This is a genomic window from Haladaptatus sp. SPP-AMP-3, from assembly GCF_049568665.1.
GTDB classification, from domain to species: domain Archaea; phylum Halobacteriota; class Halobacteria; order Halobacteriales; family Haladaptataceae; genus Haladaptatus; species Haladaptatus paucihalophilus.
Genome location: NZ_CP145897.1, coordinates 330721 through 385263 on the forward strand (window position 1 = coordinate 330721; position 54543 = coordinate 385263).

General features: G+C 62.6%; 61 protein-coding genes, 1 tRNA gene and 1 pseudogene (2 of these 63 cut by a window edge). 32 read left to right on the plus strand and 31 right to left on the minus strand.

Annotation, left to right across the window (positions count from 1 at the left end; all coding sequences use genetic code 11):
* Nucleotides 1-535, plus strand: the 3' portion of a protein-coding gene (locus V5735_RS02150) for a class I fructose-bisphosphate aldolase (RefSeq protein ID WP_069451083.1). 254 nt of this gene lie to the left of the window's left edge; the window shows 535 of its 789 coding nt (coding positions 255-789); the start codon falls outside the window, past its left edge; the stop codon is at nt 533-535.
* Nucleotides 536-537: 2 nt separating this feature from the next.
* A complete protein-coding gene (locus V5735_RS02155; protein ID WP_423744859.1) occupies nt 538-1374 on the plus strand; it encodes a class 1 fructose-bisphosphatase in 837 nt (278 codons plus the stop codon).
* 43 nt (nt 1375-1417) lie between these two features.
* On the opposite strand, the gene V5735_RS02160 is transcribed toward V5735_RS02155, so the two are convergent.
* The gene (locus V5735_RS02160; protein ID WP_423744860.1) at nt 1418-3790 is read right to left on the minus strand and encodes a hypothetical protein; all 2373 of its coding nucleotides are present in this window, start codon (nt 3788-3790) and stop codon (nt 1418-1420) included.
* 314 nt (nt 3791-4104) lie between these two features.
* Between V5735_RS02160 and V5735_RS02165 the strand changes: the two genes are divergently transcribed.
* From V5735_RS02165 to V5735_RS02175, 3 genes are all read left to right on the plus strand, one after another.
* Nucleotides 4105-4527, plus strand: coding sequence for a DUF7344 domain-containing protein (locus V5735_RS02165; RefSeq protein ID WP_232423712.1), 423 nt, complete (start codon nt 4105-4107; stop codon nt 4525-4527).
* A 143-nt stretch (nt 4528-4670) separates the two neighbouring features.
* A complete protein-coding gene (locus tag V5735_RS02170) occupies nt 4671-6374 on the plus strand; it encodes an acyl-CoA carboxylase subunit beta (protein WP_423744861.1) in 1704 nt (567 codons plus the stop codon).
* 137 nt (nt 6375-6511) lie between these two features.
* Nucleotides 6512-6856 (plus strand): DUF5658 family protein, encoded by a 345-nt coding sequence (locus tag V5735_RS02175; RefSeq protein ID WP_007982720.1) that lies wholly within the window; start codon nt 6512-6514, stop codon nt 6854-6856.
* Here V5735_RS02175 and V5735_RS02180 read toward each other — a convergent pair.
* A complete protein-coding gene (locus V5735_RS02180; RefSeq protein ID WP_423744862.1) occupies nt 6853-7308 on the minus strand; it encodes a MaoC family dehydratase in 456 nt (151 codons plus the stop codon). The two genes, V5735_RS02175 and V5735_RS02180, sit on opposite strands and share 4 nt — an antisense overlap.
* A gap of 166 nt (nt 7309-7474) precedes the next feature.
* On the opposite strand from V5735_RS02180, the gene V5735_RS02185 reads away from it, so the two are divergent.
* Nucleotides 7475-8812: a PQQ-binding-like beta-propeller repeat protein gene (locus V5735_RS02185; protein ID WP_423744863.1), complete on the plus strand. Its 1338-nt coding sequence runs from the start codon at nt 7475-7477 to the stop codon at nt 8810-8812.
* 149 nt (nt 8813-8961) lie between these two features.
* Nucleotides 8962-10236 carry a glutamate dehydrogenase GdhB gene (gene gdhB, locus V5735_RS02190; protein WP_423744864.1) on the plus strand — a complete coding sequence of 425 codons (1275 nt, stop codon included), beginning with the start codon at nt 8962-8964 and terminating at the stop codon, nt 10234-10236.
* A gap of 123 nt (nt 10237-10359) precedes the next feature.
* Here gdhB and V5735_RS02195 read toward each other — a convergent pair whose 3' ends face one another.
* Nucleotides 10360-10545, minus strand: coding sequence for a hypothetical protein (locus tag V5735_RS02195; RefSeq protein WP_423744865.1), 186 nt, complete (start codon nt 10543-10545; stop codon nt 10360-10362).
* A 101-nt stretch (nt 10546-10646) separates the two neighbouring features.
* Between V5735_RS02195 and V5735_RS02200 the strand changes: the two genes are divergently transcribed.
* From V5735_RS02200 to V5735_RS02220, 5 genes are all read left to right on the plus strand, one after another.
* Entirely contained in the window at nt 10647-11492 is an 846-nt protein-coding gene (locus V5735_RS02200) for an HpcH/HpaI aldolase/citrate lyase family protein (RefSeq protein ID WP_423744866.1), read from the plus strand.
* Between the two features lie 84 nt (nt 11493-11576).
* Complete coding sequence (locus V5735_RS02205) at nt 11577-12833, plus strand: Glu/Leu/Phe/Val family dehydrogenase (RefSeq protein WP_423744868.1); 1257 nt, start codon at nt 11577-11579, stop codon at nt 12831-12833.
* A 206-nt stretch (nt 12834-13039) separates the two neighbouring features.
* Complete coding sequence (locus V5735_RS02210; protein ID WP_423744869.1) at nt 13040-13711, plus strand: metal-dependent transcriptional regulator; 672 nt, start codon at nt 13040-13042, stop codon at nt 13709-13711.
* A gap of 1 nt (nt 13712) precedes the next feature.
* Entirely contained in the window at nt 13713-14426 is a 714-nt protein-coding gene (locus V5735_RS02215; RefSeq protein WP_423744870.1) for a TMEM165/GDT1 family protein, read from the plus strand.
* Nucleotides 14427-14465: 39 nt separating this feature from the next.
* Nucleotides 14466-15122: a LysE family translocator gene (locus tag V5735_RS02220; RefSeq protein ID WP_423744871.1), complete on the plus strand. Its 657-nt coding sequence runs from the start codon at nt 14466-14468 to the stop codon at nt 15120-15122.
* 30 nt (nt 15123-15152) lie between these two features.
* On the opposite strand, the gene V5735_RS02225 is transcribed toward V5735_RS02220, so the two are convergent.
* Nucleotides 15153-15860, minus strand: coding sequence for an HD domain-containing protein (locus tag V5735_RS02225; RefSeq protein ID WP_423744872.1), 708 nt, complete (start codon nt 15858-15860; stop codon nt 15153-15155).
* 110 nt (nt 15861-15970) lie between these two features.
* On the opposite strand from V5735_RS02225, the gene V5735_RS02230 reads away from it, so the two are divergent.
* The gene (locus V5735_RS02230) at nt 15971-16675 is read left to right on the plus strand and encodes an alanine--tRNA ligase-related protein (protein ID WP_423744873.1); all 705 of its coding nucleotides are present in this window, start codon (nt 15971-15973) and stop codon (nt 16673-16675) included.
* 27 nt (nt 16676-16702) lie between these two features.
* Here V5735_RS02230 and V5735_RS02235 read toward each other — a convergent pair whose 3' ends face one another.
* The gene (locus tag V5735_RS02235) at nt 16703-17728 is read right to left on the minus strand and encodes a metallophosphoesterase family protein (RefSeq protein ID WP_423744874.1); all 1026 of its coding nucleotides are present in this window, start codon (nt 17726-17728) and stop codon (nt 16703-16705) included.
* A gap of 246 nt (nt 17729-17974) precedes the next feature.
* Here V5735_RS02235 and V5735_RS02240 point away from each other — a divergent pair, with 246 nt between their 5' ends.
* A complete protein-coding gene (locus tag V5735_RS02240; protein ID WP_423744875.1) occupies nt 17975-18325 on the plus strand; it encodes a hypothetical protein in 351 nt (116 codons plus the stop codon).
* A gap of 38 nt (nt 18326-18363) precedes the next feature.
* Here V5735_RS02240 and V5735_RS02245 read toward each other — a convergent pair whose 3' ends face one another.
* The gene (locus tag V5735_RS02245) at nt 18364-18573 is read right to left on the minus strand and encodes a hypothetical protein (protein ID WP_423744876.1); all 210 of its coding nucleotides are present in this window, start codon (nt 18571-18573) and stop codon (nt 18364-18366) included.
* A 171-nt stretch (nt 18574-18744) separates the two neighbouring features.
* On the opposite strand from V5735_RS02245, the gene V5735_RS02250 reads away from it, so the two are divergent.
* Nucleotides 18745-19044 carry a DUF202 domain-containing protein gene (locus tag V5735_RS02250; RefSeq protein ID WP_423744877.1) on the plus strand — a complete coding sequence of 100 codons (300 nt, stop codon included), beginning with the start codon at nt 18745-18747 and terminating at the stop codon, nt 19042-19044.
* 142 nt (nt 19045-19186) lie between these two features.
* Nucleotides 19187-19813, plus strand: coding sequence for a PEGA domain-containing protein (locus tag V5735_RS02255; protein WP_423744878.1), 627 nt, complete (start codon nt 19187-19189; stop codon nt 19811-19813).
* Between the two features lie 200 nt (nt 19814-20013).
* Here V5735_RS02255 and V5735_RS02260 read toward each other — a convergent pair.
* The 7 genes from V5735_RS02260 to V5735_RS02290 all read right to left on the minus strand — a co-directional run bounded on the left by V5735_RS02260 (nt 20014) and on the right by V5735_RS02290 (nt 27777).
* Nucleotides 20014-20086: transfer RNA gene (locus V5735_RS02260), tRNA-Gln, on the minus strand.
* A 277-nt stretch (nt 20087-20363) separates the two neighbouring features.
* Complete coding sequence (locus tag V5735_RS02265; protein ID WP_423744879.1) at nt 20364-20792, minus strand: metal-dependent transcriptional regulator; 429 nt, start codon at nt 20790-20792, stop codon at nt 20364-20366.
* Nucleotides 20789-21289 carry a hypothetical protein gene (locus V5735_RS02270; RefSeq protein ID WP_007982758.1) on the minus strand — a complete coding sequence of 167 codons (501 nt, stop codon included), beginning with the start codon at nt 21287-21289 and terminating at the stop codon, nt 20789-20791. Before V5735_RS02270 ends, V5735_RS02265 begins: the two co-directional genes overlap by 4 nt.
* Before the next feature lie 90 nt (nt 21290-21379).
* Nucleotides 21380-22588 carry a Fe-S cluster assembly protein SufD gene (sufD, locus tag V5735_RS02275; protein WP_423744880.1) on the minus strand — a complete coding sequence of 403 codons (1209 nt, stop codon included), beginning with the start codon at nt 22586-22588 and terminating at the stop codon, nt 21380-21382.
* Nucleotides 22585-24015: a Fe-S cluster assembly protein SufB gene (sufB, locus tag V5735_RS02280; protein WP_423744881.1), complete on the minus strand. Its 1431-nt coding sequence runs from the start codon at nt 24013-24015 to the stop codon at nt 22585-22587. Before sufB ends, sufD begins: the two co-directional genes overlap by 4 nt.
* Nucleotides 24016-24024: 9 nt before the next feature.
* Nucleotides 24025-24930: an ABC transporter ATP-binding protein gene (locus tag V5735_RS02285; protein ID WP_423744882.1), complete on the minus strand. Its 906-nt coding sequence runs from the start codon at nt 24928-24930 to the stop codon at nt 24025-24027.
* Between the two features lie 159 nt (nt 24931-25089).
* A complete protein-coding gene (locus V5735_RS02290; protein ID WP_423744883.1) occupies nt 25090-27777 on the minus strand; it encodes a DNA-directed DNA polymerase in 2688 nt (895 codons plus the stop codon).
* A gap of 108 nt (nt 27778-27885) precedes the next feature.
* Here V5735_RS02290 and V5735_RS02295 point away from each other — a divergent pair, with 108 nt between their 5' ends.
* The 3 genes from V5735_RS02295 (at nt 27886) to V5735_RS02305 (ending at nt 28961) form a co-directional block, all read left to right on the plus strand.
* Nucleotides 27886-28071 (plus strand): DUF7331 family protein, encoded by a 186-nt coding sequence (locus V5735_RS02295; protein ID WP_007982767.1) that lies wholly within the window; start codon nt 27886-27888, stop codon nt 28069-28071.
* Between the two features lie 94 nt (nt 28072-28165).
* A complete protein-coding gene (locus V5735_RS02300; RefSeq protein ID WP_423744884.1) occupies nt 28166-28501 on the plus strand; it encodes a DUF7322 domain-containing protein in 336 nt (111 codons plus the stop codon).
* A 25-nt stretch (nt 28502-28526) separates the two neighbouring features.
* Nucleotides 28527-28961, plus strand: coding sequence for a DUF7346 family protein (locus tag V5735_RS02305; protein WP_423744885.1), 435 nt, complete (start codon nt 28527-28529; stop codon nt 28959-28961).
* Here the strand turns inward: V5735_RS02305 and rad50 are convergent.
* Nucleotides 28938-31604 carry a DNA double-strand break repair ATPase Rad50 gene (rad50, locus tag V5735_RS02310; RefSeq protein WP_423744886.1) on the minus strand — a complete coding sequence of 889 codons (2667 nt, stop codon included), beginning with the start codon at nt 31602-31604 and terminating at the stop codon, nt 28938-28940. The genes V5735_RS02305 and rad50 overlap by 24 nt on opposite strands.
* Nucleotides 31601-33043 carry a DNA double-strand break repair protein Mre11 gene (gene mre11, locus V5735_RS02315; protein ID WP_423744887.1) on the minus strand — a complete coding sequence of 481 codons (1443 nt, stop codon included), beginning with the start codon at nt 33041-33043 and terminating at the stop codon, nt 31601-31603. The genes rad50 and mre11 overlap by 4 nt, the downstream gene beginning before the upstream one ends.
* A gap of 61 nt (nt 33044-33104) precedes the next feature.
* Between mre11 and V5735_RS02320 the strand changes: the two genes are divergently transcribed.
* Together V5735_RS02320 and V5735_RS02325 are read left to right on the plus strand one after the other, a co-directional pair.
* On the plus strand, nt 33105-34667 hold the full coding sequence (locus V5735_RS02320) for a succinic semialdehyde dehydrogenase (RefSeq protein ID WP_423744888.1): 1563 nt from the start codon (nt 33105-33107) through the stop codon (nt 34665-34667).
* Nucleotides 34668-35744 (plus strand): SDR family oxidoreductase, encoded by a 1077-nt coding sequence (locus V5735_RS02325; protein WP_423744889.1) that lies wholly within the window; start codon nt 34668-34670, stop codon nt 35742-35744.
* Nucleotides 35745-35899: 155 nt separating this feature from the next.
* Here the strand turns inward: V5735_RS02325 and V5735_RS02330 are convergent, their stop codons facing one another.
* Nucleotides 35900-36172: a MarR family transcriptional regulator gene (locus tag V5735_RS02330; protein WP_423744890.1), complete on the minus strand. Its 273-nt coding sequence runs from the start codon at nt 36170-36172 to the stop codon at nt 35900-35902.
* Between the two features lie 143 nt (nt 36173-36315).
* On the opposite strand from V5735_RS02330, the gene pan1 reads away from it, so the two are divergent.
* On the plus strand, nt 36316-37533 hold the full coding sequence (gene pan1, locus V5735_RS02335) for a proteasome-activating nucleotidase Pan1 (RefSeq protein WP_423744891.1): 1218 nt from the start codon (nt 36316-36318) through the stop codon (nt 37531-37533).
* Nucleotides 37534-37661: 128 nt separating this feature from the next.
* Here the strand turns inward: pan1 and V5735_RS02340 are convergent, their stop codons facing one another.
* The 6 genes from V5735_RS02340 to V5735_RS02365 form a co-directional block, all read right to left on the minus strand.
* Entirely contained in the window at nt 37662-37799 is a 138-nt protein-coding gene (locus tag V5735_RS02340) for a hypothetical protein (RefSeq protein WP_423744892.1), read from the minus strand.
* Nucleotides 37800-37841: 42 nt separating this feature from the next.
* Nucleotides 37842-38039 (minus strand): DUF5800 family protein, encoded by a 198-nt coding sequence (locus tag V5735_RS02345; protein ID WP_007982788.1) that lies wholly within the window; start codon nt 38037-38039, stop codon nt 37842-37844.
* Between the two features lie 122 nt (nt 38040-38161).
* Nucleotides 38162-38677: an acyltransferase gene (locus V5735_RS02350; protein ID WP_007982790.1), complete on the minus strand. Its 516-nt coding sequence runs from the start codon at nt 38675-38677 to the stop codon at nt 38162-38164.
* Nucleotides 38678-38758: 81 nt separating this feature from the next.
* Entirely contained in the window at nt 38759-39055 is a 297-nt protein-coding gene (locus V5735_RS02355; RefSeq protein WP_423744893.1) for a DUF7344 domain-containing protein, read from the minus strand.
* A gap of 69 nt (nt 39056-39124) precedes the next feature.
* Entirely contained in the window at nt 39125-40414 is a 1290-nt protein-coding gene (gene purD, locus V5735_RS02360) for a phosphoribosylamine--glycine ligase (RefSeq protein WP_423744894.1), read from the minus strand.
* Between the two features lie 69 nt (nt 40415-40483).
* Nucleotides 40484-40912 (minus strand): DUF7522 family protein, encoded by a 429-nt coding sequence (locus V5735_RS02365; protein ID WP_423744895.1) that lies wholly within the window; start codon nt 40910-40912, stop codon nt 40484-40486.
* Nucleotides 40913-41277: 365 nt separating this feature from the next.
* Between V5735_RS02365 and V5735_RS02370 the strand changes: the two genes are divergently transcribed.
* Nucleotides 41278-43422, plus strand: a complete 2145-nt coding sequence (locus V5735_RS02370) for a thioredoxin domain-containing protein (protein ID WP_423744896.1) — start codon at nt 41278-41280, stop codon at nt 43420-43422.
* Between the two features lie 6 nt (nt 43423-43428).
* Here V5735_RS02370 and V5735_RS02375 read toward each other — a convergent pair whose 3' ends face one another.
* Nucleotides 43429-43959 (minus strand): GbsR/MarR family transcriptional regulator, encoded by a 531-nt coding sequence (locus V5735_RS02375; RefSeq protein WP_423744897.1) that lies wholly within the window; start codon nt 43957-43959, stop codon nt 43429-43431.
* 54 nt (nt 43960-44013) lie between these two features.
* On the opposite strand from V5735_RS02375, the gene V5735_RS02380 reads away from it, so the two are divergent.
* From V5735_RS02380 to V5735_RS02390, 3 genes are read left to right on the plus strand one after another with little or no spacing between them, the layout of a single operon-like run.
* On the plus strand, nt 44014-44679 hold the full coding sequence (locus tag V5735_RS02380; protein ID WP_423744898.1) for an ABC transporter ATP-binding protein: 666 nt from the start codon (nt 44014-44016) through the stop codon (nt 44677-44679).
* Nucleotides 44676-45395, plus strand: a complete 720-nt coding sequence (locus tag V5735_RS02385) for a hypothetical protein (protein WP_423744899.1) — start codon at nt 44676-44678, stop codon at nt 45393-45395. Before V5735_RS02380 ends, V5735_RS02385 begins: the two co-directional genes overlap by 4 nt.
* On the plus strand, nt 45392-46156 hold the full coding sequence (locus tag V5735_RS02390; protein ID WP_423744900.1) for a hypothetical protein: 765 nt from the start codon (nt 45392-45394) through the stop codon (nt 46154-46156). The genes V5735_RS02385 and V5735_RS02390 overlap by 4 nt, the downstream gene beginning before the upstream one ends.
* A 19-nt stretch (nt 46157-46175) precedes the next feature.
* On the opposite strand, the gene V5735_RS02395 is transcribed toward V5735_RS02390, so the two are convergent.
* Complete coding sequence (locus tag V5735_RS02395) at nt 46176-46547, minus strand: thioredoxin family protein (protein ID WP_423744901.1); 372 nt, start codon at nt 46545-46547, stop codon at nt 46176-46178.
* 98 nt (nt 46548-46645) lie between these two features.
* Between V5735_RS02395 and V5735_RS02400 the strand changes: the two genes are divergently transcribed.
* Entirely contained in the window at nt 46646-47647 is a 1002-nt protein-coding gene (locus tag V5735_RS02400; RefSeq protein WP_423744902.1) for a PLP-dependent cysteine synthase family protein, read from the plus strand.
* 164 nt (nt 47648-47811) lie between these two features.
* Here the strand turns inward: V5735_RS02400 and V5735_RS02405 are convergent, their stop codons facing one another.
* The 3 genes from V5735_RS02405 to V5735_RS02415 form a co-directional block, all read right to left on the minus strand.
* The gene (locus tag V5735_RS02405; RefSeq protein ID WP_423744903.1) at nt 47812-48285 is read right to left on the minus strand and encodes a hypothetical protein; all 474 of its coding nucleotides are present in this window, start codon (nt 48283-48285) and stop codon (nt 47812-47814) included.
* A 108-nt stretch (nt 48286-48393) separates the two neighbouring features.
* Nucleotides 48394-48858, minus strand: a complete 465-nt coding sequence (locus V5735_RS02410; RefSeq protein WP_423744904.1) for a DUF5804 family protein — start codon at nt 48856-48858, stop codon at nt 48394-48396.
* A gap of 112 nt (nt 48859-48970) precedes the next feature.
* Nucleotides 48971-49345 carry a CBS domain-containing protein gene (locus tag V5735_RS02415; RefSeq protein ID WP_423744905.1) on the minus strand — a complete coding sequence of 125 codons (375 nt, stop codon included), beginning with the start codon at nt 49343-49345 and terminating at the stop codon, nt 48971-48973.
* A gap of 156 nt (nt 49346-49501) precedes the next feature.
* Between V5735_RS02415 and V5735_RS02420 the strand changes: the two genes are divergently transcribed.
* The gene (locus V5735_RS02420; protein ID WP_423744906.1) at nt 49502-49981 is read left to right on the plus strand and encodes a protein-tyrosine phosphatase family protein; all 480 of its coding nucleotides are present in this window, start codon (nt 49502-49504) and stop codon (nt 49979-49981) included.
* A gap of 27 nt (nt 49982-50008) precedes the next feature.
* On the opposite strand, the gene V5735_RS02425 is transcribed toward V5735_RS02420, so the two are convergent.
* Nucleotides 50009-50929 carry an alpha/beta fold hydrolase gene (locus tag V5735_RS02425; protein ID WP_423744907.1) on the minus strand — a complete coding sequence of 307 codons (921 nt, stop codon included), beginning with the start codon at nt 50927-50929 and terminating at the stop codon, nt 50009-50011.
* 9 nt (nt 50930-50938) lie between these two features.
* On the opposite strand from V5735_RS02425, the gene V5735_RS02430 reads away from it, so the two are divergent.
* The 4 genes and pseudogenes from V5735_RS02430 (at nt 50939) to V5735_RS02445 (ending at nt 52766) form a co-directional block, all read left to right on the plus strand.
* Complete coding sequence (locus V5735_RS02430; protein ID WP_423746054.1) at nt 50939-51187, plus strand: hypothetical protein; 249 nt, start codon at nt 50939-50941, stop codon at nt 51185-51187.
* A pseudogene (locus V5735_RS02435) lies at nt 51097-51299 on the plus strand (IS5/IS1182 family transposase); the annotation flags it as partial. The gene V5735_RS02430 and the pseudogene V5735_RS02435, both read left to right, overlap by 91 nt.
* Before the next feature lie 239 nt (nt 51300-51538).
* Nucleotides 51539-51862, plus strand: a complete 324-nt coding sequence (locus tag V5735_RS02440; protein WP_423744908.1) for a hypothetical protein — start codon at nt 51539-51541, stop codon at nt 51860-51862.
* A 148-nt stretch (nt 51863-52010) separates the two neighbouring features.
* Entirely contained in the window at nt 52011-52766 is a 756-nt protein-coding gene (locus V5735_RS02445) for a hypothetical protein (protein ID WP_423744909.1), read from the plus strand.
* Between the two features lie 73 nt (nt 52767-52839).
* Here the strand turns inward: V5735_RS02445 and V5735_RS02450 are convergent, their stop codons facing one another.
* The 3 genes from V5735_RS02450 to V5735_RS02460 form a co-directional block, all read right to left on the minus strand.
* On the minus strand, nt 52840-53271 hold the full coding sequence (locus tag V5735_RS02450) for an NUDIX hydrolase (RefSeq protein ID WP_423744910.1): 432 nt from the start codon (nt 53269-53271) through the stop codon (nt 52840-52842).
* Between the two features lie 107 nt (nt 53272-53378).
* Entirely contained in the window at nt 53379-54230 is an 852-nt protein-coding gene (locus V5735_RS02455) for a UbiA family prenyltransferase (RefSeq protein WP_423744911.1), read from the minus strand.
* A gap of 59 nt (nt 54231-54289) precedes the next feature.
* Nucleotides 54290-54543 carry the 3' end of a pyridoxal phosphate-dependent aminotransferase gene (locus tag V5735_RS02460; RefSeq protein WP_423744912.1) on the minus strand. The gene runs 868 nt beyond the window's last position, so 254 of the gene's 1122 nt are visible here — the last part of the coding sequence; its start codon lies off the right edge, out of view — the gene reads right to left on this strand; its stop codon occupies nt 54290-54292.

Here is a 54543-nt window from a genome sequence, read left to right on the forward strand (position 1 = left end):
CCTCTGGACGGGCGAGCCGTACTCGCCGCAGAACTGGACGGTCGATTACGCGGCCGAACTCGGCGCGGACGCCGTCGGCTACACCGTCTACTCCGGTTCGAACCACGAGTGCGACATGTACGAGGACTTCCGCGACGTGCAGGAGCGGGCACACCGCGAATACGACATGCCCGTCGTCATGTGGTCGTACCCCCGCGGACAGGGACTCAAGAACGACACCAAAGAGAGCGTCATCGCCTACGCGACCCGAATCGCGCTCGAAATCGGCGCGGACATGGCGAAGGTCAAGTACCCCGGAACGCGCGAGTCGATGGAATGGGCCGTCAAATCCGCCGCCGACATGCCCGTCGTCATGAGCGGCGGGTCGAAGACCAGCGACTACGAGTTCCTCTCCAGCGTCGAAGCCGTGATGGACGCTGGCGGTTCCGGACTCGCCGTCGGACGGAACGTCTGGCAGCGTGACGACCCCGAGCGCATCCTCGACGCGCTCGAAAAGGTCATCTTCGAGGGCGCAACGGCCGACGAAGCGCTCTAACGATGGAGACGGTTACAAAAATCATCGAGGTCGTCGCGTCCGCCGCCCCCGAGATTCGCGGCGGTCTCACCGGTCGTCGTCGGAAGGCCGACGAGGAAAATCCCAGCGGGGAAATCCAGATGGCCGCTGACGTGTGGGCCGACGAGCACCTCGAAGCCGAGTTGACCGCCATCGAGGGCGTCGGCGAGTTCGCCAGCGAGGAGCGCGAACACGTCGTCGATTGCGGCGAGGGACTGTCAGTCGCCATCGACCCCCTCGACGGGTCGTCCAACCTCAAATCGAACAACTCGATGGGGACCATCGTCGGAATCTACGATGCGCCGCTCCCGGCGAAGGGAACGGACCTCGTCGCGTCGGCGTTCGTCCTCTTCGGACCCATCACGACGATGATGGTCGCCCGCGACGGGTCCGTGACGGAGTACGTTATAGAGGACGGCGAACAACGAGTCGTTACCGAGGACGTCACGCTCCCGGACGACCCCACGGTCTACGGCTTCGGCGGCCGCGTCCCGGACTGGCCCGAGGCGTTCACGGCCTACGCCCGCGACGTCGAGGACGAACTCAAACTGCGCTACGGCGGCGCGATGATCGGAGACGTGAATCAAGTGCTGACTTACGGCGGCGTGTTCGCCTATCCCGGCCTCGAATCGCGCCCCGAGGGAAAACTCCGCCTCCAGTTCGAGGGGAACCCGATGGCGTACATCATCGAGTCCGCCGGTGGCCGCTCCTCCGACGGCGAGCAATCGATTCTCGACGTGACGCCGGAGGAACTCCATCAGCGAGTGCCGCTGCACATCGGTAACGCGGAACTCATCGACCGCCTCGAATCGGCGCTGTAACGCTCCGCTCCGTTTTTTCCCAACCCACTCGTGCGACGACGAGTTACGTCCCGGCCGTCGTATTCGTCGCCGCCGTCGTCCGCGGTCCCGTCGTGGTCGCGACCGTGGTCGGACCGGCGGTCGCGGTCGGTCCGCTAACGGTCGTTCGCGGCACCGTCGTTTGCGGAATGCCGCCGACCTGCCGGATGCACGCCTGCACGTCGTCCTGCCGTGCCGTCGCGACCTGCTGACCGTTCGAATCGAAGACCGTCGCGTTGACGAAGACGTACCCGGAGACGTTGAGGTCGGCCGTCGTGTTCGTCCACGTGGTGGTTCCGTTCGGCGCTCGCTCGAAGTCCGCCGACGAGACGTTCCTCGTCACCAGCACGGCAGACTGCGGGTTCGAGGCGTTCACCAACACCGCCTCGACCCGGTAATCGGCCGGTTGGGTCGCGTTCGCCGTGATTCTCGTGCACGTCAGGTTCATCGTGAGCGGTGCGGTCGGCGGTGCGGTGGTCGTGGTGGTCGTAGTTGTCGTGGTCGTCGTGGTGGTGGTTGTCGTCGGTGGAGTCGTGGTCGTCGTGGCGTTCGGTGTGGTGGTCGTAGTAGTCGCCGGGGTCGGTGGAGTCGTGGTGACGTTCGTGGTGGGTGTGGTTGTCGTGACAGTTGGTGTCGTGGTGGTCGCCGAAGTCGTCGTCGGGGTTGCCGCCGGAGTCGTCGTAGTCGCACCCGGCGTCGTGGTCGGTTGCGTCGGCGTCGGTTCCCCGCCAGCCTCGCTTCGGGCGGCTTCACGGAGGGTCTCCGGCGGGACGTTTTCCTCCGTCTGGAGGCGGGTTTCGGCCTGTGAAATCCCGGAGCGCGCGGTCCGTTGTATCTGACTCGCGTCGTTCACATTTTGCTGCGTGGCCGCCTGCGTCGCACCCGCGGCTGCGCCGAACGACGCCGCCTGCACCTGCCGGACGCTCGCTCGCTGGATTTGCGTGACTCCGCCGGTCGCCGCTCCGCGTGACGCGGCCTGAATCTGCGTCACGGTCGCCTGCTGACTCTGGGAAATCGCGCCGCCCGCCGCGCCGCTCGTCGCCGCTTGCACCTGTCGGACGGAGACTTGCTGGCGTTGGCTCGCCGTGACGCCACCCGCACACGCCCCTCGTGCCGCGGCCTGCACTTGGGTGACGCTCACCTGCTGATTCTGCGTGACGGCACCCGACGCCGCGCCGAGGCAGGCCGACTGAATCTGCGTGATTCGGACGGTCTGCACCTGCGTGATGCCGCCCTGTGCCGCCCCTTTCGCGGCGGCCTGTATCTGCTGGACGTTCACGACCTGCTTCTGGACGGCACCCTGCACCGCGCCTTGTGCCGACCCCTGTGCGACGATCTGTATCTGGACGATGCTGACGACCTGTATCTGCGTGACGCTCAACGCGCCGACCGCCGCGCCGCGACACGCCGCCTGTATCTGCTCGACCGACGCCTGTTGAACCTGCCTGAGTCCACCGCTCACGGCACCCTGCGCCGCGACCTGAATCTGCGTCACGGTCACCTGCTGAACCTGCGAGACGGCACCCGCCGCCGCCCCGCGAGTCGCCGCCTGTATCTGTTCGACGCTCACCTGCTGGCGCTGCGTGACGCCGCCCCGAGCTGCGCCCATCGCGGCGACTTGCACCTGCTTCGCGTTCGCGCGTTGAGCTTGGACCGCCCCGCTCGCGGCCCCGCGGGTCGCCGCCTGTATCTGTTCGACCGAGGCGCTCTGTCGCTGGTCTAGCGCGCCGAACGCGGCCCCCTGTCCGGCCTCCTGAATCTGGGAGACGCTGGCCTTCTGATTCCCAGTTGCGCCGGTCGCCGCTCCCTGTGCAGCGCCGCGAGCGGCGGCCTGCACCTGCGAGACGCTCGCCTGCTGGCTTCCTGCGGCCGCGCCGTGACCCGCGCCGAACGCGGCGGCCTGCACTTGCGAGACGTTTGCCTGCTGTACCTGCGTGGCCGCACCGGCCGTCGCGCCGCGCGTCACCGACTGAATCTGGGTCACGTTCACCCGCTGACTCTGAAGCAGGACGCCGTGTGCGGCACCGCGGGCGGCGGCCTGAACTTGGGCGACGGACGCCTGCTGATTCTGGGAAATCGCCTGTGCCGCCCCTTCGATGGCGGCCTGTCGTTGCTGTTGCGTGATGGTGACGCCCTGTCGCTGTACCAGCGCTGCCCCCTGAACTGCCCCGCGGGTCGCGGCCTGCTCACGGTCCGACTGGTTCGCTCCTGCCTGCTGGAGGAGCCTCTCCGAACTCCCGCTCGCCGATAACAGCGGGAGCGTTCGTGTGGATTCCGACGACCGTTCGCGGGGCGCATCGGACTGTTTCGAAATCGAAACGACCCCGAGACTCGCGGTGCTGACGAGGATAAGGAGGGCGAGGGCAACCGCGAGGCCGGTGCGTGTACGTCGAGTCATGAGATACGACCTGCACGCCGGAAAGCCATGTTAACAGAGGACATTGTTAATTCCGTTCTTCGAACCATCGACCTCGGTCGAGGATTCCCGGAGGGTCGCAGTCGCCAATACCGAAAGTAGTCACGGCGAACTATCGCGGTAATCTCGATTTCGAAGCATCGAATCCCATCACCGCACCAACCCGAATCTATTCGGTGTCTAATTCATTAGAAATAAAACTCTTGGGGCCGGTGATTTCATTTTCGTTGCCAGTTTTCTAGGTGTCTAGATTCACCATTCTTTATCTATGGTGGTCAACTGCTCTTGAGCGTCGCATGAGCAACGAGTCACCCTACCGTGACGACTCGGGGAACCGTCCGTCGAGTCATCCGTCCCACGTACTTCGCGCTGAGCCAGCAGTGAGCAGACCGTCGTTCGACGACATCTTCGAACTGCTGTCGGATAAGCGACGACGATACGCCATCCACTATCTCTCGACGACAGCGGACGGCGTAGCGACGCTTTCCGATCTCGTCGAACAGGTCGTTACGTGGGAAACAGAAACATCGGCCAACGACGTCCCCGACGACTACCGTCGCCGCGTCGAGGCATCGCTTCACCACACACACCTCCCGAAACTCGCTGACGCGAACATCATCGATTACGATGCACGGAGTGAATCGCTTCGGTACTGGGGTCAACCCGTACTCGAAGAGTACGCGGAGCACGTCGCGGCCATGGAACTGCCCGACCAGTAACCGCCTTCGATTTCACTCCGCGCTACCCCTACCTCCGCAGACGCTTCTAGCTCTCCCCCATCGTTTTTCCTCGGGGCGCATGCGAAAATGTTGCCGCGATAGAAAGGGAAAACGGTTTGAAATCGCCTCACGGATTCACATTCATGAAAGTTCGTATCGGTACGGAGGCGACCGACGAGGAAGCCTCGGCAATCGCCAGCGCGCTCGCCAAGCACGTCGGCAGCGAAGTGGAAGTGTTCGTCGGCGACGCGGACGAACCGACCGCCACGTGGAGCGACCCCGGTGAGTCGCCGGAGGACGACCTCGGGCCGACGGAGCGCGAGGAACTCCTCTGGGAGGAAATCGAGGACATCGAGTCGGGCGGGAAGGAAAAGTACAAAGAACGCCTCTCGGAGAAGGGCAAACTGTTCGTCCGCGACCGACTCGACCTCTGGTTTGGAGAGGAAGGTCTGAAGTTCGAGGACGGCCGGTTCGCCGAGTTCGACGCGGACGACCGACTGCCCGCGGACGGTCTCATAACCGGCGCGGCGGAGTTCGAGGACCGCGACCTCCACTTCATGGCGAACGACTTCACGGTCAAAGCCGGAAGCATGGCCGCGAAGGGGGTCGAGAAGTTCCTCCGCATGCAACAGCGGGCGCTCCAGAACGGCAAACCGGTCCTCTACCTGATGGACTCCTCCGGCGGCCGAATCGACCAGCAGTCCGGCTTCTTCGCCAACCGCGAGGGTATCGGCAAGTACTACTACAACCACTCGATGCTCTCCGGTCGCGTGCCACAGATTTGCGTCCTCTACGGACCGTGTATCGCGGGGGCCGCCTACACCCCGGTTTTCGCGGACTTCACCATCATGGTCGAGGAGATGTCGGCGATGGCCATCGCCTCCCCGCGGATGGTGCAGATGGTGACGGGCGAGGACATCAGCATGCAGGACCTCGGCGGCGCGAACATGCACGCCGAACACTCCGGGAGCGCCGACCTCGTGGCGCGCGACGAGGAACACGCCCGCGAACTCGTTTCCGACCTCATCACGTACCTGCCCGACAAGGCTCACGAGAAACCGCCGCGGAGCGAACCGAAAGCTCCCGAACTGTCCCCCGAGGGAATCGACGGGGTAATCCCCGACAGCCCGAACCGCGCCTACGACATGACCGACCTGATAGACCGCGTGGTGGATGCGGACTCCTACTTCGAACTCAGGCCGGATTTCGGCGGCGAAATCATTACCGCCTTCGCGCGAATCGACGGCCGACCGGTCGGCATCGTCGCCAACCAACCGGCACAGCGCTCCGGGGCCATCTTCCCCGACGCCGCCGAGAAGGCCGCCGAGTTCATCTGGAAGTGCGACGCGTTCGAGATTCCGCTCCTCTACCTCTGTGACACGCCGGGGTTCATGGCGGGGTCGCAGGTGGAAAAGGACGCGATTCTGGAGAAAGGGAAGAAGATGATTTACGCCACCTCTTCCTCCACCGTCCCGAAACTCTCCGTCGTCGTTCGGAAGGCCTACGGCGCGGGTATCTACGCCATGTCCGGGCCTGCCTACGACCCGCAGAGCGTCATCGCGCTCCCGTCGGGCGAAATCGGCATCATGGGACCGGAAGCCGCCATCAACGCCGTCTACGCGAACAAACTGAACGCCATCGACGACGAAGACGAACGCGCCCAGCGCGAACAGGAACTCCGCGAGGAGTACCGGGAGGACATCGACGTCCACCGCATGGCGAGCGAGATGGTCATCGACGACATCGTTCCGCCGAGCACCCTCCGCGAGGAACTCGTCCAGCGCTACGACTTCTACGCGGGCTTGGAGAAGGACCTGCCGGACAAGAAGCACGGCACGATTCTATAAGCCGACAAACACGGTACGATTCTGTAAGCCGAACGGCTTCGAGGGTTTAGCCCCACTCTAAGCCGGATAAGTCGGTTCATAATAAAGCACCGTTCCGCCGTGCGTGTGGATGACGTGGAATTTCCGCGCCATCACCCATGAGCCACCAGCAGTTCTCCTACCGGTATCAGCGCACGGACTGGTTCGATTTCGGCGGCATCGAGCGATTGCTCTGGGCCGTCGTCATCCTCGCACTCGTCGGGGACTTACTCACGACGTACGCCGGGTTACAGGCGGGACTCACCGAATCGAACCCGGTCGCACGCCACGCGCTCGGCCAGTTCGGTTTCCTCTCGCTCGTCGGGTTGAAGGCGTTCGCGCTCGGCGTCGGGTTCGTCGGGCGGACGTTGATTCCGCGGGAGTACGTGGCGCTCGTCCCGGCGGGTCTCGCCCTCCCGTGGCTGTTCGCCGTGGTCGTGAACCTCTCGCTGTTCTTCCACTAGGGTTTCTTGAGCGAGAGCACCGTCCGCTCGAACTCGCAAACGGGCGTTTCGTCGTCTCCATCGACTTTGAAGACCTCGACTTTCATCGTGACGACGCCGCGCTCGCCGTCGCTCGTCTCGCGCTTGTCTGTGACGGTGGACTGGGCGCGAATTGTGTCCCCGTGGAACACCGGCTCGGGGTGTGAGACGTTATCGTACGAGAGGTTGGCGACGATGGTTCCGTCGGTCGTGTCCGGAATCGACACGCCCACCGCCACGCTCATCGTGTACAGCCCGTTGACCAGCCGTTCGCCGAACTGGGTGTCCGCCGCGAAGTCGGCGTCCAAGTGGAGCGGCTGTTGGTTCATCGTCATGTCACAGAAACGCTGATTATCGCTTTCACTGATAGTTCTTCGTTTCTCGTGTTCGATGGTTTGGCCCACTTCGAACTCTTCGTAGTACAGTCCGGTCATGCGAACTCCTGCGATGAGCGGGGGAAAAATCCTGTCGGTCTGGGTGCGATTGTCACGACCGTTTCGACTGTTGCACGCCCGATGGTCGGGTGTAAGCGGTTCATAACAAAGTGGATAGTATTCGAACGAAGTGATAATCAGACCGACATCAAGTCAGTGATGAAACATGGAGGGAGAGGACACGCGACGGACGACAGCGGGGAATCGTGACGGAAAACAGACTAGAACACCGTCGGAGTTCGGGGGGACGGGACGACGTAACGCGTTCGATAGAAACGCGACCGGCGAGTTTCAGTTCGACCAGGTGGTTCGACGCGGCGATACTACGATTTCGCGGAGCGTCGAATGGTCGTCCGAACGGTCTACGACGACCGACGAAGCGTCCTCGGAGGGGCGAACCACGTTCATATCCGACGGCGGTGTCGATGCTCCGGATTCGTCACGAGCGTCCGCCGACGCCGAACCGAAGGCCCAAAGCGGGACATCCACCTCCGGCGTCGAGACGGAGCGGACGGCACCGATTGCTCCGGCCGACGACAGCAGGCGCGCTCACGCGCGCTGGTACGCCCAAGTCGGCGGCCCGGTCGAAACCTCGGCCGTCGTCAGGGACGGGTCCGTGTACGTCGGAACCGAGAACGGGTTCGTCTGTCGTATCGACCGACGGGACGGCGTGAGCGACTGGCTGTTTCAGGCGGCCAACGCGGTGGGGTCGCCGATGCCGGGCCCGGAGTTGACCTACGTCGGCGACCGAAACGGGAACCTGTTCGCCCTCGACGGAGCGAGCGGGGCGCGGGAATGGACCTTCGAGGCCGACGCGGGCGTGGAGGTGTCGCCGATACTGCTCGGCAATACGCTCTACGTCGCGGCCCGGGACGGGCAGGTGTCCGCGCTCGACGCCGCGACCGGCGAGCAAACCGCGTCGTTCCGGAGTCCGGCGCGGGCGCTCACGTCGATGCGAATCGCGGGCGGAACCCTCTACGCGACCGGACTCGACGGCGGCCTGTTCGCCCACGATGTGGACGACGGGGACGAACGCTTCCGCTTCGCACCGTCTCTCGCCATCGCTGGCGCACCCGCGGTCATCGGCGACACGGCGTACGTCGGGACCGTGGACGGTGACCGCATCTACGCGCTCGACGCCGAGACGGGCGAGACGGAGTGGCGGTACGAGGCGGACGACGGTATCTGGTCGTCGCCCGCCGTCGGGGATGACCTCGTCTACGTCGGCTGTGCGGACGGGAGCGTCTCGGCGCTCGACGCGCGGGGCGGGGTCGTTCGATGGCGCGTCCAAACCGGCGCACGCGTGTGGGGGTCGCCCGTCGTCACGGACGAACTGGTGTACGTCTGCAACGACGACGGACTACTGCTCGCCCTCGACCGGGCCGACGGTCGTCTCCGGTGGCATTTCCGGGCACACGATTCGTTGGTCGGCGCACCAGCGGTGGGAAGCGATGCCATCTACGTCGGGGACGTCGCCGGAACGGTCTACGCCCTTCCCCCGTAACCCGTCTCACCTCGCGCGTGTCCCCTCTCCTTCATGTTCTTTCCCGAACATCGTGCCGTGGTATTGCATGGCGACGCGGTGTCGGATGGTAAGGTCTTTCTCCGGTCGCTTCCGACTAAACGGGCAAGCCTGTCGGAGGCGTCCACACTATGGCATCTACTGGGAAGCAGACCACGGACGAACCGGAAACGGCGGTTGAAACGGCCCGACGACAACTCGAACGCGCTGCGGCGCACCTCGACGTCGACCCCGGCGTCATCGCGCGCCTGAAGCACCCGGACCAAGTGCACCGCGTCTCGGTTCCGCTGAAGCGGGACGACGGAGACACGGAAATCTTCACCGGCTACCGCGCACAGCACGACAGCGTGCGGGGACCGTTCAAGGGCGGCATGCGCTACCACCCCGGCGTGACCGAGGAGGAGTGTATCGGCCTCTCGATGTGGATGACGTGGAAGTGCGCCGTCATGGACCTCCCGTTCGGGGGTGCCAAAGGCGGTATCGTCGTCAATCCGAAGGAGCTCAGCAACGAGGAGAAAGAGCGACTCACGCGCCGGTTCGCCGAGGAACTGCGCGACTTCATCGGCCCGATGCGCGACATCCCGGCCCCCGACATGGGAACCGACGCGCAGGCGATGGCGTGGTTCATGGACGCCTACTCGATGCAGGAAGGCGAAACCCAACCCGGCGTCGTCACCGGCAAGCCGCCGGTTATCGGCGGGTCCTACGGCCGCGAGGAGTCGCCCGGCCGCTCGGTCGCCATCATCGCCCGCGAGGCGTGTGAGTACTACGACTACCCGCTCGAAGACACGACGGTCGCGATCCAAGGGTTCGGGAGCGTCGGCGCGAACGCGGCGCTCTCGCTCCACGAATGGGGCGCGAACGTCGTCGCCGTCTCCGACGTGAACGGGGCGATTTACGACGAGAACGGCCTCGACATCGACCGGATTCCGACCCACGAGGAGGAACCGGAAGCCGTCACGACGTTCGACGGACACGAGCCGATTCCCAACGAGGAACTCCTCGAACTCGACGTGGACGTCCTCATCCCGGCGGCAATCGGCAACGTCCTCACCGAAGCGAACGCCCGCGACGTGCAGGCGGACATCATCGTCGAGGGTGCGAACGGCCCGACGACGACCACGGCGGACGAAATCTTCGAGAAGCGCGACATCCACGTTATCCCCGACATCCTCGCCAACGCGGGCGGCGTCACCGTCTCGTACTTCGAATGGTTGCAGGACATCAACCGCCGTCAGTGGTCGCTCGAACGCGTCAACGAGGAACTCGAATCCGAGATGCTGAACGCGTGGGACAGCGTGCGCGCCGAAGTCGAAGAGCGCGGCGTGACGTGGCGTGACGCCGCGTACATCGTCGGCCTCTCGCGTATCGCGGACGCCCACAAGGCCCGCGGACTCTGGCCCTAACGCGGTTCAGTTCGGGCATCGAATCGAGTCGAATACGAACGGAGAAGACGGTCACTTTTTATCGTCGATTGTACCGGTCCACGGACGCGTCGACGGACACGGCGAGTGCGCTCCACCCAGCGACTACTGGTTGGACAGTCCGGTCCCGATTGCGACGCCTATCGCAATTCCGATTCCCACGCCGAGCGCTATGTTGTCCAGTGCGACGCCGAGTCCGGCACCGAGAGCGACGCCGAGACCGATACCCATTCCCATGTTGCCGTCCGAATCCGCCTCCGAGCGTTCGTCCGACTCGTCCGTTCGTGACATACCGGTTCACCGCCGGGAGGGGAAATAAAGATATCTGGGAGAACGAACGGTCCGCCCGCACCTTCGGTGGCTTAAAATCGACGCCACGCGTCGCCTCGTGTATGCCACGACGAAGCGTCATGTTCACGCCGGGCGACCGGCCCGAGATGATGCGGAAAGCGCCCGGAGCGGGGGCCGACGTGATAGTGTTCGACTTGGAAGACGCCGTTGCCCCCGAACGGAAGGCGGAGGCTCGAACCGCGGTTCGTGACGTGCTCACCGACCCGGAATTCGACCCGGACTGTGAGGTGTGCGTCCGCGTCAACCCGACGGGAATCGCGGCGGACGACGACCTCCGCGGAATCGCGGACGGCGCGGAAACGGTCGATTCCGTCATGCTCCCGAAGACGGGGTCGGCGGACGACGCCGAGACGTTGGCCCGACTGCTCGACGAACACGACTGTCGGGTCCCCATCCTCGCGCTGGTCGAAACCGCGAGCGGCATCCTCAACGCGGCCGAAATCGCGGCCGTGGACGAGACGGACGCGCTCGTCTTCGGCGCTGAGGATCTCTCCGCGGACATCGGGGCGACCCGAACCGAGGAGGGGACCGAAGTGCTCTACGCTCGGGAACACGTCGTCCTCGCGGCGAGCGCGGAAGACGTGGACGCAATCGACACGGTGTACACGGATATCGACGACACCGACGGATTGGGCGAGGAGACGGAGTTCGCGATTCAACTCGGCTACGACGGGAAGATGGCGATTCATCCCGCGCAGGTGACGACCATCAACGAGGCGTTCACCCCCGACCCGGAACGGGTCGAGTGGGCCGAGGCGGTCCTGGAAGCGAAAGCGACGGCCGACGAGGAGGGAAGGGGGGTGTTCAGAGTTGGCGGCGAGATGATAGACGCGCCGCTCATCGCACAAGCGAAGCGAATCATGGAGTACGCTCGGGCTGACAGCTAACCCGTGCCCTTATATCTCATTTAGGGGTAATAGCCCATCCTTATTTCGTTATGCTTAACAGTGGGTGGGTGGGATTGGCAAACGATGTCCGAACAAGCCAATCCGTTCGAGAGCTTGCAGGAACAGATCGACGACGCGGCGGAGTACCTCGACGCGTCGCCCGACGTTCTCGAACGGCTCAAGCACCCCCAGCGGATACTCGAAACGAACCTCTCCGTCGAAATGGACGACGGTTCCATCGAGACCTTCAAAGCGTTCCGTTCGCAGTTCAACGGCGACCGCGGCCCGTACAAGGGCGGCATTCGATACCACCCCAACGTCAGCCGGGACGAAGTGAAAGCCCTCTCCGGGTGGATGGTGTACAAGACCGCCGTCGTCGACATCCCCTACGGCGGCGGGAAGGGCGGCATCATCATCGACCCCGACGAGTACAGTGAGGCGGAGTTGGAGCGCGTCACGCGCTCGTTCGCCAAGGAACTCCGGCCCTTCATCGGCGTGGACCAGGACATCCCCGCACCCGACGTGAACACGGGCCAGCGCGAGATGAACTGGATAAAGGACACATACGAGAAGCTCGAAAACACCACGGAACCGGGCGTCATCACCGGCAAGGCGCTCGAAAGCGGCGGCAGCGAGGGTCGCGTCGAGGCGACGGGTCGCTCGACCATGCTCACCGCCCGCGAGGCGTTCGACTACCTCGGCAAGGAGATGGACGGCGCGACCGTCGCCGTGCAGGGCTACGGGAACGCGGGATGGATTTCCGCGAAGCTCCTCGAAGACCTCGGCGCGAACATCGTCGCCGTCTCGGACTCCAGCGGTGCTATCCACAACCCCGACGGACTGCACGCCCGCGACGTGAAAGATCACAAGAACGAGACGGGAAGCGTCGTCGGCTACGCGGGTGCCGAAACGGAACTCAGCAACGAGGAACTCCTCACCCTCGACGTGGACCTCCTCGTCCCCGCCGCGCTCGAAAACGCCATCGACGGCGACCTCGCACAAGACGTGCAGGCGGACGTCATCGTCGAGGCCGCGAACGGGCCGCTCACGCCGGACGCGGACGACGTGCTCACCGAGCGCGACGTTCACGTCTTCCCCGACATCCTCGCCAACGCGGGCGGCGTCACCGTCTCGTACTTCGAATGGGTACAGAACCGCCAGCGCTTCTACTGGTCTGAAGAGCGCGTCAACGAGGAACTCGAAGACATCGTCGTCTCCGCGTTCGACGACCTGACGAGCGCTTACGAGGAACACGACCTGCCGAGCTTCCGCACCGCGGCCTACGTCGTCTCCCTCCAGCGCGTCATCGACGCGTACAGCGAGAGCGGCAACTGGCCCTAAACGCGAGCACCCACTCTCACGAATTGGCTTTCCGACCGGCACGAATTTTTGCGGAGTTCGATTCCAGTGAAGGGTCCGTTCACACAGCGTCGTCGCCGAACGATTGGAACGAGAACACGACGCATGCCAGAGAGACACGTTCCGCGGGAACGGCCGCCGAACACACGACAAATTGAAGGTTTAGAACTGTCTAATTCTGACCAGTGATGCTAAGCGACGTGATGGAAGATTACCTGAAAGCCATCTATACGCTTCAGAAGGAGGATGGGGGGCCGGTCGCGACCTCCGAGATAGCGGAGTATCTCGGCGTGACGCCGCCTACGGTCACCAGCATGATAGAGAAACTGACCGACCGCGGACTTCTCGACCGCGAGAAGTACAAGGGAGTGGAACTCACCCCCGAAGGCGAGACGGTCGCTCTCGAAGTGCTTCGCCACCACCGCCTGCTCGAATCCTATCTGACCGAACATCTGGATTACTCGTGGAGCGAAGTTCACGAGGAGGCCGACCGCTTGGAACACCACATCAGCGAGGAGTTCGAACGTCGGGTAGCCGACGCGCTCGGGAACCCGACGGTTGACCCCCACGGCGACCCCATCCCGGACGCGAACCTCTCGCCCATCGACGAGGACGACACCACGCGTCTCACCGAACACGAGGAAGGTGCCCACGTCGTCGTTGCGCGCGTGAGCGACCGCGACGACGACGAGTTGCGGTATCTGGCCGACGCCGGTATCACGCCGGATACCGAACTCGAAATCGTGGACATCGCCCCCTTCGGAATGGTGACGGTCGCCGTCGACGGTGGTGAGCAAAGCCTGCCGGAAACCATCGCCCGGTCGATTCGCGTCCGGGCCGTCGTCGAAGAACTCGCGTGAGATGGCGGGAACAGCGACGCCGTTAGCGACCGGTCTCCAGCAAGTCATTCAGCGCTACGACGGCTACGGTCCGCTGGCGGCCGCGTTCCTCGCCAACCTACTCGCCACGTTCGGGGATAAGGGACAACTCGTCGTCGTCACACTCGCCTCGCGTTACGACGCAAAAAAGGTGTTCGTGGGCGCGATGGCGGCCTTCTCCCTCTGGAGCACTATCGAAATCGTCTTCGGTCACGTCATCGTCACCGTCCTTCCGGGGGCCGCCATCACCGTCCTGACCGGCGGCTTGTTCGTCCTCTTCGGTCTCTGGACGCTCAGAAGTGCGATCGTGTCATTCGGGGAGGAATCCGACGACCGTCCGTTGCTCACCGGCGGCGGGATGGACGTGGGTATGAGCGGTACCCTCCTTCCCGACGGCTTGCTGACCCGGATGGGGGCCTACGGAGGGGTTCTGACGACGTTCGTCTTCATCCTGTTCGCGGAGTTCGGCGACAAAACCCAACTGCTGACCATCAACCTCTCGACGACGTTTCCGAACTCGCCGCTCTCGGTATTCGTCGGCGTCGTCGCGGCGCTCGGTCTCAGAACTGGTCTCGACGCGTTTATCGGCGAACGGTTCGAGCGAGTCCTCCCGACGAAATGGCTCGAACTCCTGGCCGCGGCCGTCTTCCTCGCCTTCGGCGCGCTCGTGTTCGCCGAATGGACGGGTTACCTCTAACCGCGCCCTTTTACACGTTCCACGCAAAGTGGTGGACAGATGATAGAGGTGCTCGTCTCGGGGCTTGCAGGCGTCGTTTTGGGGCTCTCGCTCGCCGCACCTCCCGGCCCGATGAACGCGGTCATCGCCGAGGAGAGCGTGCTCCGCGGATGGTGGTCGGGATTCCTCGCCGGACTCGGCGCGATGACCGCCGACGCCTGTTTTTTCGTCCTCGCGCTCGCAGGGGTCGTCGCCGTCGTCAGGGAAGCGCCGGTCGTCCGCGGACTCATGGTCGGCGTCGGCGGGCTGTTGATGCTGTACTTCGCCTACGGCGCGGCACAGGACGCGACCTCGACGTTCACCACCGACGAGGTGGACGAGGGCGCGAAGGGATTCAGAAAAGCGTTCGCGCTCGCCATCACGAACCCGTATCAGATAATCTGGTGGTTGACGGCGGGGGTCGGGCTGCTCGACCCCGGTCGGTTCGACGTGCTCTCCGGACTGCCGGGAAGCCTCACGGTTTCGACCGGCGGGCCGATAATCATCGTCGGCTTCTTCGCGGGAATCGCCTGCTGGATTACGGGATTTCCGGCGGCGCTGTCAGCGGCCGGAAAACGGGTCGATTCGTTCGCACCTGCCGTCGCGTACGTGAGCGCCGGTATCCTCGCGCTCGCTGGCGTGTCCTTCGTCTACGACTCCGTGACGACGCTCGTATGACCGAAAACTGCCGATTGCGTTTCCGTCGCCTCAGTGTCGCCCACCGCGCGGCGACCCGGACGGTTCGGCGTCCATTTCTGGAACCTCCTCTTCGAGCCATTCGCGGAACCACTTCACGCGCTTGAGCCGACGGTGGGCGATGTCCTGTGCGGTCTCGCTCTGGACCCGGGAGGAGGCGTCCTTGCCGCGTTCGAGCACGCGGTCCACCATCTCGGCGGCTGCCATGTGCGTCCGCGCCTCGTATCCCATCCGCAACAGCATCAGCGCGGTTCCGTTCGCGCCGACCTTATCCAGCATGTCTGCCTCGATGAGGCTCTGTGCCTCCTTCGAGAGGCGCGAGAGGTCACCCTGATAGGAGTGGTCTTCGACCGCCTTGCACACTTGGTCGACGAACGATTCTGGGAACTCGCCGTGCGATTCCAGATACTCGCGGGCGACGCGCGCGCCCTCCTCCGCGTGGACTTCCTGGTCGGCGTCGAGTTTGGCGATGTCGTGAAACAGCGCGGCGACGCGGGCGACGTCGACGTCGGCCCCTTCCCGTTCCGCGATGGTCTCGGCGAGGTTCACGACGTTGAGGATGTGGTTGTACCGGTAGTCGGCGGAGTGCCACGGATACCACCGCATGCGTCCGCCGCTCTCCTCGTTTTTCACGCTTGCAGCGAGATACTCGTAAACAAACGTCTTCATGTCCTCAAATTCCGATTGGGAGACGGGAGAACCCTTAATTTCGACACCCACAAAACTCCCTCCATTGTTCAGCGTTCGTACTCATTACTGATACAAACGCACGATTCGCTCTTTAGCGTTACGACGAGGTGATTAAGTGACGGGTGCTCTATTCGACGTGTATGACCGAGGCGTTGTATCTCGATGCGACGAGCGAGCGGGAATTCGAGGCCATGGTCGAACGCGTCGCGGGTAACCGCGTCGTGCTCGACCGAACCCTGTTCTATCCCGAAGGCGGCGGCCAACCTTTCGATACCGGCGTGCTCGAAACCGAGGACGAGACGTGGGCGGTCACCGACGTACAGAAGAGAGACACCATCTACCACACGCTCGACGGGACGCCGCCCGAGGAAGGGACGACCGTCACCGGACGAATCGACTGGGAGCGGCGCTACGCCCACATGCGGTATCACACCGCCCAGCACCTGCTCTCCGCGGTGTTGCTGGAGGAGTACGACGCGCAAACGACGGGCAATCAGTTGTACGAAGACCGCGCCCGCATCGACTGTGGTTACGAGCGGTTCACCGACGAGGAGTTCGCCCGCATCGAATCGATGATGAACGACCGCATCGACGCGGGATTGACGGTTCGCTGGTACGAGATGGACCGCGACGAGGCCGAGGCGTCCCTCGACCCGGAACGGACGCGGATTCACCTCCTTCCCGAAAGCATCCGCCGGATTCGCATCGTGGAAATCGAAGACACAGACCGAACCGCCTGTGCTGGGACGCACGTCGAACGGACCGACGAACTCGGCGCGTTCCGGATTACGGGCCGGGAGACGAAGGGAAGCGACGAGGAGCGACTGAAGTTCGTCCTCGAATAGGGTCGTCCGCCCGAAAAGCCCGCGCGGTTAGGCGGACCGGTTCGTAACTAGCAACGGCTCGTCTTCGAGCGGGAGGGACGCGAGTCGGTCGAGCGTCATCTTCGCGAGCGCGTCGCTTCGAGCGGAGTCCTTTTTGGCGTACATGTAGGCCTCCCTCGTCCCCGCCGGGTCGGCGGTCGGGACGAAGCGAACCGCCGTTCCGAGCGGGCCGATTTCGAACAGGAGGTACGCCTGCGGGAACGAACACAACGATGGCGCGACGAGTTCCCGTACGCCCATCGTCTCGGCGATTGCGGGGACGTGTAAGTGCCCGGAGACGTGCAGCGGAACGTCGTGTTCGGAGAGGACGTCGGCCACGTCCGTCGCGTTTCGAATCGGGAACGACGAGCGCCACGAGTGAGCGTCCGTCTCGTCACACAGTCCCGGAAGATTGTGGTGGGAGACGACGATGGGCGCGTCCGTCTTCGGAAGCGTGTCGTCCAGCCACGCGAGTTGGTCGGCGGAGATACGGCCGTCGTGACAGTCGGAAAGCGCCCCGTCGGGCGTCGAAGCGCTGTTCAACCCGATGACGTCCACGCCGCCGACCCGCTCGTGGAAGGGGTATCCGTCGGGCGTGAACGCCGACTCGAACGACGAGAGCGGCGGCGTCTCGTGGCCGTCGAAGGATTTCGGAACGTCGTGGTTGCCCGGCACGGCGAGGTAGGGAGCGTCGAGGTCGGATAGGAGCGACCGGACGGTTTCGAAGTCGGCGACTGACCCGTCCTCGGTCAGGTCGCCCGCGAACACGACGGCATCCACTTCGCGGGCGTTCGCGTCCGCGATGACGGTTTCGAGACGGTCTCGAGTTCGATGAAACACTTTCCACGTGCCGCGCTTTTCGGTCGAAACGTGGACGTCGGAGACGACGGCGACCGTCGTCCGGGTCGCGCTCCGTGGATGGGAAAATCGGGCGAAAAGGGGACCCGCATCCGCGTTTTCGGAAGGTGATTCGCTGACGGCCTCGGTCGGGCGGGACTCGTTCTGAAGTCCCGCCGTTGTCCCGTCTTCGATCATCAAGCGTACGGTCTTCTGCAGAAGATATAAATCTGGCGTACAGAATATATAGTTTAACCCATAGACTATATATTCGGTAGGAGAAATGGTGTTATTTCAGTCATATCTCGTTCAATACACGTGTCTGACTGACTTTCATTACGTCGCACGTCGAAAGGATGAGTGAGGATGAGTACGAGAAGCCTGCAAGGAATCGGAACATCAACGACGACGACGAGTTCGTCGTCCTCCTATCTCAATAGGGGTTTGCAACTAGTTGGACTGTTTTTCTTCATCAACGGCGTCTACGTGGCGTTCTTTTCGGCGAATATACTGACCACGTTCGGCTACTATTTCGTAGTCATCGCCGCCATCTGTGCGGTACTCTCGCGGCTCATTTCACCGGAAGAACCGCTCATCTCGCCCGAAACCCAGCGGAAGGCGAAACGACTGGTGAACCGCTCGGATTCGTCCCGAACGTCCCGCTCTCGGCGTCGAGAATCGGATCAACGGACCGAGTTCGACATTCGTCGGTATCTCCAGCCCGTCGCACGAGCGATTCGACTAATAGACGTGCGTCGGTTCACCTCGGGCGGTCGCGGTCGGGACCGTCTCTGAGTTTTGCATTTCATTTTTCGCGTCCTCGACTCTCAACGCTATAAGCGACCGTACAACGTCAGCGTCCCGTCCTCCGTGAACTCTCCATCGTCGTACACGCTGATTTTGACGTACCCCGTCGTGAGCAGTTCATCGACCCGCGGCCGTACGTGTGGTCCAAACTGCAGCGAGAGACACAACGACCCGTCCTCCTCGAAACTCGCGTCCGTGACCGACATCTCGTATCGCTCGTTTTGTTCATACTGCATAATATTATTCATTTGATGGTAGATATTGCAGAAGTAGCGCGGGGATATATGTCTTGTTTCTATTTGTCGCCGCTTGAGAACATACAGCGAACGATTCCCGATAGTCGATGCCGCCTCAGAATGTCCCATCTACCGATTGGTGTATTGTCGTTCGACTCCAACGAAAGCGATATGACGGCAGACGATTCGAAGCACCAATCGAGGCGGTCGATGCGGCTCGCGCGCGAGCAGACACATCTCGCCCGCGAACGGACGATACTGGCACATATCAGAACGGGCATCTCCATGTTCATCTTCGGAACCGTCATCGTCGGCTTTTTCAGCGACAAGGATTTTGCGACCGAACTCGGTAGCATCGCCATCGTCGTCGGTATGCTCTTCTTTCTCGGTGGTTGGATTTCGTATGCGCGGAGTAATCGGCGCATTCGCACCGTCCTCGCGGAAATCGAAGAACCGCTGGAGCGCGACTGAGCGCATCCGTGCTGCCCGCATCCCTCTCGGTGGTATTCCCCCGTTACCCTCAATGTGGGACGGCTTGGTACGAGGAAATAGGGTCTTGAAACCGGTAAAAGGATTTTTGGGCTCTCACGAAAATAGTCACACACACACAACTATGAATCGTCATCGATCCACAGCGGTCGTCCTCGTGCTCGCCGTCCTCCTCGCCGGTTGCGCCGGACTCGGCGGGTCCGATACGACGACGACCACCACCACGACGACGGACGCACCGACATCGACGAGTGCGTCCACGACGACGACCGCGAGCGGCGCGACGACGACGGACGCGACGACCACCACAACCACGACCACCACGACGGTGGAGTCGTGGTCACCGCCCAAAGAACCGCACACGCCGCTCGACGACAAGCGAGACTCCAATCAGGAGAACCGCATGAAGAGCGTCACGCTCGTCGACAAGGTGAAAGCGAAGAACGGAAACGGCTACTCCAACTTCAACGTCGAAGTCACCGCGAACACCAGCCTCCCCAACGTGGACCCCGAACCGCTCGTGGACGGCGACCCGTACTTCCTCGTCCAAATCAACGGTAAAAACGTCGGCCGGACCAACGTCCGCTTCCAGCACGACCCGGGAACCTACACCGTCGAAATCGAACAGGGTGCCTTCGACCAGTTCGACGACGGCACGCTTAACATCACGGTCTACCTCCTCGACGCGGACAAGCAGTCCGACGACATCTACGGCAAGTGGACCGGAACGATACAGTACAGTTCGAAGTGAGAACGTTTTGCGGATTGTTGCGGTTTTTTGTGAGTCGATTCGAGAGGGTTCGATGGTAGTCGGCAGTAACGTCGGTTTTTGGAGCTTGGTCAGATGGTTTCACAATTATTCGATCCCTCAAAAATAGAACCTTCTATAATCGGTTCGTAGACTACGAGTGACCACTCATATCGCTATCAAAACTAGAACGCTGGATGTTATAGTCCCGGGCGGATTCGAACCGCCGTCAATGGCTCCAAAGGCCATTATGATTGGCCGCTACACCACGGGACTCCTCGTTTCGCTCGTCGTCCCGCGTACCTCGCAAATCCGATGGATTTGCTCACCACCACGGGACTGCTCATCCCGTGTGATTCGCAGTTTCGAAGAAACTGCTCACCACCGGAAGCCGACACGTCGGCTTCCGAGCCTCGCCTCACTTCGTTCGGCGAGACACCCCGGGACTGCAGAGCGTAGTTGCCCTCTCGTATGAAGGCTACGTCGTCACGTAATTCGGGTGGCTACTTGAACGTAACGCAACTGTCTCGCCGCGAAAATTCGGTAGTCCCCGTCAGTCCGCGCGTCCGTCTTCGACCAGATGTGCACACATGTCCTCGTCGGCGTGGAAACAATCGGGACACTGTGGCTCGCGGTCGATGATGGTGTCGAGTCGGTCCGCGACCGTCTCGTCGATGACGCTTTCGAGCTGTTTCGCCTCGGTTCGGAAGTCGTCTACTTCGAGGACGTTGGCGAGGAAACGCTCCAGGATACAGTAGGTCTGGAGGGCGTCGCTGGCCCGCGTTTCACCTTCCTCGGTGAGGGTCGCGCCGCGGTACTTCTCGTGTTCGACCAGCCCGCGCTCTTGAAGTTTGCCGACCATCTCGTTGACGCTGGCGGGACTCACGCCGAGCCGGTCCGCGAGGGCGCCGGTCGCAGCCGGGCCGTCGTTGATTCGCTGGACGAGATAGATCGCTTTCAGGTATTGATCTGCTGTGTTCATTTGCTGGCCTCCATCAGGTCCGCGACTTCTTCGACGCCCGCCGCTTCCTCCGCTCGAATCGCGGAGAGCGTTTCGAGCAACCGCTCGCGCTCGACGCCGAACTCGGTGTCGCTCGCCTCGACGGCGACGATGAGGTCGTCGTAAAACTTGTACGCCGTCTCCTCGCCGTGCAGTTGGTCGTAGAGCACGCCGTCGAAGTCGTCCGGGGCTGTTTGGGCGTACTGCTCGCCCACGAGTAGCTCGATCTCCTCGAACGGAATCGTCTCGGCATCGAGTTCGTCGATGAGGGATTCGAGACGTTCCCGATGTTCGGCGGACTCCTCGCGTGCCTCGTCGAGCAGGTCACGAACGTCCTCGTGGAGTTCGTTTTGCTCTTCGGAGGGGAGGGTTTCGAAATGGCGCGCGGCCCGTGCCTCGACGACTTCCTCCAATACGACGCCGATTTGGAGCAAGCGCGCGAGTTGGCGGTCCGACGAGACGCGCTGACTCACACTCATGGCTGTGGAAAAGGGGTGGGGAAACTTAACACTCCCTGATGTGACCGCGCGAAAAAGAACGAATGTGAGTTCGGATAAAAACGGCCGTCGTCAGTAGTCGAGGCGCTCGACGATTTTCGCGTCGAGGTCTTCGCGGAGTTCCTCGACTTCCACTTCGTCCAAGACGGGGACGAAGAACCCTTCCACGAGCATGTTCTTGGCCAGTTCGTCCGGCACGCCGCGCGAAGTCATGTAGAACAGGTCTTCCTCGTCGACCTGTCCGACCGTCGCGGAGTGGCTGGCTTCGGTGTCGTGGTTGTTGATGATGAGCTTCGGCGACGCGTCGGCCTCGCTCCGGTCGGAGAGCATCAGCGTGTTCTCACGCTGGTAGGAGCTCGTGTCCCACGCCTCTTTGCCGACGTCCTGGACGCCCTCGTAGACCGAGCGCGCTTCGTCGTCGAGGACGCCGCGGGTCACGAGGTCCGCGGTCGTGTGCTCGTTCTTGTGCCAGACGCGAGCGGCGACGTCGAAGTGCTGGTCGTCGTGGCCGAAGAACGCGCCGACGGTCTTCGTCTCCGAGCCCTCGCCGTCGAGCGTCGTCTCGACGGAGGACTTGGTGAGCCGCGAACCGACGTTGCCCTCGACCCAATTGACGGTGGCGTGGTCGGCGGCGGTGCCGCGCTTCAGCGTGTAGGTGTAGGTCTCCTCGTCGACGTCCTGTAGGGAGCCGTACTGGACGTGACTGTTCTCGCCGGCCGAGATTTCGACGAGTCCGCTGTAGTAGCGTTCGCCGTCCAGTTCCTCGCTCTCCTGGCGCTCCAGAATTGTCACCGAACTCGATTTCTCGGTGACGACGAGCGTGTAGTTGAACAGCGACTGGCTCTGCATCGTCGTCCGAATCGTCACGTCCTCCGCGTCGACGCCCTCGGGGACGTAGACGAGGGTACCGGACGTGAACAGCGCCGCCGACAGCGCCGTCAGGTAGTTCTCCTGCGGGTCGATGACCGAGCCGAAGTACTCCTCGACGATCTCCTCGTGTTCGTCCAGCGCGTCGGACAGCGAGAGGACGGAGACGCCTTCGGGTTCGACGCGCTCTTTCTCCTCCGCGGCCGACAGCGGGTCGACGAAGCTGTCGTAATCGAGCGAGTCGAGGTTCGTCCAATCGCGGCCCGGCGTTCGGATGACCTCTGGCATGTCGAGTTCGGAAAGCGCATCGAGCGCTTCGAGACGCGTTTCGAGCAGCCAGTCGGGTTCGTCGAGGTCGCCCGAAATCTCGCGGACGGTCTCCTCCGAGAGGGTGCTGTGAACCTGCGTGCTCATCCGAGACTGCCCTCCATTTCGAGTTCGATGAGGCGGTTGAGTTCGACCGCGTACTCGATGGGCAGTTCCTCCGTGATGGGTTCGATGAACCCGCTCACGATCATCTGCTTCGCGTCGTCGTCGTCGAGGCCGCGGCTCTGGAGGTAGAAGACGTCCTCGTCGCCGATCTTCCCGACGGTCGCCTCGTGGGCAACGTTAACGCGGTTCTCGTTGATCTCCATGTACGGCATGGTGTCCGACGTGGACTCGTTGTCGAACATCAGCGCGTCACACTCGACGGACGTGGACGAGTCCACTGCGCCTTCGCTGATGTGGACGAGGCCGCGGTAGTTCGTGCGGCCGCCGTCCTTGCTGATGGACTTGGACTCGATGGTCGAGTTGGTGTTCGGCGCGTTGTGGTAGACCTTCGCGCCGGTGTCGATGTTCTGTCCCTCGCCCGCGAAGGCGATGGAAATCTGGTTCGCGGACGCGCCGCGACCCTTGAGGATGGAACACGGGTAGAGCATAGTGGACTTCGACCCCATGCTTCCCGAGACCCACTCCATGCGGCCACCGGCTTCGACGATGGCGCGCTTGGTGTTGAGGTTGTACGTGTTCTTCGACCAGTTCTGCACGGTCGAGTACTGGACGTGAGCGTCGTCGCCGACGAACACCTCGACGCCGCCGGAGTGGAGGTTGAACGCGGAGTACTTGGGCGCGGAACAGCCCTCGATGTAGTGGACTTCGCTACCCTCTTCCGCGATGATGAGCGTGTGTTCGAACTGGCCCATCCCTTCGGAGTTCATGCGGAAGTACGCCTGCACCGGCATCTGGACGGTCACGCCCTCGGGGACGTAGACGAACGACCCGCCGGACCAGACCGCACCGTGGAGCGCCGCGAACTTGTTGTCGCTCGGCGGCACGCACTTCGTCATGAAGTACTCTCGAACGAGGTCCTCGTGCTCCTGAACCGCTTCGTCCATGTTGCAGAAGATGACGCCCTTTTCCTCCCACTGCTCCTGCATGTTCTGGTAGACGACCTCGGACTCGTACTGGGCACCGACGCCGGAGAGCGCGTTGCGTTCGGCCTCCGGGATGCCGAGTTTGTCGAAGGTGTCCTTGATGTCGTCCGGGAGGTCGTCCCAGTCGTCCGCGCCGCCGCGCTTGTCCACGTCGGGGCGGATGTAGGGGACGATCTCCTCGACGTCGAGTTCCGAAAGGTCGGGCTGGCCGGGCCAGTCCGTCGGCATGGGCATGTTCTGGTAGTGTTCCAGTGCGCGGAGACGCCGCTGGAGCATCCATTCGGGTTCGTCCTTGTCCTCGCTGATGAGGCGGACGACCTCTTCGGTCAGCCCCTTGTCGGACTTGACCGCGGCCCGCTGTTCTTTCTTGAACTCGAACCGTTCTTCCGTATCTGTCTCTTTCAAGTGATCCTGATCTGAACTCATGCTAACACCTTATGCGGTCTCGTAGACCTGGTCGCGAACCCAGTCGTACCCCTTGTCTTCGAGTTCTTCGGCGAGCTCCGGGCCGCCTTCCTTGACGATTTCGCCGTCGAGCATGATGTGAACCGTATCGGGTTCCACATAGTCGAGGATACGCTGGTAGTGGGTGATCTGGAGGATGCCAGTTCCCTGTTCGTCGCGGAGTGCGTTGATTCCTTCCGATACGTCCTGCAGGCGGTCGATGTCCAGCCCCGAGTCGATTTCGTCCAGCACCGCGATGGACGGTTCGAGGATGGCGGCCTGCAACACTTCGTTCTGCTTTTTCTCACCGCCGGAGAACCCGGCGTTGAGGTAGCGCATTGCGAACTTCTCGTCCATGTCGAGCAGTTCCATCTTCCCCTTGAGGAGTTCCTGGAACTCGGCGACGCCGACTTCGCCGTCGTCCGCCGGGCCTTCCATCGGGCTGGTGTCATAGCCGGATTCTTCCTCTTCTTCCTCAACTTCGTCCTCCTCGCTGAAGAGGTCTTCGCGCTCTTCGAGCTTCGCGTTGAGCGCGGTGCGGAGGAAGTTGGACATCGTGACGCCTTCGATTTCCGCGGGGTACTGGAACGCGAGGAAGATGCCGAGCGCCGCGCGCTCGTTCGGTTCCAGTTCGAGGAGATTCCACGTGCGCATGTCCTCGGGAATCTCGATGTCTTCGAACTCGTCACCCTCGAGGTGAAGCAGTACCTCTCCCTCGGTGACTTCGTACGCGGGATGGCCCGCGATGACTTTCGATGTCGTCGATTTTCCGCTGCCGTTCGGTCCCATCAGGGCGTGAATCTCGCCGGATTCGACTTCGAGATCGACGCCGTTGAGGATCTTTTCGCCTTCTTCCACGACCTCCGCGTGGAGATTTTTCAGTTCGAGCGTTGCCATTGTTAGGTTCACCTAAGTCGTTTGGAGCAAGGGTAGGTCGTCCCATAACCGTTTCGCATTCCTGTGCAATCGGTTTTCGGAAAGGAAAAAATTGTTTTCCACATAGAAAGGTGGGTGGTTCGATTCACAGCCGCGTGATAGGTGAAAACAACCGCGGGATTACATGAAGCTACTGAGACCGGTCTGTTGCTGGCCCGTCTTCACTTCCTCCCACGAGATGCCGAGCGCCTCCAGAACCCGCTCGATGGGTCCTTTGAGCGTCTTATCGAGCATCTTGTCCCAATCGACTTCGAACTCGTCGGGAATCTGGTCGGCGTACTCGAAGCAGATGACGTCCTGTTCGTGTTTGAACTCGCCGTACAGCGTGTCCGGGCGGGCATCCAACTCCTTTTCGCGCTCGATTGTCTCGAAGTACGCCGGATGCACCTTCTTCAGATAGAGGCGTTTCGGCTTGCTCCCGCGCTGGAAGTTGGTTCCGAGGAGGAGGTTCGCGTACTTCGCGCCGCGCACCTGTGCCGTGTCGGTGTCGTAGTTGTCGAGTCGTTTCCCGATGCCGCCCGGAATGGCGACATCGTTCAGATCGACGTTCCCTGCCTGAAAGTCCTCGATGATGTCGTGGACGTACTCCTTTACGTTGTCCAAGTCCTCTCCCGTGACTATCATCTCGATGACCTGCCGCTGGACTTCCTTCGTGATGGGCGCGATATCCGAGCGCTTGTACTCGAACCCCGTGATGTCGATGTCGTCTACGTCCTTGCCCTCCTTCCAGACGATGTAGCCAGCGTAGCGCTTTTTCTTGCCCGCTTGGAAGAAGCGGCGATACAGTTTCTCGAACTCGATTTGGAAGCGGTGTTCGTTCGCGTTCAACTCCTCGCGCGCGAATTCAGTGTATCGGGAGTTGATGTGCTCCTCGATTTCGAACGACTGCTCGATAGCCTCGTCCTTCCCGATGTCGCCACCGAGTTCGAGCATCACGGAATCGGTGTCCCCGTACGCCACTTCGTAGTCGATTTCGTTCGCCGCCGTCTCCGTGAACTCGATGACTTCCCGACCGGTGGCGGTGATGGCCGCGCCCATCTCCTTGTCGTAGAGGCGGAACCGCTCCCATCCCAACACGCCGTAGAGCGAGTTCATGATGACCTTCACTGCCTGTTGCTGTTGGTCGTAAATCTCGTACTCGGCGCTGTTCGGGTCGTGTTCGTTCCGAAGCGCCTTCTTTTCCTCGCGCTCGCTCAACGTCTCGGTGATGATTTCCCGAACGATTCCGTCAGGTTCTTTCCGGAAGTGGCTCCCGTTCGGCGCGACGTACGTGTCACCGTCGTACTTGTCGGGGTTCACCGACGTTTCCGGCGACAGGTTGAGCGTCACCATACACATCGGGTACAGCGACTTCAGGTCGAGCACCGTGACGTTCTCCTTGACGCCGGTAATCGGTTCGAACACCGCGCCGCCCTCGTAATCCTCCGCCTCGAACTGTCCCTTCGACGGAAGCGCGAACTGCCCGTGGGCTTTGTGCAGAACGTACACGTCCACCGCGTCGCCGGGCGTCGTCGCGTCTTCGAGTTTACAGCCGACGAACGACGCGACTTCCTGCCAGAACGCAACGATATTCTGCTTTCTATCGAGTTCGACACAGAGTTCCACGTCACGAACGTTGTATTCGAGCAGTCGCGCCGGGTTCTGCTCCCAGAGGTCGCCGATATCGCCCGCGTAGCGCTCCTTCCCGACGCCGAGTTCGGTTTCGCCGACCGCGTCCAGTCGATAGGAGTCGAGCTCGCTGAACTGGGTTCGCTTGTACGCGTACAGCAGGTCGAAGACGACGCGACCCTTGACCGTCGGGCCGCCCCAGTCGCTCCGCCAGACTTCGTTCACGCGCGAGAGTCGGTTGTAGTCGAGGTCGTAGTCGTGGTGCGGTCCCTCCAACCGCTCGAGTCGGTCGAGGAAGTACGGCGCGTCGAAGTCCTCGAAGTTCCACCCCGTCAGTACGTCGGGGTCGGTGTCGTCGATGTAGTCGAGGAAGGCCGACAACATCTCCTCTTCCGTCTCGAACGTTCGAACGTCGATGTCCGGTCCATCTCGAAGCGGTTCGTAGTCCGGGAGCGCGGCGGGGAGGTCCGCATCCCCATCCCCATCCGGCGCGTCGAACAGCCACGCGATGTACTCGTCGCGGTAGGAATCGTGGCTGGTGAGACAGATAATCGGTTCCTCGCCGTCCTCCGGAAAGCCGGAGCGGTCGTCTACTTCGATGTCGAAGGTGTGTACGCGAAGGTTCGCCTGCACGTCGGCCGCCTCGACTTCGCTCTCCTGCACGACGATAGCTCCGTCCTCACGGCGGCGCTCGGGAACCCGAATCCCGCTGTTGATGTCCTTGTCGATGAGAAAGCGGTTGGGAAAGAGGATGTCGGCCTCGAAGTGGTCGAATTCGTCGCGGATGTTACCGACGTCCCGCGGCGTCCGTCCGAATATCTTGGTCAACTGCTCGCCGCGGATGCTCTCGTAGCCCTCCTCGGACCCCGTAATCCGCCCGTCGTTCAGTTTGCCATCGTTCAGCGTCTCCGTCGGCGCGTAGAAGTACGGCCGAAACCCGACGACGCGAACGTGCTGCTGTTCGTCGTCCGGTGTCCGCCCGAACACGTGGATGATGGGTTCCTCCTCGTCACCACTGCCGTCGATGGTGTAATCGACTTGCGTCACCGCCAGCTCGATGGTCCCCTGCGATTCGGGGAGCCAGTCGGTATCGGCGTCCACGACGTTCGCCGTCGTCGATTCGTTCCCCGCAACGGCGTGGGCTTCCGCCGCGGGACGCGCTTCTCCGCCCGCGAAGTCGCCAAGCCCAGATTGAGTCATGTCGATTGTTTTTGGCGCTTCCGGGTAAAAACCCTCCCGTTTGTGCCAGTCGGGAGAGGGGAAAGAGATTTAATGTGTTAACTCATAGCACAGGATGAGGTCAAGCCAATGTCTGACCGTGCAACAGAGGACGGAACGCTGGACCGCGCAGAAACCGAACTTCCGGTTCCCGACGAGCCGATGAGTTCGATCGAAGCCTATGAGACGGAGGATGGTGTCGTATTCTACGACGCCAACAATCCCCTTGGTTGGCTTAAGGCGTCCAGCACGGTCACGCTAGAGAAACATATCTGAATCGAGCGTCTCGAATATCTGAACCGATCGTCTCAATCGAACGCCTGCATCGACTCCGAACGCTTTTGCCGTTTACACACGAACCACGACCACGGTGTTCGACAAATTCGGTCACGACGATGAGGGTTCCGAAGACCCGGGTGACGCTCCGGAAGCCGACATGACTCCGACCGTAGACGACCCGTCGGAGCGTCTCCGCGTCGACGCCCCGTCGGTACGTGACTACAGCACGGTGGACGCCGACCCGGAACTGCAAAAGGAGTTCTGGTCGCAAGTCCTTCTCTTCAACATCGCCCTGTTCTGTCTCAGCCTCGGCCTCATGCTCGTCGCGTTCCGAAGCCAGTGGACGTTCGGCGGCGGACTCGTCGCCGTCGGTCTCTTCGCGTTCGGCCGCGGCTATCGTCGGTACCGTAACGTCCAGAAGGACTAACCGTTCGCCGCTGCTATCCCGAGCCATGCGAACCGTCCGCGACGAATCGGGGCGACGATATCTGCTGGTCAAGCGGTCGAGCGATTCGAGCCTCGTCCGCGACCCGCGAACGGGAGAGGAGCGCTACGTCGAAAACGACCGCCTCGATGCCGCGGACGGCGAGTCACCGCTCGAAACGTCCGCACGACGGATTTCGCCGCCGGTCAGACGGATACTCACTGCCGTGCCGAACGACCGTTCGATCGGCCTGTTGATCGAATTCTACGACCGTGGTCCCCTTCCCGCCCGCTCGCTCGTCTCGGCGTACGACCTCTGTGAAAGCGACCTGCACGGGCTGCTCGCGGAGTTTCGCGCGGCTGGTCTCATCGAAGAGCGAACCGTCGCGGGCGAACGCGGCTACGGCTTGACCGATACCGCTCAGGACGGACTGGCGTCGTTAGTCGGCGACGCCGAGCAGTGATTCTCGCTGTTCGACGTGCGACCGGTTCGTCGTCGAATCCTTCTCCACGCGAACGAGGTTGTCCGCGCCGCCGACAAGTTCGTCGTCGTGACTGACGACGATTATCTGCTCGACCCCCAACTCTCGCATCGACTCGACGAGTTCGACCAGCTGCGAGACGTGGCCCGAATCGAGGAACACCGTCGGTTCGTCCAGAATGAGCGGTGGCATCGGCGCACTCCCCTCGATTCCCTCCGCGAGCAGACGATAAATCGCACACCGCAAGCTCAAGTTGAACAGCGCCCGCTCCCCGCCCGACAGCTGTTCGGGGTCGAGCGGTTCGCCGTCCTTCTGGTAAATCGTGAGTCGGTACTCGCCGTCGAGCGCGATGCGGGCGTACGAGTCGTTCTGGTAGATGAGATCGAACACCTCGTTCAACATCCGCTCCAGACTCACGACGTTTCGCTGACGGAGTTCCGCCCGCAGGTCGCCGTACATCGACTGCAAGTCGGCGGCCTCGTCGTACAGCGATTCCAGGGCGGAAACCCGCTCTTCGATGTCGTCGCGGCGGTCACGTAGCTCCTCCAATTCCTCGATTTCCCCGCGAACCGCGCCGATTCGGTCGATGACGTCGTCCCGCTGTTCGCGTAGCGACGATAGTTTGTCCGCAACCTGTTCGAGGTAGTTCTCCGCCCGCTGTTTGTTGTCACGGGCTCGCTCGACCGCCGACTCGTCGTATGCGTCACGGAGCTCCGACTGACGCGCGCGTTTATCCGAGAGATTCTCGCGACGCTGGTCGTTCAACTCGTCGAGATGACTCCGCTTTTCGGCGAGGCGGTCGAGTTCCGACTCCGCGTCCGCCTTCTTCTCCCGTACCGTCTGTATCCGCTCGATTCGCGTCCGACGGTCGGCCACCGCCTCCCGCTCCCGTTCCAGCCGTTCTATCTCCTCCCGCTGCGTTTCGGCTTTTTCCTCCAGATCCTCCGCCGACTCCTTGCGCTCCGCCGCGTCCGATTGGAGCGTCTCCGCTTCTTCCCGGAGGGTTTCTGCCTCCTCGCGTTTCTCCCGAATCGCGCTCTCCCGGTCCTCGACCAGTTGTTCGACGTTCGTCCGGTTGTTCCGGTGCTCTCGGACGCGGTTTTCCGCGGTGAGGAGGTCCTCCGCGTCATCGATTCGCGTTTCGAGGCGCGTCCGTTTTTCACGAAGCGTTTCGACGTTCTCCTGCAGTTCGGATACTCGCTTCCGGTCTTCGTCTATCGTATCGACGTGCGGCGATTCCTCGACCGGTTGACCACATTCCGGGCACTTTCCGGCGTCGAGGAGGCGTTCCGCCTCCGCCACCTGCTCTTTCGCGGTTCGAAGGTTCGCACGGACGTTCGTCTCCTCCTCGCGGCAGTCTTCGAGGTCCGAACGGAGCGACTCGAGATGGTTCTCGGCCTCCCCGAACTCGACCGGTGCGTCCGCGAAGCGTTCGCGGTACGACTCGATTTCGTCGTCGATTTCGGTCAATTTCTCGCGGCGGTTTTCGAGTTCCGCCGTCGCCTCTTCGACTTCGGTATCGAGTCGGTTCGCCCGCTCTCGTTTCTCCGCCGCCCGGGATTCGAGGTCGGCCACGCGCTCGCCGAGGTTCGACGCCTGATTGTCGAACATCTGGACCTTCATGCGATGGTCTTCGAGCGTTTCCGCGAGCGACTCGTCCTCGGCATCGAGCGCTTCGAGTCGGGAGTCGAGGGTCTCCTCGTCGGCGCTTTCGAGGTCCGTTTCGGCGAGCAGCGCGTCCACTTTCGAGGTCAGTTCTGCGATGGTCTCCCGAACGTCGCTCGCCCGCTTTCGGCACTCCTCGCGCTCGTGTTCCGTCTCGGTTATCTCGTCTTGAAGCGCCTCGATATCCGTTTCGAGGGAGTCCAGTTCCGCCCGCTTCTCCTCCGACGTTTCGAGGACGGCTTCCGCGTCTTCGAGCGTCTGCCGCGCCTCGTCGCGGTTCCCTTCGAACCGCTCTATCTCCGATTCCGTCTCGTTCCGCTTCGATTCGAGGTCGTTCAACAACCTGTGGAGGTTCTTTTCCTCTTTCGCTTCGATTTGGGATTCGAGTTCGGAGTAGCTCCCGCGTCGGTCGTCAAGGACGCTTTTGACGCCGAGGCGGGCGTCGCTCGCTCGTTCCCGGTACTCCTCCAATTTCCCGAGTTGGAGGAGGTCGTCTATCATGTCCTGGCGCTGTGCCGGGGTGGCGTTGATGAGTTTGTTCACCTCGCCCTGCCGGACGTAGGCGCAGTTGACGAACGCCTCCGCGTCCATGCGAAACAGGTTGACGATGTGAGAGCGCACGTCGCGGGCACCGTCGATGCTTCCGTCGGGCGTTTCGAGGACGCATTTGGCGGTCTGGGCCGACTCACCCGTCGCACGAATCCGACGGTGGACATGGTAGTTTCCGCCCGCGTGGGTGAACCAGAGTTCGACCTCGGCGTCCTCCGCGCCGATGGTGACGACATCTTCGAGCGTTCTGTCGAGCGCCCGTGCACCGTACAGCGCGAAGAAGCACGCTTCGAGCAGGGAAGATTTGCCGCTCCCGTTGAGTCCGTGGATGACGGTGATACCCGGTTCGAGTGCGAGGTCTGCGTCCTCGTAGCACTTGAAGTTCGAGAGGCGAACGCGCTCGAATTTCACAGATAATCCTCCATCGATATCTGTCCGTCAGCACCGTCGTCGGTGGCGGCGCTAGACTCGTCGGCAGCTGTGTTCGTATCGTCGGTTGCGCTGTCGGAATCCGCAACGGCCTCGGCGGGCGGTGACTCCGGTTGAGACTCGTCCACAGAGGAATCTCCCGACGGCGACTCCGCCGCCGAATCGTCTTCGGCGTCCGTGTCGTCGGTCGGTTCCGAACGCACCGACACCGAAACCGTCTCGGCGTCCGACTCCGCCGTTTCGGCGTCCGATTCCTCGGCCGCAGTGTCGCTCGTCTCCGCCCCGTCTTCGTCGGGGGCGTCGGCTTCCGCCGGGTCGAACGCGGCGGTATCATCCGAAATCCTCGTTGCTACATGCTCTTCGACCGCATCCCGGACGTTCGAATCCGCGACCTTGCTGGCGCGAACGAGTTCGTCCAGTTCGTTCGCCGCTTCGCTGAGTCCCATCTCCCGGACGCGTTTTCGAACGGCGTCGTCGGGGTCGGCGAACGAAACCGAGAGGTCCTCGGATTCGGCTTCGATTTCGCGCCGGTCGGTCACGCGGGCGACGAGCGCGCCCTCGTCCAGCGCGAACTCCTCGACGCGGGCGGGTGTCACGTCGGTTCCCTCGCCCTCGATGGAGACGAGGACGACCGACTCGTCCACGTCGTGCTCCCGAATCGCCTCCCGAACGAAGTCGATTCCGTCCCCCTCGGCGAGCGTGACCGAAACGAACTCGAAATCGCGGGTCTCGATTCCGCGTCGCGTAATGGTCACGTCGTCCTCGAAGTGGACGATGTTGTATCCCCGGTCGTCGCGCTCGCTCGCGCTCGCGCGCTCGGTCGAACCGCAGTACGTCACCCACGCGTCGGCGACGCGCTCCTTGCCCGGTTTGTGGTTGTCGCCGAGCAACATCGCGTCGAAATCGACCGACGCCTCGGTCAGCACGTGTTCGGCGTTCCAATCGCCGAAGTCGAACGGCTGAAACAGGCCGTGTGCGACGAGCGCGGCGGATTCGGCGTCGTGCGCCTCGAACTCGTATTCGAGGTCGTCGCGCTTCGAGACCGGTACGTGGTCCAAGCCGTAGAAGGCAGTATCACCGACGAGAACGGGAGACGGTCCGAGCCGCGTCGCAAGTCCCAACGTCTCGAAGAGGTCGAGCCACTGCTGACCGTGCGTGCTCTCGTGGTTCCCGACGATAGCGAGAAACGGGATGTCCGCCCGACGAAGCTTCCGGAGGACCGAAATCGTCCCGTGGAGGTCCACGAGTCCGGGTCGGCGGTCGTGGAACAGGTCACCGGCGTGGACGACCGCATCCACGGCGTCCTCGATGGCGTCCTCGACGACTCGGTCGAAGGCGGCAAGAAAATCGTCCCGTCGCTCGGGCGAATGATACTGACGATACCCGATGTGAGTGTCGCCCGTGTGAATCACCCGTGTCATTGGTTCAGCGATAAGTTCCCGTCTCATAAATTGTTTCCGTGACTGCCGCGTTTACACCGACATGACGTTTCAGACGTCTCACATACCTCCCGACACGCTCGATGACCTCGGTCGTTCCGTTTCCGCCGAGGAAAGCGACGATTCGATTTCCGTCGAGGCACCGTTCACTGGAGAGCGAATCGGCGACGTACCGGCGTGCGCTCCGCGGGACGTGACGGCGGGGGTTTCGCGCGCTCGAACGGCCCAGACGGAGTGGTCGTCGTGGTCGATGGAGCGGCGGGCGGGCGTCCTGTCTCGATTCCACGACCTCGTGTTGGACCGGCAGGATGAACTGCTCGACGTGATGGTGCTCGAGAGCGGAAAGGCCAGACGAGACGGCTACGAGGAGATTCTCGACGTTGCGACCAACGCGCGATACTACGCCGCTCGCGCCGAGGAATTCCTCCGGCCGCGGCGACGTGACGGGGCGATTCCGCTCGCCACGAAGACGATGGAGTACCGAACGCCCGTCGGCGTCGTCGGCGTCATCGCGCCGTGGAACTATCCGCTCACGCTCGCCGTCTCGGACGCGATTCCCGCGCTCCTTGCCGGAAACACGGTCGTGTTGAAACCCGCCGAGGAGACGCCGTTCACCGCGCTCCTCGCCGCGAAACTGCTCCGGGAAGCGGGACTGCCGGAGGACGCCTTTCGAGTCGTCACTGGTTGGGGTGACGAGGTGGGTCCGGCGCTCATCGACGCCGTGGATTTCGTGAGTTTCACCGGTAGCACCGAGACGGGACGAACCGTCGCGGAACGCGCCGGCAAGAACCTCGTGAAATGTTCGCTCGAACTCGGCGGGAAGAATCCCATGCTCGCGCTCGACGACGCGGACGTGAGCGCCGCGGTCGAAGGTGCGATTCGGGGCTGTTTCACCAACGCCGGACAGCTCTGTCTCTCCTTCGAACGGTTGTACGTGCAGGACGGCGTGTACAACCGGTTTCTCTCTCGATTCGTGGAACGGACGCGCGAACTGTCGATGGAACCCTCGCTCGACTACGACGTGGAAGTCGGGTCGCTCGTCTCCGAGCGGCAGTTCGAGAAGGTACGGGAACACGTTAACGACGCCGTGAGCAAGGGCGCGACGGCCGTGGTCGGTGGGAACGCCCGTCCCGACGTGGGACCGTACTTCTTCGAGCCGACGATTCTGACGGGAGTAACCGAAGAAATGACGTTGGCGCGCGAGGAGACGTTCGGGCCGGTGGTCGCCGTCTCCCGGTTCTCGGACGACGAGAACGGAATCGCGCTGGCGAACGACTCCGACCGCGGACTGAACGCGAGCGTCTGGACGACGGACTCCGACCGCGGATGGGAAGTCGCTCGTCGAATCGACTGCGGGACGGTCGGAATCAACGACCCGTATCACGCGATTTGGGCGTCCGTCGACGCGCCGATGGGCGGGATGAAGGACTCGGGAATCGGCCGCCGTCACGGCCGGGAGGGGATTCGAAAGTACACCGAATCCCAAACGGTCGCCGAACAGCGGTTCGCCTCGGTCGCCTCGCCCCGTCAGGTTCCGACGAAGTGGTACGCCCGTGCGATGACGAGCGTGATGCGCCTGTTCAAGCGAATAGAGGAGGGATGGTAGATGAGCGCCTTCCTCACCGGTTTCCCCGGCTTTCTCGGGTCCGCACTGACGGAGCGACTGGTCGCACGCGGCAGCGACGTCACCTGCCTCGTCCAGCCCAAATATCGGCGAACCGCCGAGCGACGAGCGCGGGAAATCGAACGCGCACACGCGTCCGACGGACAGGTCGAACTCGTGGGCGGGGACATCACGGAAGTCGACCTCGGAGTGGGCGAGGCGGTCGAATCGTTGCAGGCCGACACCGAAGCGGTCTATCATCTCGCGGCGGTCTACGACCTCGCGGTGAGTCGGGAGGTCGGGATGGCCGTCAACGTGGAGGGAACGAAAAACGTCCTCGACTTCGCGGACGGCTGTGAGGGCCTCCGACGGTTCCAGTACGTGAGCACGTGCTACGTGAGCGGGCGCTACGATGGGACGTTCACCGAGGACCACCTCGTCGAGGGCCAGCGGTTCAACAACTACTACGAGACGACGAAGTACCTCGCCGAGGTCGCGGTCCAGGAGCGAATGGAGTCGGGGTTGCCCGGGACGATTTATCGGCCCGCAATCGTCGTCGGGGACAGCGAAACCGGCGAGACACAGAAGTACGACGGCCCGTACTACCTGCTTCGGTGGCTCATGCGCCAACCCGGCGTGGCGGTCACGCCCGTCCTCGGTGACCCGACGGCGCACGAGGTCAACGTCGTCCCGCGGAATTTCGTGGTCGATGCCATCGCCGAACTGAGCCGACTCGACGAGTCGGTCGGGAAGGTCTACCAACTCTGTGACCCGAATCCGTCGACGGTGGACGAGATGCTTCGCGCCTTCGGCCGAACGACCGGAAAACGGGTCGTCCGAGCGCCCGTTCCGAAAGGCGCGCTGAAACGCGTGCTCTCTCGGTTCCCGGAACTGGAGATCGAACCCGCGACGCTCGATTACTTCGACCACCCGACGAGCTACGCGTGTGAGAACGCGGTCGCCGCGCTCGAAACCGCGACCGGTGGCGAGATTCAGTGTCCCGCGTTCGGTTCCTACGTCGGGAATTTGGTCTCCTTCGTCCGTGAACACCCGGAACTCACGCCCGACGCGATGGTATGAGCGCGATGGCGTGAGACGGCGGGGAGAAACGGCACGCCTCGGCGAGGTGGAAGACGAACGCGAGGGAATTGCGAAACGCGAAATGGCCACGGATAGCCGTCGTTGGCCGCGGCATGAGATATAAACGCTCGGGAATCGGAGACGGACGCTCTACGTTAGAGGTCGAGCGTGTACAGGCGTTTTCGGGCGTCGGAGAAGGAAAACCGCGAGTCCACGAGGTCCTCGTCTTCGAGACGGGTCAGCGCGTAGCGGACGGTTCGCGGCGGGAGCAGCGTCTCGTCCGCGAGTTCGCTCTGAGTCATCGTCTCGTTGTACTCCAATACCTTTGCGACTAGCTTCGCGCTCGGCGGCAGGTCGCGGATGGCCGCGGTCGAATCCACGTCTTGCAGCCGGTTGTTGGTCGTTCGTGATAGCTCTGGGGCGCTCATCACATGTCCGTTTTGAATACAGGGTAATAATATTTCCTGTTCGTTCTTATTACTGTAAGGAATTAAAATCCACGTGTGATTGCGGTGTAGCAACAGGTCGGTCACCCGAAGCCTCTTAAGATACAGGCCCTTATCCCGAGTTGATGACCGACACTGTGGATGACGTAGAACTCCCCTACGACGAGGAGAGTACGTCCCAACAGGAACAAATAGAGGCTCTCCAAGAACGTCTCGATGTCCTCGAATCCCAGAACGAGGAGATGCGGGACAAGCTTCTCGATGCGAACGCAGAGAACAACAAGTATCAGCAGAAACTCGAACGGCTCACCCACGAGAACAAGAAGCTGAAGCAGTCGCCGTTGTTCGTCGCCACGGTACAGGAGATTACCGACGAAGGCGTCATCATCAAACAGCACGGCAACAACCAAGAGGCGGTCACGGAAGTGACCGAGGAGATGCGCGAGGAACTCGACCCCGACGCGCGCGTCGCCGTGAACAACTCCCTCTCTATCGTGAAGACGCTGGACGACGAAACCGACGTTCGCGCTCGCGTGATGCAAGTCACGAAGAGCCCCGAAGTGACCTACGAGGACATCGGCGGACTGGAAGAGCAGATGAACGAGGTCCGCGAGACGGTCGAACTGCCGCTCGAAAATCCCGACATGTTCCAAAAAGTCGGTATCGACCCCCCGAGCGGTGTCCTCCTCTACGGCCCGCCGGGAACCGGGAAGACGATGCTGGCGAAAGCGGTCGCCAACCAGACCGACGCCACGTTCATCAAGATGGCCGGGTCCGAACTCGTCCACAAGTTCATCGGCGAGGGCGCGAAACTCGTCCGCGACCTGTTCGAAGTCGCCCGACAGCACGAACCCGCCGTGCTGTTCATCGACGAAATCGACGCCATCGCCTCGAAGCGTACCGACTCGAAGACGTCCGGTGACGCGGAGGTCCAGCGCACGATGATGCAGTTGCTCTCAGAGATGGACGGCTTCGAGGACCGCGGCGAAATCCGTATCATCGCGGCGACCAACCGCTTCGACATGCTCGACCGCGCCATCCTTCGGCCGGGCCGCTTCGACCGCCTCATCGAAGTCCCGAACCCCGGCGAGGAAGGCCGCGAGCAGATTTTCCGCATCCACACCCGCGACATGAACATCGCGGACGACGTGGACTACGAACACCTCGCCGTCGAGACGGGCGACGCAAGCGGTGCCGACATCAAGGCCATCTGTACCGAGGCCGGGATGTTCGCCATCCGCGACGACCGCACCGAAATCACGATGCAGGACTTCGTCGACGCCCGAGAGAAGATAGAGCAGGAAGAAGAAGAGAACGACGAAGTGTCCAAAACGTTCGCCTGAGTTGGTCGGCCTCCTCCGGTCTCCGGACTCGAAGCTTCCTGTGACACAGTTGCGGTTCGGTTTTTCTCATTTCGTTTTCGTCGCGCTCGTCAGCTTCGGAGTCGCAACGCTCGTCGAGGGACCGCGATTCACACCAGCGCCGTAAAAAGTACGTAGGGAACGCCGAACAGCAGTATCGTCATCGACACGAGAATGAGCAGGTACGAGCCGACCGTGCTCGCCGCGGTCATCCATGCGGGGTGTTCGAAATCGGCGGGAAGATTCATACCGAACGTTTCGTCTCCCCCGTCTAAACGCTACCGGAGTGGTCAGCGGAGGATGTCACCAATTCGGCGGGCCTGCCCGCCTATCGCGGGGTCCTTCTCCACGATACGGAGGACTTGGTGGTCGGTCACGTCGTAGTAGGATTTCCCCGTCGCCTCCTCGATGAGGTCCTTGGAGAGGCGGAATTCGGTTCCTTCGTAGACGACATCGACACCTTCGTCATCGAACGAGAGCGTGGTCATACCACGGCGTTCGCCGCGGTCGGGTAAAAAAGCTACAGAACGCGGCCGGGAAAACGAAGCGCGGAGAGCGGAAAGCGGAAATCGACGGAGCGGAATCGTCACGGCACTCGTCCGTCGGACGATTACTCCACGGTTTCGCTCGACATCTCCGTCGCGGGAACGCCCGCAACGGTCGCGCCCGGCGGAACGTCCCGCGTCACCAGCGAATTGGCCGCGACCTGTGCGTTCGCGCCGATTTCGACGCCCGGGAGGATAATCGCGCCAGCGCCGATCATGGCGCGCTCGCCGATGACGACTTCGCCGGTCCGGTACTCGTCCTGCAGGAACTCGTGACAGAGGATGGTCGCGTCGTAGCCGATGATGGCATGGTCCTCGACGGTGATGAGGTCGGGCCAGAACACGTCGGGCGTCGATTCCAGTCCCCACGACACCCCGCGGCCGACCGTGACGCCGATTTTTCGGAGGAGCCAACTCTTCAACCGAAGGCTCGGATTGATCCGAACGAGCCAGATGACGAGGTAGTGTATCGCAACCCGAAGCGGACTCCGGGCGTTCGTCCAGTACTGCAAGGAGTTCAGGCCACCGGGCGTCGTGTGGTGCGCGATTCGCTCGTGGCGCCGGGTCGTGTCGTCGCTCACGACATCGACTTGCTTTCGAATTAGCTTGAACCTACCTTTCTCTCGGTCTACGGAGCACCGAATACCATTCCACGGCAGTCGCTAGCAGTCTATCAGTTCGAAGAATGGTTCGAGGTCGGCGACGGCGGCGGTCGGTTCTACCGTACCGTCGTCGCGGTCGAATTCGACGATTCCCATCCCTTCCAGTCGGGGGAGGTGGGAGTGGTGAAGCCCGGTTTCGATACGATCGACCTGACGGTCGGTTTTCGAACTCGTCTTTTTGGCGAGTTCGGAGACGGTCGTCGCACCGTCGCAGTTCAAGAGGACGTCGAGGACACGTCGACGCTGACGATGCCCCAATGCCTCGAAGATTTCGTCCGTGTTCAGCTCTCGTTTCATACCGTATCAGTCCGTATGTAATGGCTTGAGTATGGGCCGATTGACGGTCCCGTAGTGTGGTCGTTACGATCAGTTACGCAGTGCCTGTACGTGGTCGATCCGTCGCTGTACGAGCTCCTCGGTCCCGATATCGTGGCGCATGTGTAGTCCCTCTTCGCCAGCGATCGACAGGGCGTCCTCGGCGATTTTTTCGGCGTCCGCGATGGACTCGCCGCGGCCGACGACGGCGAACGAGCGCGACGTGGTGGTGTAAATCCCGTCGTCCCGTTCGTCGACGCTGGCGTAAAACAGGATGGCCTCGCCCGCGTTCTCCTCGCTTATCTTCACCTTCGCCCCCGCTTCGGGGTCGCTCGGATAGCCGTCAGGCACCGCGTACTTACAGACGGTCGCCTCCGGCGCGAAGGAGAGTTTCGGCAAGTCGTCGCCCTCGCGTGCCGCGACGAGCACGTCGAGGAAGTCCGTCGTCAGAACCGGCAGGGTGTTCATCGCCTCGGGGTCGCCGAACCGGGCGTTGAACTCGATGACGTTCACGCCGTCGGCCGTGAGCATGAACTGCCCGTAGAGGACGCCGCGGTAGTCGTCCAACGCCGCAACGGTCTCCTTCAGCACCTCGACGGCCTCGTGGTAGTCGTCTTCCGTCATGAACGGGAGTTCGAGACTCGCGTCGCTGTAGCTCCCCATACCGCCCGTGTTGGGACCCTCGTCACCCTCGTAGGCGCGCTTGTGGTCCTGAATCGCGGGTGTGACGCGCAACTGGTCGTTCGCCACGAGCGCCTGCACGGTGAACTCCTCGCCGACGAGTCGCTCTTCGAGCACCACGCGGTCGTAATCGCTGTCGCGGAGGTACGCCTTCGCCTCCTCGTCTGTCACTTGGTCGCCGGTGACTTTGACGCCCTTGCCGCCCGTCAACCCGGCGGGTTTGACCGCGAGGTCGCCGTCGTACTCGTCGATGAATTCACAGGCCGCCTCCATGTCGTCGAAGGTCTCGAAGTCGGGGCAGCCGGGGATGTCGTGTTCCTGCATGAACCGACGCTGGAACGCCTTGTCCGTCTCGATGCGCGCCTCGTCGGCGTGGGGACCGAACGCGTAGATTCCGGCCTCGTCCAACGCGTCGGCGACACCCGCGGCGAGCGGTCCCTCGGGGCCGACGACGGCGAGCGTCGCGCCGACCTCCTCGGCGTAGGCGACGACGGCCGTCGTGTTCGTCGTCTCCAGGGTCTCGAAGCCGTCCGCGAGACGGGCGATTCCGGGATTCCGGTTGCCTGCACAGGCGTAGAGGTCGGTGTCGCTGTCGGCCAACGCTCGGGCGATGGCGTGTTCGCGGCCGCCGCCACCCACCAGCAGTACGGTCTCACTCATGTGGGCACGATGTGCGCACAGCGGTGTAAACGTTGTCGTTTGACAGCGGTAAAGTATACATATTCGTGTTCATTCCGGACCGAATCGGTCGGTCAGCATCGTGCGGAGCGACACCGCGACGTCCTCGAAGTCCGCGATGTGGAGGCTGTCGCTCGTCAGTAGCACGCCGTGGTCGCCCACGATGACGCGACTGACGAACCCGTCCGAGAACGCGCGGATGGTGAGTTCGTACTCGCCGATGGCCGGTTCGAACCCCTCGTCCGCGAGTCGTCTGTACGTCTCGTGGGTGTCGAAGCCGAGTCGTTCGTTCTCCACGAAGACGCTCTTTCGTTCTTTCGCAACTTCGCGGTCCCCCCCGTACAAGTCGCTTCGGAGGTACAGCAAATCGAATCCGTCCGGCGTAAAGTGAATGACGCTCCGAAGGGTGTCCCCGATTCCCGTCCGACAGGTCGTTGCTATCTCCTCCGCGAACTCCTCGTCGATGCCTGTTTCGGACATGTCATCACAGTACGCCAGCGACGCACATGAGTTGTTGGGTTTCCTAAAAAAGTGACCACTTCGGGACGTCGATACACCGTCGATTCGGGGAGCGAAGCGTGAAGCCACAGCACCGCAGCGGTGAACCGCTGACGACCGTCGGGTCCCCCGACGGCGAAACGGTTCCATCGAAAATCGACACCAATAGTACATTGAATCGTACCGGTGAATACTGTTTTCTCACGAAAAGCACTGTATTCTCATCGGAAATACTGAAAGCTACTAAAAAATCCTAAGATATACTATCGTTTACTATCGCGTCGGAAAACCGGCTCGTATCGAATGAATCCCCATCTTTACCTCTCCCAAACCACTGATAGACAGGTATGACCGCGCCCACCGACCGAAATCGACTCGACGAGGAGGAGAGTCCGTATCTCCGCCAGCACGCCGACAACCCGGTGCATTGGCAACCGTGGGACGACGCCGCGCTCGAAGCCGCGAAGGAGCGGAACGTGCCCATCTTCCTCTCCATCGGCTACTCGGCCTGCCACTGGTGTCACGTGATGGAGGAGGAAAGTTTCGAGGACGGGGACGTCGCGGAACTGCTGAACGAGCACTTCGTCCCGATAAAGGTGGACCGGGAGGAGCGCCCGGACATCGACGCCATCTACATGAGCATCTGTCAGCAGGTCACCGGCGGCGGCGGGTGGCCGCTGTCGGCGTGGCTGACGCCGGACGGGAAACCGTTCTACGTCGGGACGTACTTCCCGAAGCGCTCCCAGCAGGGGCGGCCGGGGTTCGTCGAACTGCTCGAAAACGTCAAAAACACGTGGCAGGAGAACCCGGAGGAGATGAAAAACCGGGGCGAGCAGTGGACGGACGCCATCGAGGGCGAACTGGAGTCCACGCCCGAGGCGGACGACGCGCCCGGCCCGGAACTGCTCGGAAGCGCGGCCCAACAGACCGTCCGCACCGCCGACCGCGAGTACGGCGGCTTCGGGCGCGGCGGACCGAAGTTCCCGCAACCGGCGCGAATCCACCTGCTCCTCCGGGCGTACGATAGGACCGGCGCGACCCAGTACCGCGACGTTGCGGTCGAGGCGCTCGACGCGATGGCCGACGGCGGCATGTACGACCACATCGGCGGGGGCTTCCACCGCTACGCGACCGACCGGAAGTGGACGGTGCCGCACTTCGAGAAGATGCTGTACGACAACGCGGAACTGCCGCGCGCGTACCTCGCGGGCTACCAACTCACGGGCGACGAGCGATACGCCGAACTCGTCCGCGAGACGTTCGCGTTCCTCGAACGCGAGATGCGCCACCCGGAGGGCGGCTTTTACAGCACGCTCGACGCCCGGAGCGAGGACGAGGCGGGCAACTACGAGGAAGGTCCGTTCTACGTCTGGACGCCGAGCGACGTGTACGAGGCGGTGGAAGACGAACGCGATGACGACGACATCGACACCGAAACGAAGGCGGATATCGTCTGTGAACGCTACGGCGTCACGCAATCGGGTAACTTCGAGGGGAAGACGGTGTTGACCCTGACGACGGACGTTCCGGACCTCGCGGAGAAGTACGACGTGTCCGAGGACGAGGTTCGGGGTGTGCTCGAACGGGCCACCCTATCCATGTTCGAGGCCCGCGAGGAGCGCGAACGCCCGTCCCGCGACGAGAAGATACTGGCAGGGTGGAACGGCCTGTTGATTGCCGCGCTCGCGGAGGGCGGCTTCGTGCTCGCCGACCACTACACCGACCTCGCGGCGGATACGCTCGATTTCGTCCGCGAGAACCTCTGGGACGAGGAGGAAGCGAAGCTCTCGCGGCGGTTCAAGGACGGCGATGTGGCCATCGACGGCTACCTCGAAGATTACGCCTTCCTCGCCCGCGGCGCGTTCGCACTCTACGAAGCGACGGGGAACTCGGACCACCTCGGGTTCGCCCTCGACCTCGCGCGCGCCATCGAACGCGAGTTCTGGGACGCGGAGCGCGGGACGCTGTATTTCACCCCGGAAAGCGGCGAGCGACTGGTCGCACGCCCGCAGGAACTGGCGGACCAGTCCACGCCGTCGAGCCTCGGGGTCGCAACCGACGTGCTGGCCGTTCTCTCCGAGTTCGCACCGGACGAGGCGTTCGCCGAGATACCGGAGGCGGTGCTCGAAACCCACGCCCGGACCGTCGAGTCGAACCCGTTCCAGTACGCGACGCTGGCGCTCGCCGCGGACCGCAACGCGACCGGCTCGCTCGAACTGACCGTCGCGGGCGACGAACTCCCCGAAGCGTGGCACGAGCGACTCGCGGAGACGTACCTCCCGACGCGCGTGCTGACCCGGCGGCCGCCGACCGAGGACGGCGTGGCGGCGTGGTGTGAAAAGCTCGGGGTGGAGAGTGTACCACCGATTTGGGCCGACCGCGAGTCGGCGGGCGAACCGACGCTCTACGTCTGTCGCTCCTTCACCTGCTCGCCGCCCGTGACCGACATCGACGCCGGACTGGAGTGGGCCGACGACCTCGCGCCGGAGTAGCTTTCACTAACTCCGCTTGAGTTGCTTGACGAGGTTCATGAATCGGTCCAACGGGACCCGGCTGAGGACGCTGATGAGCGTATCGGTCTGATCGTATAACCGCCGCAGTCGCCGAACTTTTTCGAGGTCCTCGTCCGCACCCGCCGCCTCGAACTTCTCCTCGGCGTCGGTGAGCGCGCGCGACATAATTTGCGTCTCACGCCGTATCTCGGTCTGCAAGAACTCCTGGACTACGTGCCAGATGTCAGTCTCGGCTTCGAAGAACGCTCGCTTTCCCTCCCCCGGTTTCGACCGGCGGTTTACCATGTGGAACCGTTGTAACGTGCTCATCGCATCGCTCACGGTAGACTTCGCGTAGCCGCTCTCTTCGACCAACTCGTCTAACGAAAGCGGGTCGTGGGCGAAAAAGAGGATTCCGTACAACCGACCGTAGCTCCGCTTGACGCCGTAAATCGCCGTGGAGCGTTCTATCGCCTCAATGACTTCTTCGCGAGCCGCTTCGCGCTTTTCCTCCCGGGTCTCCTCGGGGTCGTCCATGGAAGGGGGTTGGCAACGAAAACACTAAATCGTTGTCTTCGGAATATTCGGTATATGCCGAATTTAGAAAATGAGCAAACGTCGAAACCGAGCGTCGTCCTGCGAGCGGACGGAGTCGAGAAGCGGTACGGCTCACACCTCCCGTTTTCGCGGGGCGTGGAAGTACTGACGGGTGTAGACCTCGACGTTCGTGCTGGCGAAATCGTCGGCATCGTCGGCGAGAACGGGAGCGGAAAATCGACGCTCCTCAAGACGCTCGTCGGCGCGATTGAAGCCGACTCGGGGAGCATCGAACTTGACGGGACCATCGGCTGGTGTCCACAGGAACCGCGGCTCTACGACCGACTCACGCCGCGCGAGACCTTTCGGCTGTTCGGCGAGGGCTACGGCCTGTCCGCCGAGCGAATCGAATCGCGGACGGAGACGCTCGCGGACCGGTTGGATTTCGAGCGATTTCTCGACAGGCGAATCGACCGATTGAGCGGCGGCAATCGGCAGAAAGTGAATCTCGCCGTCGCCCTGCTCCACGAACCAAGCGTCCTGTTGCTCGACGAACCGTACACCGGTTTCGACTGGGAGACGTACCTCGCGTTCTGGGACCTGACCGACGAACTCCGCGAAGACGGAACGGCCATCGTCATCATCTCCCACCTCATCAACGAACGGGAACGCTTCGACCGCGTTTGCGAACTCCGTGACGGCACGCTGGAGGAACGATGAGGCTCGCAACCGGCGTCAGTTCGCACGTCAGGTCGTTCGTCCGCGAACCGGTCTCTGTCGTGCTCCTGCTCGGCTTTCCCATCGTCATCGTGGAGATAATGCGGTTGGCGTTCGCGTCGTTTCCCGAACTGCCGTCGATGTCCGCTCCGCCCGCGACCGTCGCCCGAATGACCGGCGCGCTCTTTGCGACGGCGTTCCTCGCCGGGATGGTCGGCGTCTTTCAGGTCGTCAGCGCGACGGCGGCTGACCGTAGACTCGTCCTCTGTGGCTTCACCCGAACCGAACTGTTCTTCTCGCGATTGGTGACGCTGTGTGGCGTAACGGCGGTCGCCGCACTCCTTTCCTTCGGCACGCTCTGGCGTCACGTCTCGCCCGCGAAACCGGCGGCGGCCTTCGCGGCACTCGTGTTCGCCGGAGTCGTCTTCGGTCTGTTCGGCATGCTCGTCGGGTCGCTAATTCCCCGCGAACTCGAAGGATCGCTCGCGTTGGTCTTTCTCGCCGACGCTGACCTCTTTCTCGGGAGCGGACTCGTGAGCACCGACTCCCCGTTCGTCAAACTCTTTCCGCTCCACTACCCGCAAACGCTGTTCGAATCGGCGGTCGTGAGCGGCACCATCGCAACCGGTGACGTGCTAGCGGGCGGACTTTACGCCGCCGTCCTCCTCGTCCTCGTTTCGCTCGCCTACGGTCGCACGACGGGAGGTGCGGAGGCATGATTCTCGGCACAGCCGACGGGAACGGTTCCAGTTCACGCACGAATCGCGTCGTCGCCGCGACGGTCGTGGGACTGAAAAGCTACGTCCGAAACCCGCTGTTGCTCGCCATGTTCGCCTTCCTGCCCGCCTACTTCCTCGGCGTCGTCTCGTTTCTCACCCCGAGCGCGCCGATGCCTGTCCATCTCCCCGGTGGCGGGACGACCACCGCGTCGCTCTCGACGGTGTACCCGGTCCTGCTGACGCCGCTCGTCGGCGCGCTGGTGGGCGGGTTCGCGGGATTCTTCCGAACCCACGCGGGGCGGGACGCGGACGCCCGCCTCGTTCTCGCGGGGTATCGTCCCGCCGAACTGATCACCGCTCGACTCGGCCTGCTCGCGGTCGTCGGCATCCTCGTCACCGGTGTCTCGATGGGCGTTCTGCTCGTAACCCTCGGGCCGAACCGTCCGGCGGCAATCGCCCTTGCAACCCTGTTCGCGGCCACGACGTACGGCATCGTCGGGGCGCTCGTCGGCACCGCGGTGGGTCGTCTGCCGGGCGTCTACCTCATGCTGTTCGGGCCGTCGCTCGACGTGTTCCTCTTCCAGAACCCCGCCAGCACTCTCGACCGACCGGTCGAACTGCTCCCCGGCCACTATCCGGCCGCGCTCGCACTCGAAGCCCAGTTCGGCGGGGGAATCACGGTGGAAACGCTCGGGCTTGCCGTCGCCTACCTCGCGGTCGTCACGGTCGTTTCGGTCGCGTTCGCTCGAATCCGCCGGTGAGAAAAACGGATACTCGGACTCAGGCCAACGCGTCGCTTTCGAACAGTTCGTGTGCGACGTACTCGGCGGCGGGTCGTTCCTCCTGTTCCTCGAAGCGGGCGATTTCCTCGCCCGCCCGCTCGACCACGATGGTCGGGATGAGCGTCACGTCGTACTCCTCGGTGAGTTCGCCGATCTTCTCGTCGTCCACTTCGTAGACGTGGATGCGCTCGTCTTCCACGCCCGCGGCGTCCAGCGCGGCGAAGAAGTCGGGCAAGCGTGACCGGCAGTCGCCGCACCAGTCCGCACCCCAAACGCGATAGGTGAGTTCGCCGAGCCCCGATTCGAAGGCGTTTATCGTCTCGCTGTGTTCGCTCGCGTCCCACTCGGGATTCGGTACTGTTGATTCCATAGTTGGGACTGGGGATGAACGCGGATAAGAATTCCCGCTCCCGGCACCGCCTGCCGGTGTCCAGTAGGTGTTTAGGCGTGGGATTCGTACCGCACACCATGAAATCCTCCATCCTCGATACCGTGGGGTCGCCACTCGTTCAGGTCCGGTCACCCGATGGCGCGACCGTCGCGGCGAAAGTCGAATCGTTCAATCCCGGCGGGTCGGCGAAGGACCGCCCGGCACGGGCGATGGTCGAGGCTGCGGAGCGCGCGGGGGAGCTCCACACCGGCGACCGAATCGTGGAACCGACGAGCGGCAACACGGGTATCGGCTTGGCGGTCGTCTGTGCCGCCCGTGGGTACGACCTCACCATCGTCATGCCCGCGTCGAAGTCGCCCGAGCGCAGACAGCTTCTCAAGGCCTACGGCGCTGACCTCGAACTCGTGGACGGCAACATGGAATCCGCCAAGGCGCGGGCGAACGAGCTCACCGAATCGGAGGATGCGGTGCAACTCGGCCAGTTCGAAAACGCGGCCAACGCCGAGGCCCACTACCGCACGACAGCCGAGGAGATCATCGAACAGGTCGACGGCCGCGAGATAGACGCCTTCGTCGCGGGCGTCGGCACCGGCGGGACGATAACCGGAACCGCCTCGCGCCTGCTGGAGGAGTACGCGGGCATGGAAGTCGTCGCCGTCGAACCCGAGCGAAACGCCGTCCTCTCGACCGGCGAATCCGGCGAGGACGAGTATCAGGGGATGGGTCCGGGGTTCGTCAGCGACCTGCTCGACACCGACCTGCTCGATTCCGTCGAACGCGTCGCGTTGGAGGACGCGGAGGACGAATGTCGCCGTCTCACCCGCGAGGAAGGCATCTTGGTCGGCCAGTCGAGCGGCGCCGCGAGCATCGCGGCTTACCGGGTCGCCGAACGACTCGCTCAGCCGGAACTCAACTGCCCGGAGGTCCCGGAGGAGTGGCGGGACGGCGGGAAACACGACGAGAACGAGCGGGTGGCGTCCGATGGCGGAGTCGGCGAAGAGTACGACGACTGTCCGCTCGTCGTCACGGTCTTCCCCGACAGCGGCGAGCGCTACCTCTCGACGGGCATGTTCGACTGAAGGGTGCCGACGGGGATAACTCGACATCGGGACGGTTTTCAGAAACTGAGAACGATGAGCCGACGTTTTGTACCCCGATGCGCTGTTTCCGGCGTGGGTTAGCCATGGCCCATCCGTATCGCCTGCTCCGCTGACGTAGCGATCTCCCGGTCTCCCGAAGCCCCCTACCCATCTCGCTCCGCGTCGAGGAGCACGGCGACGGTATTCTGCAGGTATTGCGTGGCGGACGCGAGAGCCATCAAACCCTCCATCACGGCCTGTCGGCTCGCTCCGTCGGGATAGATTCGATGTTCGAGTCGAATCGACCGCGCGTCCGCGAACTCACACGACGCCCCCTCCGCGTCGAGGAAGGTGTAAAAGCCCGGCGTCGCCGACAACGCCGGTCCGATTCGCGTCAGTAGTTCGTTCCTGTCCCCCTCGCTTTCGAGGAGCGTTTGCGTCCGCTCGGTGTCGAACGCTGTGTCACTGACCAGTCGAATCGGACCCAGCATCTCCCCTTTCACGATGCGTATCGGCTGGTGTGCGAGTCGAAGTCGAATCGTGAACTCGGTTCCCTCGTCGCGTACGTGTCGAACGTCGTCCACGACCGTCCCGTCGAGCCACGCCGCGACCTGCTCCTCGCTGATTGGCCCCACCATACAGCCCCCTCGCCGAGAACGTGGAAAAGGGTTGTGCCGGAACTGTCGGGAGGGATTTCGTCCGAATTCGCGTCGTCCGTCTTCGTCCGACTTCTTCCCCGTTCCCGTCTACGCTCGGAACTCGTCTTCCGTCACGCGGACGACCAGCGTGTCGTCCACGTCGCGCAGGTCGTACTCCGGGACGCCATCGACGGTTCGGGCGACGTACATCGGTTCCACGAGTTTCGCGCCGAACTCCCCGTCCACCACGCCGTACACCTTGAGCAGCGGGTCCGTCTCGGCGGCTTCCACCTCGCGGTCGCGAACCCGTGCCGCGAGCTTTCGGGAGAGCCACTCCTCGTCGCTCACGCTCGGGTCGAGGACGAGCGCTTCGTCCACGAACCGAACCAGATACCAGTTCAGGTCGTTCAAGAGCGACGTCGCGGAGCCGACGCTGATGGTTTCGAGTTCGAGGCAGTTACCGTACGGTTCGCGGAGTTGGTAGGTGGCGAGCGCGTCGCGCGCCGTCTCACGGGAGAACAGTTCGGCGCGCAACTCGACTTCATCCGAACCGACGAGCAGGACGCGGGTCACAGTTTCCGGTGGGAGCGGCAAAGTAAAGCGATTTCGTCTTGCAGCGGCGACCGACCCGTCGTCACCGTTCGTGCGACACCGTCCGACTCGCGGGCCGGACAGACCGTCACCATCAGGAGAGGAGGGCGGCGACGTCCGTCGACGAGACCATTCCCACGTACTCCTCGTCCACGACGGGGAGGTGTTTGATGTCGAAGGTGGTCATCATCGCGGCGACTTCTTCCATGTAGAGGTCGGGGGTGACGGTTTCGACGTCCTCCGTCATCACGTCGCCGACCCGCACCTCCGTCGGGTCCGACCCGTCAGCGGCGACGTTCAACACGTCGGAACTGCTGATTATCGCCCTCGGCGAAGTCGTCACGACGAGGGCGCTGATTTCGTTGTCGCGCATTACCGCCGCGGCTTCGGAAACCGTCGCGTCCGACGGGATGGTTTTCAACGGAGTGGACATCATGTCCTTCACACGAGTTCTGTCGTTGGTACTCATACCACGTAGACGAACCGGAGGGATATTGTTCTTTTCCCGGTTCGAGTCGATTCAAAACGGAATTCACTGACAATTCGTCGCTACCCATTTCGTTCTTCAACCAGAGCAGTCGAAAAATCGAAAGGTTGAACTATCGTATTCGACGACCCTGTGGAAATGCCGGACGAACTCGATGCGGACGGTCGGCCGGACGTTTTCGTCCGACCGCTGGGATACGTGGCCGACGAGCCGGTGGTTCGGCGTATCGGCGCGCGAGAACTGTTCATCGGGAACGAATCGGCGGCACGTCCCGACCGACACGACCGGACGTTCGAGTACGTCCTCTCGGCGTCGACGGAGAAACACCCGCTCACCACGCACCACCATCCTCTCATCGACGGAGCGGGAAACGAGTGGCGCGCGTTCGAAGCGGCCGTGGACACCGCGCGGCGGCTCTTTCGCAGGGACGGGTCCCTCCTCGTCCACTGCACGGCGGGGGTTTCGCGGAGCAGTACGCTCATCGCGGCCACGCTCGCCGCCGAGGAAGACAGGGAATTTCACGACGCGCTCGCCATCGTGCAGGACGTTCGGCCGCACGCGATGCCGAATCCGGCCCTCCACGAGTTGGCGGTGACGTACCTCGCGGCGAAAACGTAGGTCGTCGGATTCCGATGAGCTCTCGCGCTACTCCGCGAAGAACTCGACCAGCAGGTCGCTCACTCGCTCCGGTCTGTCGTTTTGTACCCAGTGGCTGGCACCCGGCAGTCGCTCGATTCGGAGGTCGGGAATCCACCGGTCCAGCCCCTCGGTCAGTTCGTTTCCGAGGGCGAAATCCTCCGTCCCCCAAATCAGCATGGTCGGCACTCGCACGTCCAACGAGTCGTTCGACCCGCCGACGAGGGACCGAAGCCGGGTCGGAACGCTCTGCCGGAACAGCGCCCGATAGTAGTTGATGGAGCCGGTCAACGCCCCCGGTTTCGCGGCGGCTTCGACGTAGCGCCGAACGTCGTCATCGGTGAACGCATCCGGATTCGTCGGGGTGTCCGTGAAGATGTTCTCGATGGACTCGTACCCGCGGGCAGACAGGAACAGTTCGGGAAGCCACGGCAGTTGGAAGAAGAACATGTACCACGACCGTCGGAGTTGCGACGGCGTTCGAAGCGCCTCTCGGAATCGACCCGGATGGGGCGCGTTCAGGACGGCGAGTTTGTCCACGCGCTCGGGGCGGTCGATACCGACCTGCCACGCGATGGCACCGCCCCAGTCGTGTCCGACGACGTGAGCAGTCTCCTCCCCGAAGTGGTCGATGAGGCCGGTCACGTCGGCGACCAACTCGTCGGTCCGGTACGCATCGACGCCGTGCGGTTTCTCCGAATCGTTGTAGCCGCGCATGTCGGGCGCGACGACGCGATAGCCGTCCGCGGCGAGCGCCGGAATCTGCTCGCGCCACGAGTACCAGAACTCGGGAAAGCCGTGGAGGAGGAGGACGAGCGGTCCGTCTCCGGCCTCGACGTAGTGGAGACGGACGCCGTTGACGATAGCCTCGTCGTGGGTCAGTTCGGGCATGCGTTCACCCACGGTATTTTCGTGGATAAGCGTTGACATACGGTCGTGATGGTCTCCCCCGGACCCGATTCGTTCACCCTCCCCTTGACGGCGGTTCAGCCGAGCCAGTTGTACCTGAACGGCCAGAAACTCTCGCTCGTGACGCGGTGGTTCGACTTCGACGCGCCGAACTACGACCCGCACCCGGTTCGGAAATTCGACGGCACAAACACCGTGAGTTCTCCTCGCTACAGAAATCGTGGAACGCTCGATTGGATACTGAACGCTACGGTCAGCGGAGCCAGAGCAAGACGGTGAACTCTCGACTCAAGCGAAAATACGGTGCGCTCGTCCGTTCACGACGCCGGTGAAGCGGTTTCGTGAACTCGCCCTTGCGTGTACCGTCCACAATCTCGACCGAGCTATCTAATGGTCAGTACGGCCGAAAGAGCGCTCAGCGAAAATCCTCGGTTCCCTCCTTTGCGGACGCAAAGTTCGTTTTTCGGGTGGAAAATCCCCCCATCTGGACGCAAAATTCTCACCGCTGCTTTACGAGCAGGGATCCTCGATTGACCTGTAGATATGAAGCCACAACGACGGCGCATCATACGAGAGGAATTGTTACGAAGTATCGCGTGGGTCGGTCTCGGAATTGTTGGATGGCCACTCGTGATTTCAGAGGTAGCGTGGTTGGACGCGACGGCTCTGACGGTTTTTGGATTGCCGGCGCTCACGTGGGCGTTGCTGACGACGGGTGCGATCGGCATTCGTGCTGTGACGTCCGCGGAGTTGCAAGTTCAGACGCCGGTCGGTCTATCGATGAGCCTCCTTTTCGGAACCACGCTTGGCGGTGTCGGTGCAGTGTACCTCGTCACAGCAGGTGGGTATTCTGCTCTGTGGGTGACTGCCGTGTACGTCGCGGTGACCGTTATCACTATTCTCTGGTACTGGTTTGTGAGACCAAGCGACATCGACGCCAAAATGGCGGCGTAGTCTCCTATTGGGGACAGCGCGTCCAGGAGAATGACCAACAGGACCGTCTGGTGAACATGGGGCAGCAGCTAGCCTGTCTGCAACCTCTGAAAAGCGATAACCTACAATCCGACGCGTTCATACTCCTCCAACAATTCGTAGACAATAAATGTCACTTCCTCCGTGGATCTCTAAGCAGTTGCCGGAAGATAGGAGGGTGAATACAAAGCTCACAGAACGGCACGTCATCGAGACGATGCACCAGATCGATCGACCGTTCTTTTCACTACAGCAAATCCGACAGCGGATCAAACCAGACGTCTCGAAGGTCACCGTCCGCAACCGGTTGGACGAACTGGAGGAACGCGAGATTGTCGCAACAGAAACGTTTGCCGACTCCTTGACCCTGTATTATATCAATCATCCGGAGTCGGAGTGGCCGCTCTCACCGGAGGGAAGACGAGCACTGAACGGAGAGTCGGCCGAAACAGAGAACCCACTCCGTGAGTTCCTACAGCATCCACGAGTCCGGTTGATACTCCGTGAAGAACTCCTGCGGAGTATTGGATGGGCCGCACTTGGTTTGGTCGGTTGGGCAACACTCACTAGCTCATCCCGGCAGTTACCAGCAACCGTCTGGACGGTGGTCGGGCTCCCGATCCTCACATGGGCGTCTCTCACGGTCGGAATGATTGGCATTCGGCTGATGACTGGGACCGACCTGCAAGTTCAGTCGAAAGAGGGACTGCACGTCGTTTCGCTGGGTGGTGTTGTGTTGGGCGGGTTCTGGGCCGTGTTTTCAATCTTCATTCTGAACTGGCCGCCCCTGTTGACAGGTGGACTGTATCTTTTCACCACGGTTACCTATTTTGTTCTCTACGATCGGGTGATTCTTCCACGGTCGAACATACCGATTGAAATTTGATTGGTTTTACACGTGTAGTGAGCAGTAGTTCTACTATGGTAGATGTCGAAAGAAGATAGTTTCAACAGGGTAATCAATCCGAAATTCGCCCGATGTAGTCGTCCATGTCCCGCGCGAGCGAACACGCGCCGGGATGAACCCAAAAGTAGCTGTAGACGACGCCGTTGTCCTCGCCGTTGCCGGTGACCGTGTGACGCCACTCGTCGCACTCCACGTCTACGACGAGGTGGAAGAAGTGGCGACGATACGCTTTCGGCTTCTCGTGGTGGTCCCAGACGTCGGTCGAAAGCGGTCGGATGGAGGCGAACTCGGTCAATCCACTCTCCTCTCGCACCTCTCGGACGACGGCTTCGCGGGGGTCCTCTCCGTCCTCGATGGTTCCTTTCGGTACCTGCACGCCCGCGTCCTCGTCGGCGTGTTCGAACACGAGCAGTTGACGGGGCTGGGCACCGCTGCGAGTGATATAGGCGTAGGCTTTGTCTTCAGTTACTGGTCGGTCGGTCACGGGTACGGTTACAAAACGGGAAGCGGGCGTGTAAGCGTTACTTCAGTCAGGTGTCCGATTCGGCGTCGCGTCGAACTCGGCGTCGTTTCGACCGTCCGGTCCGAACCTCACGAGAGCGGGCGAAACCACACTGCCGTCAGCAACAGCGCGAGGAAGACGTAGGAGCCACGGATGAGCAACATCGTGGCGAGTTCCGGTCCGCTCCGGTACGCGATACCGGCCACGACGCCGAAGGCCAGCACCGCGAGGGCGGAACTCGGCGGAAACACCCGCGTCACAGAGAGCCCGAGGACGCAGAGGAGCGCGGTCAGAATGAGTCCGTAGGCCGCGGTCCGGGCGCGATTTCTGCCGAGGACGACCGCGACGGTTCGCTTCGAGATGGAGCGGTCGTACTCGTAATCCTGCGCGTCGTCGATGACCTTCACGCCCGAGAGGAGGACGAGGAAGACGAGCGCGAACGCCAGCGCGACGGGCGAGAGCGTTCCCGTCTGAACGTAGTAGCCGCCGAGGATGGAGAGCGCGATACCGAGCGGATAGCCCGTCGTCGTCGTGACGGGGTTCGTGTCGAGTTGCGGCGCGTGGAGGTAACCGATGAACCACGTGGGGAGCGTGACGAGGACCGCGCCGACGCCGACGGTGAGCCAGAGTCCCGCGAGACACGCCGCGAACAGTGCACCCGCCGCGGCGAGCAGGAGTTTACAACCGCGCTCGGTAATCGGGTGGTCGTCGTCCTCGCCACGGAGGTAGAAATCCACGTAGCCGTCCTTGACGTGGGCCGTGTAGACGGCCGCGAAGATGGCGGTCATGTGCAAGAGTCCCGTCACCAGCGAGAAGTGTCCGGCCAGCATGCTGCCGAACCACGAGGCGGCGACGGGCGGGAGCATGAACACCGGATGCACCTGCGATGCGACTGCACGTGCTGCGGGGACCACGCCGGAACCGTGGCGCGAAATAGGCATCGAATCGATTCACAACGCCCGCGATGATAAAGTCTCAGGCCGGGAGAAATCGGAAAAATTCAGCGAACCGCGTCCGCCGCCTCGCCCATGATTTCGAGCGCGGCTTCGAGTTCCTCGACGTTCGTCGCGTAGGAGATTCGGGCGTAGCCCTCGCCGTGCTCGCCGAAGGCTTCGCCGGGGACGATGACCGCGCCGCGGTCGAGCACCTCGTCCACGAATCCCTCGGGGACTTTCGGCATGGCGTAGAACGCACCTTGTGGCGTCGGCGTTTCGAGGCCGATGTCGGACAACCCGTCGAGAAGCACGTCGCGGC

Bases quoted from the DNA above. Each gene is read 5' to 3' on its own strand.
- V5735_RS02155 (WP_423744859.1), top strand. From the start codon at position 538: ATGGAGACGGTTACAAAAATCATCGAGGTCGTCGCGTCCGCCGCCCCC.
- V5735_RS02160 (WP_423744860.1), bottom strand. From the start codon at position 3,790: ATGACTCGACGTACACGCACCGGCCTCGCGGTTGCCCTCGCCCTCCTT.
- V5735_RS02165 (WP_232423712.1), top strand. From the start codon at position 4,105: ATGAGCAACGAGTCACCCTACCGTGACGACTCGGGGAACCGTCCGTCG.
- V5735_RS02170 (WP_423744861.1), top strand. From the start codon at position 4,671: ATGAAAGTTCGTATCGGTACGGAGGCGACCGACGAGGAAGCCTCGGCA.
- V5735_RS02175 (WP_007982720.1), top strand. From the start codon at position 6,512: ATGAGCCACCAGCAGTTCTCCTACCGGTATCAGCGCACGGACTGGTTC.
- V5735_RS02180 (WP_423744862.1), bottom strand. From the start codon at position 7,308: ATGACCGGACTGTACTACGAAGAGTTCGAAGTGGGCCAAACCATCGAA.
- V5735_RS02185 (WP_423744863.1), top strand. From the start codon at position 7,475: ATGGAGGGAGAGGACACGCGACGGACGACAGCGGGGAATCGTGACGGA.
- gdhB (WP_423744864.1), top strand. From the start codon at position 8,962: ATGGCATCTACTGGGAAGCAGACCACGGACGAACCGGAAACGGCGGTT.
- V5735_RS02195 (WP_423744865.1), bottom strand. From the start codon at position 10,545: ATGTCACGAACGGACGAGTCGGACGAACGCTCGGAGGCGGATTCGGAC.
- V5735_RS02200 (WP_423744866.1), top strand. From the start codon at position 10,647: ATGCCACGACGAAGCGTCATGTTCACGCCGGGCGACCGGCCCGAGATG.
- V5735_RS02205 (WP_423744868.1), top strand. From the start codon at position 11,577: ATGTCCGAACAAGCCAATCCGTTCGAGAGCTTGCAGGAACAGATCGAC.
- V5735_RS02210 (WP_423744869.1), top strand. From the start codon at position 13,040: ATGCTAAGCGACGTGATGGAAGATTACCTGAAAGCCATCTATACGCTT.
- V5735_RS02215 (WP_423744870.1), top strand. From the start codon at position 13,713: ATGGCGGGAACAGCGACGCCGTTAGCGACCGGTCTCCAGCAAGTCATT.
- V5735_RS02220 (WP_423744871.1), top strand. From the start codon at position 14,466: ATGATAGAGGTGCTCGTCTCGGGGCTTGCAGGCGTCGTTTTGGGGCTC.
- V5735_RS02230 (WP_423744873.1), top strand. From the start codon at position 15,971: ATGACCGAGGCGTTGTATCTCGATGCGACGAGCGAGCGGGAATTCGAG.
- V5735_RS02235 (WP_423744874.1), bottom strand. From the start codon at position 17,728: ATGATCGAAGACGGGACAACGGCGGGACTTCAGAACGAGTCCCGCCCG.
- V5735_RS02245 (WP_423744876.1), bottom strand. From the start codon at position 18,573: ATGCAGTATGAACAAAACGAGCGATACGAGATGTCGGTCACGGACGCG.
- V5735_RS02250 (WP_423744877.1), top strand. From the start codon at position 18,745: ATGACGGCAGACGATTCGAAGCACCAATCGAGGCGGTCGATGCGGCTC.
- V5735_RS02255 (WP_423744878.1), top strand. From the start codon at position 19,187: ATGAATCGTCATCGATCCACAGCGGTCGTCCTCGTGCTCGCCGTCCTC.
- V5735_RS02265 (WP_423744879.1), bottom strand. From the start codon at position 20,792: ATGAACACAGCAGATCAATACCTGAAAGCGATCTATCTCGTCCAGCGA.
- V5735_RS02270 (WP_007982758.1), bottom strand. From the start codon at position 21,289: ATGAGTGTGAGTCAGCGCGTCTCGTCGGACCGCCAACTCGCGCGCTTG.
- sufD (WP_423744880.1), bottom strand. From the start codon at position 22,588: ATGAGCACGCAGGTTCACAGCACCCTCTCGGAGGAGACCGTCCGCGAG.
- sufB (WP_423744881.1), bottom strand. From the start codon at position 24,015: ATGAGTTCAGATCAGGATCACTTGAAAGAGACAGATACGGAAGAACGG.
- V5735_RS02285 (WP_423744882.1), bottom strand. From the start codon at position 24,930: ATGGCAACGCTCGAACTGAAAAATCTCCACGCGGAGGTCGTGGAAGAA.
- V5735_RS02290 (WP_423744883.1), bottom strand. From the start codon at position 27,777: ATGACTCAATCTGGGCTTGGCGACTTCGCGGGCGGAGAAGCGCGTCCC.
- V5735_RS02295 (WP_007982767.1), top strand. From the start codon at position 27,886: ATGTCTGACCGTGCAACAGAGGACGGAACGCTGGACCGCGCAGAAACC.
- V5735_RS02305 (WP_423744885.1), top strand. From the start codon at position 28,527: ATGCGAACCGTCCGCGACGAATCGGGGCGACGATATCTGCTGGTCAAG.
- mre11 (WP_423744887.1), bottom strand. From the start codon at position 33,043: ATGACACGGGTGATTCACACGGGCGACACTCACATCGGGTATCGTCAG.
- V5735_RS02320 (WP_423744888.1), top strand. From the start codon at position 33,105: ATGACGTTTCAGACGTCTCACATACCTCCCGACACGCTCGATGACCTC.
- V5735_RS02325 (WP_423744889.1), top strand. From the start codon at position 34,668: ATGAGCGCCTTCCTCACCGGTTTCCCCGGCTTTCTCGGGTCCGCACTG.
- V5735_RS02330 (WP_423744890.1), bottom strand. From the start codon at position 36,172: ATGAGCGCCCCAGAGCTATCACGAACGACCAACAACCGGCTGCAAGAC.
- pan1 (WP_423744891.1), top strand. From the start codon at position 36,316: ATGACCGACACTGTGGATGACGTAGAACTCCCCTACGACGAGGAGAGT.
- V5735_RS02340 (WP_423744892.1), bottom strand. From the start codon at position 37,799: ATGAATCTTCCCGCCGATTTCGAACACCCCGCATGGATGACCGCGGCG.
- V5735_RS02345 (WP_007982788.1), bottom strand. From the start codon at position 38,039: ATGACCACGCTCTCGTTCGATGACGAAGGTGTCGATGTCGTCTACGAA.
- V5735_RS02355 (WP_423744893.1), bottom strand. From the start codon at position 39,055: ATGAAACGAGAGCTGAACACGGACGAAATCTTCGAGGCATTGGGGCAT.
- purD (WP_423744894.1), bottom strand. From the start codon at position 40,414: ATGAGTGAGACCGTACTGCTGGTGGGTGGCGGCGGCCGCGAACACGCC.
- V5735_RS02365 (WP_423744895.1), bottom strand. From the start codon at position 40,912: ATGTCCGAAACAGGCATCGACGAGGAGTTCGCGGAGGAGATAGCAACG.
- V5735_RS02370 (WP_423744896.1), top strand. From the start codon at position 41,278: ATGACCGCGCCCACCGACCGAAATCGACTCGACGAGGAGGAGAGTCCG.
- V5735_RS02375 (WP_423744897.1), bottom strand. From the start codon at position 43,959: ATGGACGACCCCGAGGAGACCCGGGAGGAAAAGCGCGAAGCGGCTCGC.
- V5735_RS02380 (WP_423744898.1), top strand. From the start codon at position 44,014: ATGCCGAATTTAGAAAATGAGCAAACGTCGAAACCGAGCGTCGTCCTG.
- V5735_RS02385 (WP_423744899.1), top strand. From the start codon at position 44,676: ATGAGGCTCGCAACCGGCGTCAGTTCGCACGTCAGGTCGTTCGTCCGC.
- V5735_RS02390 (WP_423744900.1), top strand. From the start codon at position 45,392: ATGATTCTCGGCACAGCCGACGGGAACGGTTCCAGTTCACGCACGAAT.
- V5735_RS02395 (WP_423744901.1), bottom strand. From the start codon at position 46,547: ATGGAATCAACAGTACCGAATCCCGAGTGGGACGCGAGCGAACACAGC.
- V5735_RS02400 (WP_423744902.1), top strand. From the start codon at position 46,646: ATGAAATCCTCCATCCTCGATACCGTGGGGTCGCCACTCGTTCAGGTC.
- V5735_RS02405 (WP_423744903.1), bottom strand. From the start codon at position 48,285: ATGGTGGGGCCAATCAGCGAGGAGCAGGTCGCGGCGTGGCTCGACGGG.
- V5735_RS02415 (WP_423744905.1), bottom strand. From the start codon at position 49,345: ATGAGTACCAACGACAGAACTCGTGTGAAGGACATGATGTCCACTCCG.
- V5735_RS02420 (WP_423744906.1), top strand. From the start codon at position 49,502: ATGCCGGACGAACTCGATGCGGACGGTCGGCCGGACGTTTTCGTCCGA.
- V5735_RS02425 (WP_423744907.1), bottom strand. From the start codon at position 50,929: ATGTCAACGCTTATCCACGAAAATACCGTGGGTGAACGCATGCCCGAA.
- V5735_RS02430 (WP_423746054.1), top strand. From the start codon at position 50,939: ATGGTCTCCCCCGGACCCGATTCGTTCACCCTCCCCTTGACGGCGGTT.
- V5735_RS02445 (WP_423744909.1), top strand. From the start codon at position 52,011: ATGTCACTTCCTCCGTGGATCTCTAAGCAGTTGCCGGAAGATAGGAGG.
- V5735_RS02455 (WP_423744911.1), bottom strand. From the start codon at position 54,230: ATGCCTATTTCGCGCCACGGTTCCGGCGTGGTCCCCGCAGCACGTGCA.